The 56711-nt window shown below is 63.8% G+C and carries 53 protein-coding genes (2 of these 53 running past the window's edge); 19 read left to right on the top strand and 34 right to left on the bottom strand.

Annotated elements, in window-relative coordinates; translation table 11 throughout:
• Positions 1-83 carry the 3' end of a putative sulfate exporter family transporter gene (locus tag KIT10_00895; protein ID MCW5897797.1) on the top strand. The gene continues 895 nt to the left of window position 1, outside the view, so the window shows 83 of its 978 coding nt (coding positions 896-978); the start codon falls outside the window, past its left edge; its stop codon occupies positions 81-83.
• Between the two features lie 8 nt (positions 84-91).
• Here the strand turns inward: KIT10_00895 and KIT10_00900 are convergent, their stop codons facing one another.
• A complete protein-coding gene (locus tag KIT10_00900) occupies positions 92-469 on the bottom strand; it encodes a Rid family detoxifying hydrolase (protein MCW5897798.1) in 378 nt (125 codons plus the stop codon).
• 134 nt (positions 470-603) lie between these two features.
• On the opposite strand from KIT10_00900, the gene surE reads away from it, so the two are divergent.
• The 6 genes from surE (at position 604) to KIT10_00930 (ending at position 7557) form a co-directional block, all read left to right on the top strand.
• Positions 604-1383 (top strand): 5'/3'-nucleotidase SurE, encoded by a 780-nt coding sequence (gene surE, locus KIT10_00905; GenBank protein ID MCW5897799.1) that lies wholly within the window; start codon positions 604-606, stop codon positions 1381-1383.
• Positions 1370-1669 (top strand): hypothetical protein, encoded by a 300-nt coding sequence (locus KIT10_00910; GenBank protein MCW5897800.1) that lies wholly within the window; start codon positions 1370-1372, stop codon positions 1667-1669. Before surE ends, KIT10_00910 begins: the two co-directional genes overlap by 14 nt.
• 4 nt (positions 1670-1673) lie before the next feature.
• Complete coding sequence (gene lpxB / locus KIT10_00915; protein MCW5897801.1) at positions 1674-2855, top strand: lipid-A-disaccharide synthase; 1182 nt, start codon at positions 1674-1676, stop codon at positions 2853-2855.
• 35 nt (positions 2856-2890) lie between these two features.
• Entirely contained in the window at positions 2891-4096 is a 1206-nt protein-coding gene (locus KIT10_00920) for a SpoIID/LytB domain-containing protein (GenBank protein MCW5897802.1), read from the top strand.
• A gap of 22 nt (positions 4097-4118) precedes the next feature.
• Positions 4119-5339 (top strand): class I SAM-dependent rRNA methyltransferase, encoded by a 1221-nt coding sequence (locus KIT10_00925; GenBank protein MCW5897803.1) that lies wholly within the window; start codon positions 4119-4121, stop codon positions 5337-5339.
• Between the two features lie 61 nt (positions 5340-5400).
• Positions 5401-7557: a ComEC/Rec2 family competence protein gene (locus tag KIT10_00930; GenBank protein MCW5897804.1), complete on the top strand. Its 2157-nt coding sequence runs from the start codon at positions 5401-5403 to the stop codon at positions 7555-7557.
• Here KIT10_00930 and KIT10_00935 read toward each other — a convergent pair.
• Both KIT10_00935 and KIT10_00940 read right to left on the bottom strand, forming a co-directional pair.
• Positions 7539-8297 (bottom strand): SOS response-associated peptidase, encoded by a 759-nt coding sequence (locus KIT10_00935; protein ID MCW5897805.1) that lies wholly within the window; start codon positions 8295-8297, stop codon positions 7539-7541. The two genes, KIT10_00930 and KIT10_00935, sit on opposite strands and share 19 nt — an antisense overlap.
• A 2-nt stretch (positions 8298-8299) precedes the next feature.
• Entirely contained in the window at positions 8300-9169 is an 870-nt protein-coding gene (locus KIT10_00940) for an MBL fold metallo-hydrolase (GenBank protein MCW5897806.1), read from the bottom strand.
• A 160-nt stretch (positions 9170-9329) separates the two neighbouring features.
• Between KIT10_00940 and KIT10_00945 the strand changes: the two genes are divergently transcribed.
• Complete coding sequence (locus KIT10_00945; GenBank protein ID MCW5897807.1) at positions 9330-10691, top strand: peptidoglycan synthetase; 1362 nt, start codon at positions 9330-9332, stop codon at positions 10689-10691.
• Here KIT10_00945 and KIT10_00950 read toward each other — a convergent pair.
• Both KIT10_00950 and rho read right to left on the bottom strand, forming a co-directional pair.
• Positions 10681-11157: a hypothetical protein gene (locus KIT10_00950; protein MCW5897808.1), complete on the bottom strand. Its 477-nt coding sequence runs from the start codon at positions 11155-11157 to the stop codon at positions 10681-10683. The two genes, KIT10_00945 and KIT10_00950, sit on opposite strands and share 11 nt — an antisense overlap.
• 68 nt (positions 11158-11225) lie before the next feature.
• Positions 11226-12956 (bottom strand): transcription termination factor Rho, encoded by a 1731-nt coding sequence (rho, locus tag KIT10_00955; protein ID MCW5897809.1) that lies wholly within the window; start codon positions 12954-12956, stop codon positions 11226-11228.
• A 239-nt stretch (positions 12957-13195) separates the two neighbouring features.
• On the opposite strand from rho, the gene KIT10_00960 reads away from it, so the two are divergent.
• Positions 13196-13669, top strand: a complete 474-nt coding sequence (locus tag KIT10_00960) for a DUF4293 domain-containing protein (GenBank protein MCW5897810.1) — start codon at positions 13196-13198, stop codon at positions 13667-13669.
• A 4-nt stretch (positions 13670-13673) separates the two neighbouring features.
• Here the strand turns inward: KIT10_00960 and KIT10_00965 are convergent, their stop codons facing one another.
• A complete protein-coding gene (locus KIT10_00965; GenBank protein ID MCW5897811.1) occupies positions 13674-15239 on the bottom strand; it encodes a M28 family peptidase in 1566 nt (521 codons plus the stop codon).
• A gap of 57 nt (positions 15240-15296) precedes the next feature.
• Positions 15297-16067 (bottom strand): enoyl-CoA hydratase/isomerase family protein, encoded by a 771-nt coding sequence (locus tag KIT10_00970; protein ID MCW5897812.1) that lies wholly within the window; start codon positions 16065-16067, stop codon positions 15297-15299.
• Between the two features lie 48 nt (positions 16068-16115).
• Here KIT10_00970 and KIT10_00975 point away from each other — a divergent pair, with 48 nt between their 5' ends.
• Positions 16116-17408 (top strand): aminotransferase class V-fold PLP-dependent enzyme, encoded by a 1293-nt coding sequence (locus tag KIT10_00975; protein ID MCW5897813.1) that lies wholly within the window; start codon positions 16116-16118, stop codon positions 17406-17408.
• Positions 17409-17410: 2 nt separating this feature from the next.
• On the opposite strand, the gene KIT10_00980 is transcribed toward KIT10_00975, so the two are convergent.
• Together KIT10_00980 and KIT10_00985 are read right to left on the bottom strand one after the other, a co-directional pair.
• Positions 17411-17815 (bottom strand): DoxX family protein, encoded by a 405-nt coding sequence (locus tag KIT10_00980; protein MCW5897814.1) that lies wholly within the window; start codon positions 17813-17815, stop codon positions 17411-17413.
• A 138-nt stretch (positions 17816-17953) separates the two neighbouring features.
• On the bottom strand, positions 17954-19036 hold the full coding sequence (locus KIT10_00985; GenBank protein ID MCW5897815.1) for a fatty acid desaturase: 1083 nt from the start codon (positions 19034-19036) through the stop codon (positions 17954-17956).
• A 201-nt stretch (positions 19037-19237) separates the two neighbouring features.
• Between KIT10_00985 and KIT10_00990 the strand changes: the two genes are divergently transcribed.
• The gene (locus KIT10_00990; GenBank protein MCW5897816.1) at positions 19238-20152 is read left to right on the top strand and encodes a hypothetical protein; all 915 of its coding nucleotides are present in this window, start codon (positions 19238-19240) and stop codon (positions 20150-20152) included.
• Positions 20153-20183: 31 nt separating this feature from the next.
• Positions 20184-23354, top strand: a complete 3171-nt coding sequence (locus KIT10_00995) for a putative metal-binding motif-containing protein (GenBank protein ID MCW5897817.1) — start codon at positions 20184-20186, stop codon at positions 23352-23354.
• A 218-nt stretch (positions 23355-23572) separates the two neighbouring features.
• On the opposite strand, the gene KIT10_01000 is transcribed toward KIT10_00995, so the two are convergent.
• The 5 genes from KIT10_01000 to KIT10_01020 all read right to left on the bottom strand — a co-directional run bounded on the left by KIT10_01000 (position 23573) and on the right by KIT10_01020 (position 27677).
• The gene (locus KIT10_01000; GenBank protein MCW5897818.1) at positions 23573-24712 is read right to left on the bottom strand and encodes a beta-lactamase family protein; all 1140 of its coding nucleotides are present in this window, start codon (positions 24710-24712) and stop codon (positions 23573-23575) included.
• A gap of 97 nt (positions 24713-24809) precedes the next feature.
• On the bottom strand, positions 24810-26300 hold the full coding sequence (locus KIT10_01005) for a S9 family peptidase (protein ID MCW5897819.1): 1491 nt from the start codon (positions 26298-26300) through the stop codon (positions 24810-24812).
• A gap of 9 nt (positions 26301-26309) precedes the next feature.
• A complete protein-coding gene (locus KIT10_01010; protein ID MCW5897820.1) occupies positions 26310-26741 on the bottom strand; it encodes a hypothetical protein in 432 nt (143 codons plus the stop codon).
• Between the two features lie 46 nt (positions 26742-26787).
• Complete coding sequence (locus KIT10_01015; GenBank protein ID MCW5897821.1) at positions 26788-27207, bottom strand: RimK/LysX family protein; 420 nt, start codon at positions 27205-27207, stop codon at positions 26788-26790.
• Positions 27208-27344: 137 nt separating this feature from the next.
• Positions 27345-27677, bottom strand: a complete 333-nt coding sequence (locus KIT10_01020; protein MCW5897822.1) for a DUF1801 domain-containing protein — start codon at positions 27675-27677, stop codon at positions 27345-27347.
• Positions 27678-27785: 108 nt separating this feature from the next.
• Here KIT10_01020 and KIT10_01025 point away from each other — a divergent pair, with 108 nt between their 5' ends.
• Entirely contained in the window at positions 27786-28283 is a 498-nt protein-coding gene (locus tag KIT10_01025; protein ID MCW5897823.1) for a DUF4920 domain-containing protein, read from the top strand.
• A 128-nt stretch (positions 28284-28411) separates the two neighbouring features.
• The gene (locus KIT10_01030; protein ID MCW5897824.1) at positions 28412-29341 is read left to right on the top strand and encodes an isoaspartyl peptidase/L-asparaginase; all 930 of its coding nucleotides are present in this window, start codon (positions 28412-28414) and stop codon (positions 29339-29341) included.
• Positions 29342-29353: 12 nt separating this feature from the next.
• Here KIT10_01030 and KIT10_01035 read toward each other — a convergent pair whose 3' ends face one another.
• The 7 genes from KIT10_01035 to KIT10_01065 all read right to left on the bottom strand — a co-directional run bounded on the left by KIT10_01035 (position 29354) and on the right by KIT10_01065 (position 34559).
• Positions 29354-30754: a hypothetical protein gene (locus KIT10_01035; protein ID MCW5897825.1), complete on the bottom strand. Its 1401-nt coding sequence runs from the start codon at positions 30752-30754 to the stop codon at positions 29354-29356.
• A 73-nt stretch (positions 30755-30827) separates the two neighbouring features.
• On the bottom strand, positions 30828-31958 hold the full coding sequence (locus tag KIT10_01040) for an AI-2E family transporter (protein MCW5897826.1): 1131 nt from the start codon (positions 31956-31958) through the stop codon (positions 30828-30830).
• On the bottom strand, positions 31955-32404 hold the full coding sequence (locus KIT10_01045) for a hypothetical protein (protein MCW5897827.1): 450 nt from the start codon (positions 32402-32404) through the stop codon (positions 31955-31957). Before KIT10_01045 ends, KIT10_01040 begins: the two co-directional genes overlap by 4 nt.
• Positions 32397-32780 (bottom strand): hypothetical protein, encoded by a 384-nt coding sequence (locus KIT10_01050; protein ID MCW5897828.1) that lies wholly within the window; start codon positions 32778-32780, stop codon positions 32397-32399. The genes KIT10_01045 and KIT10_01050 overlap by 8 nt, the downstream gene beginning before the upstream one ends.
• A 29-nt stretch (positions 32781-32809) precedes the next feature.
• On the bottom strand, positions 32810-33181 hold the full coding sequence (locus tag KIT10_01055; protein ID MCW5897829.1) for a YtxH domain-containing protein: 372 nt from the start codon (positions 33179-33181) through the stop codon (positions 32810-32812).
• 197 nt (positions 33182-33378) lie between these two features.
• Positions 33379-33666: a DUF3817 domain-containing protein gene (locus tag KIT10_01060; protein ID MCW5897830.1), complete on the bottom strand. Its 288-nt coding sequence runs from the start codon at positions 33664-33666 to the stop codon at positions 33379-33381.
• A gap of 26 nt (positions 33667-33692) precedes the next feature.
• The gene (locus tag KIT10_01065; protein ID MCW5897831.1) at positions 33693-34559 is read right to left on the bottom strand and encodes a cyanophycinase; all 867 of its coding nucleotides are present in this window, start codon (positions 34557-34559) and stop codon (positions 33693-33695) included.
• A 349-nt stretch (positions 34560-34908) separates the two neighbouring features.
• On the opposite strand from KIT10_01065, the gene cphA reads away from it, so the two are divergent.
• The gene (cphA, locus tag KIT10_01070; GenBank protein ID MCW5897832.1) at positions 34909-37605 is read left to right on the top strand and encodes a cyanophycin synthetase; all 2697 of its coding nucleotides are present in this window, start codon (positions 34909-34911) and stop codon (positions 37603-37605) included.
• 53 nt (positions 37606-37658) lie between these two features.
• Here the strand turns inward: cphA and KIT10_01075 are convergent, their stop codons facing one another.
• Positions 37659-38696, bottom strand: coding sequence for a helix-turn-helix domain-containing protein (locus KIT10_01075; protein MCW5897833.1), 1038 nt, complete (start codon positions 38694-38696; stop codon positions 37659-37661).
• Positions 38697-38877: 181 nt separating this feature from the next.
• Between KIT10_01075 and KIT10_01080 the strand changes: the two genes are divergently transcribed.
• Positions 38878-39987 (top strand): class I SAM-dependent methyltransferase, encoded by a 1110-nt coding sequence (locus KIT10_01080; GenBank protein MCW5897834.1) that lies wholly within the window; start codon positions 38878-38880, stop codon positions 39985-39987.
• Between the two features lie 212 nt (positions 39988-40199).
• Here the strand turns inward: KIT10_01080 and KIT10_01085 are convergent, their stop codons facing one another.
• Entirely contained in the window at positions 40200-41687 is a 1488-nt protein-coding gene (locus tag KIT10_01085; protein MCW5897835.1) for a hypothetical protein, read from the bottom strand.
• A 301-nt stretch (positions 41688-41988) separates the two neighbouring features.
• On the opposite strand from KIT10_01085, the gene KIT10_01090 reads away from it, so the two are divergent.
• A complete protein-coding gene (locus KIT10_01090) occupies positions 41989-42150 on the top strand; it encodes a hypothetical protein (protein ID MCW5897836.1) in 162 nt (53 codons plus the stop codon).
• A gap of 86 nt (positions 42151-42236) precedes the next feature.
• Here KIT10_01090 and KIT10_01095 read toward each other — a convergent pair whose 3' ends face one another.
• The 10 genes from KIT10_01095 to KIT10_01140 form a co-directional block, all read right to left on the bottom strand.
• Positions 42237-44366: a PKD domain-containing protein gene (locus tag KIT10_01095; GenBank protein MCW5897837.1), complete on the bottom strand. Its 2130-nt coding sequence runs from the start codon at positions 44364-44366 to the stop codon at positions 42237-42239.
• Between the two features lie 228 nt (positions 44367-44594).
• On the bottom strand, positions 44595-46718 hold the full coding sequence (locus tag KIT10_01100; protein ID MCW5897838.1) for a choice-of-anchor J domain-containing protein: 2124 nt from the start codon (positions 46716-46718) through the stop codon (positions 44595-44597).
• Positions 46719-46850: 132 nt separating this feature from the next.
• Entirely contained in the window at positions 46851-48041 is a 1191-nt protein-coding gene (locus KIT10_01105; protein ID MCW5897839.1) for an aspartate aminotransferase family protein, read from the bottom strand.
• 40 nt (positions 48042-48081) lie between these two features.
• Complete coding sequence (locus KIT10_01110) at positions 48082-48582, bottom strand: hypothetical protein (GenBank protein ID MCW5897840.1); 501 nt, start codon at positions 48580-48582, stop codon at positions 48082-48084.
• A complete protein-coding gene (locus KIT10_01115) occupies positions 48579-49031 on the bottom strand; it encodes a hypothetical protein (protein MCW5897841.1) in 453 nt (150 codons plus the stop codon). The genes KIT10_01110 and KIT10_01115 overlap by 4 nt, the downstream gene beginning before the upstream one ends.
• A gap of 30 nt (positions 49032-49061) precedes the next feature.
• Positions 49062-49619, bottom strand: coding sequence for a sigma-70 family RNA polymerase sigma factor (locus tag KIT10_01120; GenBank protein ID MCW5897842.1), 558 nt, complete (start codon positions 49617-49619; stop codon positions 49062-49064).
• Between the two features lie 22 nt (positions 49620-49641).
• Positions 49642-50595: a transketolase family protein gene (locus tag KIT10_01125; GenBank protein ID MCW5897843.1), complete on the bottom strand. Its 954-nt coding sequence runs from the start codon at positions 50593-50595 to the stop codon at positions 49642-49644.
• A 14-nt stretch (positions 50596-50609) separates the two neighbouring features.
• Positions 50610-52091, bottom strand: a complete 1482-nt coding sequence (locus tag KIT10_01130) for a VWA domain-containing protein (GenBank protein ID MCW5897844.1) — start codon at positions 52089-52091, stop codon at positions 50610-50612.
• A 5-nt stretch (positions 52092-52096) separates the two neighbouring features.
• Complete coding sequence (locus KIT10_01135) at positions 52097-52945, bottom strand: transketolase (GenBank protein MCW5897845.1); 849 nt, start codon at positions 52943-52945, stop codon at positions 52097-52099.
• 125 nt (positions 52946-53070) lie between these two features.
• On the bottom strand, positions 53071-54249 hold the full coding sequence (locus KIT10_01140) for an aminotransferase class V-fold PLP-dependent enzyme (GenBank protein MCW5897846.1): 1179 nt from the start codon (positions 54247-54249) through the stop codon (positions 53071-53073).
• Positions 54250-54341: 92 nt separating this feature from the next.
• Here KIT10_01140 and ychF point away from each other — a divergent pair, with 92 nt between their 5' ends.
• A complete protein-coding gene (ychF, locus tag KIT10_01145; GenBank protein MCW5897847.1) occupies positions 54342-55433 on the top strand; it encodes a redox-regulated ATPase YchF in 1092 nt (363 codons plus the stop codon).
• A gap of 6 nt (positions 55434-55439) precedes the next feature.
• Here the strand turns inward: ychF and KIT10_01150 are convergent, their stop codons facing one another.
• Positions 55440-56063: a hypothetical protein gene (locus KIT10_01150; GenBank protein MCW5897848.1), complete on the bottom strand. Its 624-nt coding sequence runs from the start codon at positions 56061-56063 to the stop codon at positions 55440-55442.
• An 83-nt stretch (positions 56064-56146) separates the two neighbouring features.
• On the opposite strand from KIT10_01150, the gene KIT10_01155 reads away from it, so the two are divergent.
• Positions 56147-56711, top strand: partial view of a M3 family metallopeptidase gene (locus tag KIT10_01155; protein MCW5897849.1) — the 5' end (the start) only. Its footprint extends 1595 nt past the window's final position; only the first 565 of its 2160 coding nucleotides appear in the window; it begins with the start codon at positions 56147-56149; the stop codon falls past the right edge of the window.

The following is a 56711-nucleotide window of genomic DNA, read 5'->3' on the forward strand; positions in this document are numbered from 1 at the left end:
CCGGCAGAAAGGGTCTGGGCTTCGGGCTCATCATTTTCGCCATCCAGTTGTGTCTGGTGGCGGGCCTGGTGTGGCTTCTCTGAACCGGTACTCAGCCCCTCACGGCGATGCCGCTGATCTCCACGTTCACCCCACGCGGCAGTCCTTTCACGGCGACCGCCTCACGCGCTGGTGGCACTTTGCCGAAGTAGCCGCCGTACACCTCGTTCACCGCGGCGTAATGCGCCATGTCGCTGAGGAAGATGGTGACCTTCACCAGGTGCTCGTAGTCCAGCCCGGCGGCCTGCAGCAATGTGCCGATGTTCGCCATCACCTGCCGGGTCTCGGTGGCGATGTCTCCCGTGTGCAGGTTTCCTTCACCGTCCAAGGCGATCTGGCCGCTGAGGAATACGAAGCCGCCGGCCTCGATGGCGGGCGTGTAAGGCGCCAGGGGAGGAGCGGCGTGGGGCGGGTGGATGGGTTTTTTCATGTGGGGGACGTTGAAGGCGGAAAGTTGACACGATCCTGGCAACGCTCGTCAAAGTTGGTGGATGGTCCGTACATCCACCTTCCAACATGTCCATCCGCCAAGCCCCTGCGGCCAACCCAATAGCTTTGCCGCCCATGAACGACCGCCCGCTGATCCTGGTGACCAATGACGACGGCATCTTCGCGCCCGGTATCCGAACGTTGGTGGAGGAGGTGATGCCTTTCGGCCGCGTGCTGGTGGTGGCGCCGGACAAGCCGCAGAGCGCCATGGGCCACGCCATCACGATCCACAGTTTCCTCCGTTTGCAGAGCGTGGAGCTGATCGACGGTGTGGAGGCGTGGAGTTGCAGCGGCACGCCGGTGGACTGCGTGAAGCTGGCCATCTACAAGCTGCTCGGCGGCAGCAAACCGCACCTGCTGGTGAGCGGCATCAACCACGGCGCCAACATCAGCATCAATGTGCTGTACAGTGGCACCATGAGCGCGGCCGTGGAGGGCGCCATGGAGGGCATTCCCAGCATCGGCTTCAGCCTGATGGACCACGGCATGGAGGCGGACTTCACGCAGGTACGCCCCGTGGTGCGCAAGCTGGTGGAGAACACCTTGAAGCATGGCATGGCCGAGGGCATCTGCCTCAATGTGAACGTGCCGCGCAACACGGGGCTGCCGTTGAAGGGCATGCGGGTGTGCCGCCAGGCCAAGGCGAATTGGGAGGACGAGTTCGAGACGCGCCACGATCCCGGCAACAAGGAGTACTACTGGCTCAAGGGCGAATTCCGCAGCAAGGACCAGGGCGAGGATACCGATGTGTGGGCCGTGGACAACGGGTACGTGAGCATCGTGCCCACGCAGTACGACATGACGGCCCACCACGCCATCGCCACACTGAACACCTGGGACCATGCGCTGGGATAGCACCGCCACCGGGGTGGTCACCGGTCTGCTCGTGCCCATCGCGGGCTTCTTCCTCTATGCGCTCATCCACATCACCTGGGTGCGGCCCAACCTCGATCTCCACGCCTTCATCCACGACCTCTTCCTTGGCACGCGCGCCAACCAGGCCCCCATCCTCAGCCTTTCGCTCATCGCCAACCTCGCGCCTTTCTTCCTCTTCGACCGCTACGACAAGCACAAGGCCATGCGCGGCGTGATCACCGCGACCCTGGTCTACGGAGTGATCATCGTGGTATTGGTCTTCTGATGCCATGGCGAAGCGTCTCTACATCATCGCGGGTGAGGCCAGCGGCGACCTGCATGGGGGGAACCTCGTGCGGGAGCTCTTCGCCGTGGCGGAAGGCAGCGGCGGTTCGCCAGCGGGCCGGTTGGCGGGTCCATCCCAGGTCACGTCCGGCGGATCGCCACTTCGGATCAGGGCCTGGGGTGGCGACCGCATGGCCGAAGCCGGTGCCGAGGTGGTGAAGCACTACCGCGAGCTGGCCTTCATGGGTTTCACGCAGGTGATCATGAACCTGCGCACCATCCTGCGCAATATCACGGCCTGCAAGCGCGACATCGAAGCCTTCAAGCCCGATGCGCTGGTGCTGATCGACTACCCCGGCTTCAACCTGCGCATAGCGGCATGGGCACATGCCAGGGGCATTCCCGTGTACTACTACATCAGTCCGCAGGTTTGGGCCTGGAAGAAGGACCGCGTGAAGACCATCAAGCGGGTGGTGCGGCGCATGTACTGCATCCTGCCCTTCGAGCAGGACTGGTACGCCCGCCACGGCATGGACGTGGACTTCGTGGGGCATCCGCTGCTGGACGCGATAGAGCAGGAGGGAAGGGCGCCCCTGAAAGCCCTGCCCGGAGATGACGGCCGCCCTGTGGTGGCCCTGCTGCCCGGCAGCCGCCGCCAGGAGATCGCGCGCATGCTTCCCCTGATGGCCGCCACGGCGAAGAGCTTTCCGCAACATCGTTTCGTGGTGGCTTCCGCACCGTCGGTGCCGATGGACTTCTACCGGGAACTCCTTGGCGATGCGGCGATCACCGTGGTGCAAGGGCGCACCTACGACCTTTTGCGCCAGGCCCATGCCGCGCTCGTCACCAGCGGCACGGCCACCCTGGAGACGGCGCTGTTCGGCGTGCCGGAGGTGGTCTGTTACAGCGGCAGCGCCCTCAACGTGTGGATCGCCAAGCGTTTGGTGGACATCCAATTCATCAGCCTGGTGAACCTGATCATGGAGCGTGAAGTGGTGCGCGAATTGATCCAGGACGAACTCACGGAGGACAACCTGCGCAAGGAGCTCGCGCCTCTGGTGGAACAAGGGCCCAGGCGCGCGGCGATGCTGGCCGATCTGGAAGCCCTGCGCCACAAACTGGGTGGTCCGGGCGCCAGCCGCAAGGTCGCATCGGCCTTGTGGAAAAGTCTCGCGGAAGCGCCCTGAGACCGTTTCGGGCACCCCTGTACTTTGCACCCCGCATGTTCGCACGCACGTTGCTTACCCACGCGCTGTGCCTCGTGCTCGCTGCGCCCTTGTTGGCCCAGGAGCGCGGCGTACGCATCGGCCTGCTGCGCCAGAAGGCCGTGAAGAACGTGCTGGTGATGAGCGCCAAGGGTCCTTGTGTGCTCTATGCCGATGGCCAGCGGATCGGCGAGTTGCCCGCCAATGATGGCTTGCGCATCGAGGTGTCGCCCGGGGGCATCAGTGCCAGGTCCCTCGCGCATGTCTTCACCGCACGCCGCCGGATCGAAGTGGTTCCCCGCCTGGCGGAGGGTGGTTTCCGATTGCGGGCGCCCGATCTGAAGATCCCGGAACAGAACTACCCCGGTACGCTGGAAATGACGGCCGCGAACGGGGCGTTGTCGCTGGTGAACCATGTGCCGCTGGAGGCCTACACCGCCGGCGTGGTGCAAAGCGAGGCCGGCAACCACCACCATGTGGAATACTACAAGCTGCAAAGCGTCTCCTGCCGCACCTACGCGCTCAGCAACCAGCGCAAGCACCTGCCGGAAGGCTTTGAATTATGCGACGGCACGCATTGCCAGGTGTACCACGGGCGGTCGCGCAATGACAGCATCCTGCAGGCGGTGGCCGAAACGCGCGGCCTTGTGCTGGTGGACTCCGAGATCCGGATGATCCACGCCACCTTCCACAGCAACTGCGGCGGTGAAACGGTGAACGCCGAGGACGTATGGAGCAAGAGCGAACCCTACCTGCTGGCCACCACGGACACCTTCTGCCTCGGAGCGCCGCAGTCGGCCTGGGAGAAAGTGCTCACCAAGGGCGAATGGCTCGGCTACCTCAAACGCAAGCACGGATTCACTTCCACAGACCCCGAGTCGCTCAAGGCCGTGCTGGAGCATGAGCCGGGTTGCCGCGATCTCTTCCTGGGCAACGTGCGGCCCCTGATACCGCTGAAGATGGTCCGCGAGGACCTGAAGCTGCGTTCCACATTCTTCTCCATCCACACCCAAGGCGAGCAGGTGGTGTTGCGGGGCCGCGGCTTCGGACACGGGGTGGGCCTCTGCCAGGAAGGCGCCATGCGCATGGCCCGCGCCGGACGCACCTACACGGAGATCCTGCACCACTACTACACGGACGTCCATCTCGTGGACCTGACCACGATCGACTTCTTCCGCGACGAGGCGCCCGTGACCGGGCCGGGCGGGCCCAGCGGGCGGTGAGGGTGCGTCTACCTTCGCCGCCATGCCACAGGCCCGCATCATCATCGACGACCGCAACGACCGCGTACGCCTGGGACATCCTTGGATCTTCGGCACGCAGGTGCTGAAGGAGGAGGGCGCCTATGTGCCCGGTGATGTGGTGCAGGTGTTGGATGCGAAACGACGGGCGTTGGGGCAGGGCTACATCAATCCCGCGTCCATGATCAGGGTGCGGCTGCTCACCAGCGATCCGGCCGACCGGGTGAGCAAGGCCTTCATCACCGCGCGCTTGAAGCGGGCAGTGGCATTCCGGCAAGGACGTGGTCTGCGGCCCGACGGCCGGGGCGGCTGGGAAGGGAGTTGCCGGCTCGTTTTCGGTGAGTCGGATCTGCTTCCCGGCCTGGTGGTGGACCGTTTCCAGGATGTGGAGCGCGGGGAGACAGCGCTGGTGGCGCAGTTCCTTACGCTGGGCATGGAACGGTGGCGTGATGTGGTGATCGAGGTGTTGCAGGAGGAGGTGAGGCCGGCCGTGCTGGTGCTGCGCAACGATGTGCCCATCCGCGAAAAGGAAGGTCTTCCGCTGGAGAAGGGTTTTGCCGGCAAGGCGGGACGCACGGATCTGGTCATCGCGGAAGGGGACGGCGGTGTGCGCACACATGTGGACCTGATGGGCGGCCAGAAGACCGGCCACTTCCTGGACCAGACCCTGAACCATGCGGCCATGGCCTTGGTGGGCCCGGGGAGAAGGGTGCTGGACTGCTTCACACATACCGGAGGGTTCGCGCTGCATGCTGCGAAGCATGGTGCCACGGAGGTGCTCGGTCTGGACATCAGCGCGGAGGCCGTGGCCATGGCCGCGCGCAACGCCGCGCTGAACGGCTTCCAACGGACCACCTTCAGGGAGGCCAACGTCTTCGACCACCTGGCCGCGATGGACCGCCGGGGTGAACGCTGGGACACGATCGTGCTCGACCCTCCGGCATTCGCCAAGAGCAAGGGCGCGCTGGAGAACGCGTACCGCGGCTACAAGGAGATCAACCTGCGGGCGATGAAGTGCCTGCCCAGCGGCGGGTTCCTGGTCACCTGCAGCTGCTCGCAGCATATGACGCCCGAGTTGTTCCGCCAGGTGCTGGCCGATGCCGCGCTCGACGCCGGCCGGCGGCTGCGCGAGTTGTACAGCGGTTCCCAGCCTCCGGACCATCCGATCCTCTGGGGGCTGCCGGAGACGCACTACCTGAAGTGCCTCATCCTGGAGGTCCTGTAGGGCCGGCCGCCCGCTGCGCATCCCGTTCCCGGGCCTTCTGGATATCTTCAGGTCACCTCCCATGGACGGTGATGTCGATCTCCGCGGGCCTTGGCGGGCCATCATCCGTGCGCCGATGGTGCGCATCGGACTCCCCTTCATCATGGGCGTGCTCATGGCGTGGTGGCGCCTTCCATCGCTGGGCATGGTGTCGGCCGTGTTCGCGTGCGCCACACCTGCCGCGACCCTGGTGCTGCTGTTCCCCGGGGAGCGCCTTTCCCGCTGGCAGCGTGGCGCGGTGGTCAGTTTCTGGTTCCTCGCGTTCGGCCTGTTCTGGCAGGTGGCACGATCGCCGGGCGCGGATCCCCTGCATGTGGAGCGTCATGGGGACCGGGAAGGGCCATGGGCGCTCCAGGTCGAAGCGATCAATGGAGCCTCGGAAAAGGTGCTTCGCGCGGATGCCACGTTGATCGCGCTCATGAGAAACGACACGATCGTGCCGCGCCGCGGACGGGTGATGCTCACGCTTCTGCTTCCGCCGGATGGCGAGGTGCCCCGCCGCGGCGATCGTCTGTTGGTGGACGCGGCGCTGACACCGATCTCGCGCATCCCCGATCCCGGTGGTTTCGATCGGCGGGCATGGGCCGCTTCGCGCGGCATCGCCATGGAACTCTTCGCCCCGTCAGCGGCATGGCGCACCGTGGACCATAACGCGCATTGGACCCATCTCTTCGCCAACACGCGCGACCGCATTTCCACCTGGCTCGATGGCAGCGACATGCCGATGCGCGAGCGGGCGGTGGTGAAGGCGTTGGTGCTCGGACAGCGTGATGAGCTCGATGGCGAGCAACGCGCGGCGTTCGCGCGCAGCGGCACCATCCATGTGCTGGCCGTGTCGGGCATGCACGTGGGCTTGATCTACGCGATCCTCTCCTTCCTCTTCGGATGGTGGGGGAAAAGCGGAAAAGCAAGAATGTGGCGCGGCCTCTTCGTATTGCTGGCGCTGTGGGCCTACGCGGGCCTCACCGGCGCTTCGCCCAGCGTGATGCGCGCCACGGTCATGTTCAGCCTCTTCACCCTGGCGGGCATGGCGGCCCAGCGCACCGACCATCTCAACAGCCTCTTCGCCGCGGCCCTGTTGCTGCTGCTCTATGATCCCGCGCTGCTGGGCGTCATCGGATTCCAACTGTCATTCCTCGCGGTGCTGGGCATCATCGTATTCTACAAGCCCATCGAACGGCTTTGGTCGCCGGCCGATCGCATCCTGCGGGGCATCTGGTCGCTGGCCGTGGTCTCCATCGCTGCACAGCTGCTCACCACGCCCTTGTCGCTGCATCTGTTCCAGGCCTTCCCGGTCTGGTTCCTGCCGGCCAATATCATCGTGGTCACGGCAGTGGGCCTGGCGGTGAATGGAGCGGTGGCCTTGCTCCTGCTGTACAAGGTGCCCGTCATCGGTCCGGCGATCACCTGGGCCATGACGATGCTGCTGAAGACCGTGGCGTCCGTCACCGCATTCTTCGCTTCGTTGCCGGGCGCCTATCCTGAGGTGCGTGTGGGGCCCGCGGCGGTGGTGTTGTTGTACATCCTGATCCTCGCCGTGGCGGCCTGGTGGCAGTGGAAGTGGCGAAGCATGCGGTGGGTGGCCGGGCTGGCCTGTGGCGCCTTGCTGGTGGTCTGGGGTGCCCAGGCGCGGGAAGCGCGGCAGCGTGCCTCCTTCGTGGTCTATGATGAACGTGGACCGGTCGTGGCGGCGATGACCCAAGGACGCGAACTGGTGGTCCATGCGTCCGATCCCGGTCTGCTCCACGATGGATGGATCGCGCGCAAGCTGGAACGGCACTGCCGGGCACATGGGCTGGCGATCGCCAGCTTGGTCGGAGATGGGATCATTTGGAGTGATGGACCTCAACAACACGGACCCACGCTGGCCATGGCCGGCCGCTGGCGATCACCGGCATTCGATGTGGTCTTTGTGCGCGATGACCATGATCCGCCCAAAGCGTGGCAAGGAGGCAGGCTGGATGCGGTGGTGGTGGACCGACGACGGTGGTTGGACGAAGCGGACCTGGAGACGATCGCCACCATGGCGGACCGGCTCGTGCTCGGTGGAGAGCTCCCCTGGCGGGTACGTGACAAGGCCCTGCGTTGGTGCACCGAGCATGGCGTGCCGGTGCACGATGTCCGCGGGCAGGGCGCCTTTGTGCTGACGAAGCGGCTGCCCTACAACAACTCCATGTAAGGGAAGGGTTCCAGCGCTGCGGACACGTTGCCGATGGCCTGCCTGCCCAGCAAGGGCGGAACGGTGTAGTGCTCCAGCAGTTCATCGGCGTACGGCTGGATCAACGCGGCGGCATGCTCCGCATCGGTGTCGGGGGACAACCAGGCCGCATCCATTGCCTTGGGCAGGATGAAGGGCATGCGTGGCCCATCCGCCTTCGGATTGTTGTGGATGCGGGCCATTTCCACATTCGCCACGGTGGTCACGATGCTCACGGTGCCTGTCAACTCGCCGGTACCGGGATCCCGCCAGATGCTGCGCACGCCGCCCAGCGCGATCGGCCCACCATCGCGGGCGCGGATGTGGTAGGGGAAGGAGCGCTTGCCCAGGTGATGGAACTCGAAGAACCCGTCCACCAGGATGAGGCATCTGTGCCTGGCGGCTTCGCGGAACGCGGGCTTCTCGAACAGCGTCTCGCCACGTGCGTTCAAGGTCCGCCTGCTCAACTCCGCCGCCTGCGCGTGGTCCTTCACCCAATGGGGAATGAGTCCCCAACGCAACAACTCGAAGCGTGGGCCATCATCGCGGTGGAAGCACAGCAGCTTGGGATGTGTGAAACCGCTGACATGGAACATCGGCGGCTGACCGGTGGTGATCTCCTCCAGTTGTTGTTCCAACTCGAGGATCTCGGCCTCGTCCGCACCCGCACGACGCGCATAGGTGATCTTGCGCTTGGTGAGGTAGGCCACCGTGTAGCACATGGCTACAACTCACTCAGCCGGAAGGTGTCCTTCACACGTACGCCCTTTTCAGTGGCCTGCACGGTGCAGCACTCCGTGTGCGCATCATGCTCGAAGAAAAGCACGTAGTCGTTCTTCACCGCCACGTCCAGGAAGTCGCTCTTCTCATCGATCGTGAGCAGCGGGCGCGTGTCGTAGCCCATCACCCAGGCGATGGGGATGTGGTGCACGCTTGGCAGCAGATCGGCCATGAAGACCACTGTACGGCCTTTGTAGCGGATGTGTGGGATCATCATGGCATCGGTGTGGCCGTTCACCAGGAACACGTCCACGTCGGGCATCACATTGCGGATGTAGCAGTTCTCCTCGTTGCTGCGCCGGCCGATGTTGACATGTTTCAGGCGCCCGCTTTGTTCGATGGGCAGGATGTTCTCCTTCAGAAAGCTGGCCTTCTCGCGGGCGTTGGGCTTGGTGGCCCACTCCCAATGGTACTCGTTGCTCCAGTAGTGCGCGTTGCGGAAGGCGGGCTCGTAGCCGTCGCGCCTGCTGTTCCATTTCACGCTTCCGCCGCAATGGTCGAAGTGCAGGTGGGTGAGGAACACATCGGTGATGTCGTCCGGTGTGAAACCCAGCTTCTTCAGCGATCCCTCCAGCGTGGCTTCGCTGTGCGGTTCGTAATGGCTGAAGAACTTGGCGTCCTGCTTGTCGCCCAGGCCGTTGTCGATCAGCATCAACCGGTTCCCCGATTCCACCAGCAGGCAGCGCAGCGCCCAGGTGCAGAGGTTGTTCTCGTCGGGTGGCAGGTGCTTGGCCCAGAGCTTCTTGGGCACCACGCCGAACATGGCGCCGCCGTCGAGCTTGAAGAGGCCGGTGTCGATGGTGTGGAGCTTCATGGGGGACGAAGATCGGGAATAGGCCACCGAACATATGTAGGCATGCTTCATTGGGAGGCTGCTGGGACCCCTGCCCAGTATCGCGCTTCCCACAGGTCATCGTTGACGCATTCCATGCGCAAATGGATCATGGGCGGACGGCCGCGTGCAACTTCGCCGCATGCCACGGGTCCATTTCATCGCCATCGGCGGCAGCGCCATGCACAACCTGGCGATCGCGCTGCACCAGCAGGGTTTCGAGGTCACCGGGAGTGACGACGAGATCTTCGAGCCGAGCCGCAGCCGGTTGGACCGCCTGGGCCTGCTGCCGGACAGGCTCGGCTGGCGGCCGGAGGACATCACCCCCGGCATCGACGCGGTGATCCTGGGCATGCACGCCCGCATCGACAACCCCGAGTTGAAGCGCGCGCAGGATCTGGGCATCCCCGTCTTCAGCTACCCCGCGTATTTCCATGAAAGCACGCGCCACAAGACCCGTGTGGTGATCGGCGGGAGCCACGGCAAGACCACCATCACCAGCATGATCGTGCATGTGTTGCGGCACGCGGGCATCGCTTTCGATTATCTGGTGGGCGCCCAGTTGGAGGGTTTCGACTGCATGGTGAAGCTCAGTGACGAGGCGCAGGTGGCGATCATCGAAGGCGATGAATACCTCGCATCGGCACTCGAACCCGTGCCCAAGTTCCATCTCTACCGGCCGGACATCGCGCTCATCAGCGGTATCGCCTGGGACCACATCAATGTGTTCAGGACCTACGAGAGCTATGTGGACCAGTTCAAGAGGTTCATCGCGTGCATCGAACCAGGGGGCAAACTGGTCTATTGCGCCGAGGATCCCGAGGTGAAGCGCCTGGCGGAGGATGCTCCGGCCGACCTGCCCAAGGTCCCTTACGGTGTGCCGCCGCACCGGATCGCCGATGGTGTGACGATCCTCAGAACGCCCCAAGGTGAGGTCCCGCTGCGGGTCTTCGGCCGGCACAACCTGCAGAACCTGGAAGGGGCGCGGCATGTGTGCCACATGCTGGGCATTGGCGATCGGACCTTCCATGAGGCCATCGCCACCTTCCACGGCGCCGCGCGGCGCTTGGAGAAACTGGCCGAGGTGCCCGGCCGCGCGGTCTTCAAGGACTTCGCCCATTCGCCCAGCAAGCTGAAGGCGACCGTGCAGGCGGTGCGCGAGCAGTTCCCCGGCCGGACCCTGGTGGCCTGCATGGAGTTGCACACCTACAGCAGCCTCAGCGAGGGTTTTCTGGACCAGTACCACGGCAGCATGGCGGGCGCCGACCATGCGATCGTTTTCTACGACCCGCATGCGGTGGAACTCAAGCGCCTGCCGCCGATCCCGCCCGAGCGCATCCAGCGCGCCTTCGGCAGCGACGACCTGCAGGTGCTCACCGATCCCATCGCGGTCATGGGCGCCGTTCGCCGGGGATCGCCAGGTGACGGGGTGCTGCTGATGATGAGCAGCGGAAATTTCGGCGGACTCGATCTTCAGGCGTTGAGCGAGGCCTTCATCGCATGAAGCGCCGCAGCACCTTGTGCTGCAGGATGCCGATGAAGAGCGTATTGAAAGCACCGGCCGCGAGCAGGGCCAGGAAGGAGATGGTGGCGTAGTTCAGCGGCGTGAAGAAGGCTTCCATGCGCGGGCGGATCACCACCTCCGGCTGCCCTTCGGCCATGCCACGTGCCACCAGCTCATCGATGCGGAAGGCGAAGTGGTCGGACTCCAGCCAGCTGAAGTAGGCCCACAGGAACAGCCCGATCAGCAGGGCGTAGAGCGCGGCGTTGCGGAAGGTCTCGCGCAGCAGGGCGGGGAAGGGCGTCTCGCGATCATGCGTCAGCGCACGATGGCCGGTGAACCAGACGATCGTGACCAGCGCGAGCAGATGCACCAACATGAAGCTGGTGCCTTCCAACGGGCGCCCCGCGTAATAGAGCCCGATGCGCAGTGCCATCACGGCCAGGGCGGAGAGGATCGTGAACATCATGGGTCCAGTGTCCTGTCGATCAACGATCCGTCAAGATCCGGGAGCGACCTCCAGCCCATCAACCTCAACTACCCGTTCATGCTCACCAGGAACTCCTCATTGCTCTTCGTGCCCTCCATGTGCTTCTTGATGAATTCCATGGCCTCCACGCTGTTCATGTCGGCCAGGTGCTTGCGGAGGATCCAGGTGCGTTGGAGCACGTCCTTGTGGTGCAGCAGATCGTCGCGCCGCGTGCCGCTGGATTGGATGTCGATGGCGGGGAAGATGCGGCGGTTGGAGATCTTCCGGTCCAGCTGCAGTTCCATGTTGCCCGTGCCCTTGAACTCCTCGAAGATCACCTCGTCCATCTTGCTGCCGGTATCGATCAGCGCGGTGGCGAGGATGGTGAGGCTTCCACCGTTCTCGATCTTGCGCGCGGCACCGAAGAAGCGCTTGGGCTTTTGCAGCGCGTTGGCGTCCACGCCGCCGCTGAGGATCTTGCCGCTGGCGGGCTGCACGGTGTTGTAGGCGCGCGCCAGGCGGGTGATGGAGTCCAGCAGGATCACCACATCGTGGCCGCATTCCACCATGGCCTTGGCCTTCTCCAGCACCAGGCCGGCGACCTGCACGTGGCGCGAGGCGGGTTCGTCGAAGGTGCTGGCGATCACTTCGGCCTTCACATTGCGCGCCATCTCGGTCACTTCCTCCGGGCGCTCGTCGATCAACAGCACGATGAGGTAGGATTCCGGGTGGTTCTTCGCGATGGCGTTGGCCACGTCCTGCAGGAGGATCGTTTTGCCGGTCTTGGGTTGCGCCACGATGAGGCCGCGCTGGCCCTTGCCGATGGGCGAGAAGAGGTCCAGCACGCGCATGCTGAGGTTGGCGCCCTTCTCGGCCAGGTTGAACTTCTCGTCCGGGAAGAGTGGCGTGAGGAATTTGAAGGGCACGCGGTCGCGGACCCATTCGGGGTCGCGGCCGTTGATACTCTCCACCTTCATCAGCGGGAAGAATTTGTCGCCCTCACGCGGTGGGCGCACATAGCCTTGCACGGTGTCGCCGAGCTTCAGACCGTATTGCTTGATCTGTTGCTGGGTCACATAGACGTCATCAGGCGAGGCCAGGTAGTTGTAGTCGCTGCTGCGAAGGAATCCGTAGCCCTCCGGCATCACCTCCAGCACACCGTTGGTCTCCACGAAGGCGTCGAAGGCGATCTGCTCGCGCGCCGGTCTTTCCTGGTCGCGCATCGGCCGGTCCTGCTGGGGGCGGTCGCCACGCTGCTGGTTCCTGTCCTGCCGCTGTTGATCGCCGCGTCCCTGGTCGCGTCGCTCTTGTGGGCGGCCTTCCTGGCCGCCGTCGCCGCGCTGTTCCTGCCTGCCGGCGGGCGGGTCCCGTCTGTCGCGGCGGTCGTCGTGCCGACGCTCCTGGCGGCCTCCACCTTCCGGCCTTTCGCGCGGAGCATCGGTCGTCGTTCCAACGGCCGGGCTTTCTCCACCCTCTTCCTCGGCATCGTCATCGCCATTCTCCTCGTCGTCGCCGTCCTCCTCCTCATCGTCATCATCCCCTTCGGCCACCTCGGCCGGTGGCGGGTCTTCGGCCAGGGTGGGCTCATCCGATGTGGCCAGTTCGGTCAGGGCCTCATCATCGGCGGTGAACGCCGGCCCCATGGCCTTGCCACTTCCGCCTTTGCCGGCCTGCGCGGCGAGGATCTTCTCGATGAGGTCCTGCTTCTTGAGGTTCTCGGCCTTCTTCAGATCGAGCTGCTTGGCGATCTCCTTCAACTCGGAGAGCTTCATGCCGCCCAGGGTCGCTGCATCATACATGTGCGCCGTGATGTGGTTGTCTTGGAATTCGGCCCTTGCGGGTCCAACGGAAAGCCTCGTGGGCTCTTGTGCTTCTTACAACAGGGAAGGAGGGTGGTGGGAGGCGGACCATCCTGGGTCCGCGAAAGGATCCGCACCGGATCGAATATGTTGCAATGTTAGGGTCTCCGGTCCGAATGGCAAGGTGGCCGGGTGGTTTTTTTCCACCGGGACAGGACGGGTATTTTCGCGCCCCGGCCATGTTGCAGCGCGTCCAATCCCTCTTTCTGGCCCTTGCGGCCCTTGCGGCGATCGCTACATGGTGGTTCCCGGTCATGGCCTATTCGGCCGGGGGGGGCGGCTACGTGTTCCGAACGGCCGGGCTGCTGGGTCCGGCGGGCGAGCCGGTGGAGGAGGCGGCGTTCCGGCTTCCTTTCCAGTGGGTCCTCACCGCCTTGGCCGCCGTCCTGCTGGTGACCATCTTCCTGTATGGCGATCGCAAGCGCCAATTGCGGGTGCTCCGGGGAAGCTATCTCCTGACCCTGCTGGTGATCGCCTTCCTGTTCATCACGGACCGCTCGCTCCGTGGCTGGCTCGGCACCATGGGGCCTGTGGAGGCGCATTTCGGGATCGCTTTCTTCCTGCCTTTCGCCACGCTGCTCCTCACCTTCCTCGCGGAACGTGCCATCCGCCGTGATGAGGAACTGGTGCGTTCGGCCGACAGGCTGCGCTGAAAGCCTATTCCACCTCCACCTTCAAGGTGGTGTGCGCATCGCCCGCCTGGAGCACGAGCAGGTAGGTCCCACGCGCTATGCCATGCAACGGCAGCGCTTGCCGCTCATCCACCCCGCTGAAACGCAGGTCGCGTCCGGCCACCCGCCGGCCGTCGAGCGCGAAGAGTTGCGCGCTTACCGTTCTCCCCACACAGTCGTGGACATGGATCCAAAGCAGGTCCTTCGCGGGATTCGGGTAGACGTCGACACCGCAGGGAAAGCCATGCTGGTGGTCGTCCATGCCCACGCTGCCCAGGGGATGCGTGTCGAAGCCGGCGTTCATCGGCTCCGCGAGCATGGCGGCGGTGGCCAGCGTGGCTTTGGTGCAGTTGACGAGGAAGGGGATGTCCAGCGTGGCGATGGCGTCGTTGGGCGTGTGGTAGTTGGCATTGCGGAACTCGCTGCCATCGGTGAGCATCAGGGCTTTCATGCCCACATCCCAGAACCGGGCGTGGTCGCTGCGCCGCAGGTCGGGCGCGATCTGGCCATTGCCAGGCACCACCAGGGCGATGCGGGACAACTCGGGCACGTAGGTGTCCACCGCATCGAGGCAGGTCTCCACCAGGCTGTTGCTGGCGGTGTTGCCCACCACCGTAAGGAAGTCGCCCCGGTAGTCGTTCGCGGCCAGCGCGGCGATGGCGTCGGGGAACAGGATGTTGAACCCGGCGGGCACCTGCTGGCTGTTGGGCTCATCGCTGTAATAGCCGATCATCTCCAGATTGAGCACCCCGTCGATCCGTTCCCACGCGGGGATGCCGCTCTGCACGTAGTATCCGGAGCCGATCAGCCCCTGCTCCTCGAAACTGAAGCCGATGTAGCGCAGGCTGTTGCGGAAACGGTACTGGGACAGGATCCGTGCGATCTCCAAGGTGGCCACCACACCGCTGGCGTTGTCGTCCGCGCCGGGTGTGTTGGACACCGCGTCGTAGTGCGCGTCCACGATGTAGGTGAGGGTGTCGTAGCGCAAACCCGCTTGGCGGCCGATGACGTTCGGCACATTGGTGCCCAGCACCACCACATCCTGTGTGCCCACCTCGATGTCCATGCCGTTGAAGCGCCCCAGGAGCGTGTCGCGGATCGCCTGGATGCCGGCGAGATGGCTGCTGTAGTGGCGGGGGATCGCCACCACCTCCAAAAGCCCGGCGAGGTTCTGGGCATCCACCTGGTCCACCATGGTCTGGATGTCCGGCGCATGGCCATCATCGGCCACCACCATCACCACGGCTTCCCAGATGTTCGGCACGCCATCGAACGCCCAGGTGATGGTGCGTCCGGTGCCCGGCAGGATGCCTGCGCCCACATCACCCGAGACCTGTGTTACCGGCACCTGCCAGGTGAGGCCTCCATTGAGTGAGGCGCGCAGGGTCACCTCAGAGGGGTCGTTCTCGGTATCGCTGAGGTCATACGTGATGGTGGCCGTGGCCGCACCAAGGTCCAAAGCCGTGGAGGTGATGTTCACCACCGGTGCGAGGTTCTGGCCGGAAGCGGCGAGCGCGAGCGAGAGCGCGGGAAGGACAAGCGAGCGGTACATGGCGGGATGTTTCAGGGTACACCGCACAAGGTAGTCCCGCCCGGCGAACATCAGGCCTCAGCGGCCGCCCTGCTTGAAGCGTTCGATCGCCGCACGGGTGAAGTCCGACAACACGAGCCGCCCGCTGATGGCGGCACGCTCCACCAGCAGCCGGTCCCAGTGCTCGGTGCCGCTCCAGGCGACAGCCTTCAGTTCGCGCATGGCCTCGGGGCTGTAGCCGGAAAGTTCGCCCGTAAGTTCCTTCAGGCGCAGGTCCAGGTTGCCGATGTGTGGGAACAATTCGCTGTAGAGCCCGTGCCGCTCGCACCAATGGCTGTCGCGGCGCATGGCTGGCGTGGCGCTCATCAGCGTGAAGGCGCCGGTGCCCACCTTGCGTTCCACCGCCGGGCCCACCACGAAGGGGCCTATGCCGATGGCCAGTTCGCTCAGGCGTGCGGTGGCCTCCTCGTGCGCCAGGGCGATGTCCACCGCGGCCGCCAGCCCCACGCCACCGCCCACCACGTGCGCATGGATGCGGCCGATGACGAAGACCGGTGCCTTGCGGATGGCGTTGATCACCAACGCGAAGCCGCTGAAGAAGGCCAGTCCCTGCGCCTCGTTCCCGATGGACACCAGTTCATCGAAGCTGGCGCCGGCGCAGAACGCCTTGTCGCCCTCGCTGCGCAGCACGATCACACGCACGGCCGGGTCCTGGCCCGCCTTTTCGATCGCCTCGGCCATGCCTCGCAGGATGTGGCCCGGCAGGCTGTTGCTCTTGGGGTGGTGGAAGGTGACCGTGGCGATGCCGTCCGCAATTTCGGCCTTGACGTATCCGTCGCTCATTGGCATTTCGGTTTTCGTGGCCGAAGTTCGTGCTTGCGTACGAACACGATCGCCATGACCCATCGCCGCGATTTCATCCGCCAGAGCGCCGCGCTGCTCGGCGGGCTGGCCCTGCATCCCACCGCTGAGGCGGCCTATGGCCCACTGGCCCGCCTGCAGGCAAGGCCGGGATCGAAGGAAGGGGAGGGCACCTTCTGGCGCCATGTCCGCGCCGCCTTCGCCAGCAGCCCCACGCTCATCAACCTCAACAACGGCGGCGTGTGCCCTTCGCCCCGTGCGGCCATGGAGGCGCTGGACCACTACAACCGCATGTGCAACGAGGCGCCCAGCTACTACATGTGGCGCATCCTGGACCAGGACCGCGAGCCGCTGCGGCGCAACCTGGCCCGCATCGCCGGTGTGCCGCATGACGAGCTGGCCATCGTGCGCAACGCCACCGAGGCGCTGAACACGATCATCTTCGGTCTGCGGCTGGCCAAGGGCGATGAAGTGGTGGTGGCCACCTGCGACTATCCCAACATGGCCAACGCCTGGAAACAGCGCGCGCTGCGCGATGGCGTGAAGCTCGTGTACGCCGACCCGAAGCTGCCTGGCGATGACGAGGAGGCCATGGCCCAGGCCTACATCAAATGCTTCACGCCACGCACCAAGGTGGTCCACATCACCCACATCGTGAATTGGAACGGCCAGATCATGCCCGTGCGGCGCATCGCCGACGAGGCGCACAAGCGGGGCATCGAAGTGCTCGTGGATGGTGCGCACGCGTTCGCCCTGCTGGACCATTCCATCGCCGACCTCGGTTGCGACTATTGGGGTACCAGCCTGCACAAGTGGCTCTGTGCGCCCTTCGGCACAGGCATGCTGTGGATCCGGAAGGAGAAGGTCGCTCGCGTATGGCCGCTGCTCAGCAACGACAAGCCCGAAAGCGACGATATCCGCAAGTTCGAGTCACTCGGCACGCGCAGCTTCCCCATCGAGATGGCCACCGGCTACGCGATCGACCTGCACGAGACGATCGGCGCGCGGCGCAAGCAGGAGCGGCTGCAACAGATGCGGATGTACTGGACCGATGCCGTGCGCGACGTGAAGGACCTGCGTTTTGAAACGCACCCCGATCCGCAATACGGCTGTGCCATCGGCACCTTCGGGATCAAGGGGAAGAAAGCCACCTGGATCGCCGACAAGTTGTTCGAACGCTGGAAGGTGCATACCGTGGCCATCGAACGCGAAGGGATCCCGGGCATTGAAGCACCCTACGACCACGTGCGTGTGACGCCCAACGTCTACACCAGTTTCGAGGACCTCGACCGGCTGGTGGAAGGCATCCGCGATGTGGCGAAGGGTTGAGCCTACAACCTGCGTACGCCCACATAAGCGGCCAGCAGACCCAGGGCCAGGCTGGGCAGCAGCATGGCGCCCTGGAAGAGCATCAGGTGGAAGCCCAACGCGCAGATCATCAGCACCATCAGCCCAAAGGCCGCCATGGTGGTGAGCCAGGGCTTGATGCCGGTGAGCGCCGGCAGCACCACGCCCAGCGCACCGGCCACCTCCAGTGCGCCGATCATGCGTACCGCCCATGCAGGCACCGCCCCGGGCCAGGACATGATCCGGATGAGTTCCTCCATCGGCATCAGCAAACGCATGAGGCCCAGGACGAGGAATGAAACGAAGAGGGTCCATTGCGCCGCCCATACCAGGCGGCGTTGCGCTGCCGGGAGTTGCTCCGCGGCCAGGCGTTGCGCGATGTGTTCCATCGTGATGGGTGTTGGTGGTCGTTGAACCCCACCGGCCGGCCAGCCGGTGCTCACCATCCGCACATGCTCAAAGAACACCGTGAAGATACGGCACGGTCATGTCCCCATGGGGGAACTTTCATCCGGCCTGTATCCGGATCATGGAATGGACAGGTCCGTGCGGAGCTGGTGCTGGACCGCCGGGAAGGGGATGGGGACCACACGGCTGCGCAGGAAAGCGATCACCTCCGCGTCATCCTTGAAATGTCCGCCCATGTCCACGAAGCGCTGGGCGAGCAGGTCGTATCGGTCGCGCAGCAGCAGGATGAACACATCCGTGTAGTTGAGGTTGTCGAACACCACGCTTCGATTCCGAGCGAACTCCTCCCGGTGCTCCCGGAAGAAGCGCGGATGTTCCGTCCAGTGCAGGGTGGGGTCCACATGGTGGCTGATGTGGTAGCCGTCGTTCCAGCACTTGCGGTTGAACTTCACGTTGATGCAGGTGATGCTGTTGCGGTAGGGATTCTCGGGCTCCTCCGGACAGATGAAGGTGTGCTGCACCCAGTTGCCGGCCATGGCCACCAGGCGGAAGGCGATGAAGGGCAGGATGAAGGCCACCACGGTCGCCTGCCAATTGACGAAGCAGAGCGCGGCGCAGAACAGGATGAAGAGCACTTCGCCACGCGCGGCCTGCCAGGCAAGCTTGTCGCGGTTGCGTCCGAAGAGGTAGCGGACCAGGGTGTAGATGCCGGTGAACAGGAAGGTGAAGTAGTAGCGCAGGAAGTCCCTGCCGGAGTCCCGCTGGTAGGGCATGGTGCTGCTCTCATCCGGCTCCAGGTTGTTCTCCACGTGGTGCATGCCGATGTGGTGCGCGCGGTAGGTCTCGGGCGATTGGCCGAAGAAGGGCGCCAGCACCCAGGGCAGGTAGTGGTTCAGCAGGTCATACTTCTTCTTGAAGAAGCGCCGGTGCGTGGTGCAGTGCAGCATCAGGCCGAAGGGGCCCTTGAAGGTGATGTTGTTGATGAAAAGGTAGACCACCGCGATGGTCCACCAGAGCCAGGCTGGCACAAAGGGCATGTAAAGCAGCACCGCCAGCGGGATCAGCGTGAAGGTGACCAGCAGCCCCAGGTAGATGAAGGGCAGGTCGCGCGGATCGTTAAGCAGGCGGACGAAGAAGCGGTCGAGGGTGGTGGTGGCTGGCCGGGAGGTCTCCGGGTCGCTTTGGGTGCTGAAGGTGAGCATATGCGCCCAAGGTGAGGACAAGGTTCGGTCGCCGCAAGGGGGGCGGACTAACAAAAGTTCTATTGCCGGGTATGCGCTGCCCGGGGATCTTGCACCGCAAGAAGAACCCTCGCTCGCATGCCTCCTTCTTCCCGCCGGCATCTGATGTACCCCTTGACCAAGAGGTCTTGTTGGGGCACGATCGCTTTGACCCCCTTGCTTTTGGCAGCCACCCTTGGCCAGGCGCAGACCTTGGAACGCCGCGCCGCCGTTTCCGCAGGTGGCCATGGGGAAGGGTCGGGCGCAAGTCTCGGCTGGACCCTTGGCCAAACGGCCAGTGCCACTTATGAGGCCTCTTCGGAGATGATCACGGCCGGTGTGCAGCAGCCGGACAGGGTGTTCTTGTCCCTGGATATCCGTGTGCTGCTCGATGGTCCCTATCAGCAATCCAACAGCCTGATGAGCGATGGTCTGCGCCTGGCGGGCCTGATCCCCTTCAATGAACCTTACTCGGATCTCGGCTACCAGGGCATTGGCGGGGGAGGAGAGTCCTTCCCCTCCGGGATCCTGGTGCTGGACGGCCCCGATGCCATCGTGGACTGGGTGTGGATCGAATTGCGTGATGCGCTCCATCCCGCCCATGTCGTCTCGGCACGTGCCGCCCTTGTGCAGCGCGATGGTGATGTGGTGGACCGCGATGGCTCCTCCGCGATCGGCATGTCGGCATTGCCCGGAGAATACCATGTGGCCGTGCATCACCGCAACCACCTGCCCGTGATGACCGCCGCACCGGTGGCACTCGGCTGGGCGGTGACCCCGCTGGATCTCTCCACTGGCATGATCGACACCTATGGCCTGGACGCGCAACGCCTGCGCGGTGGCCGCTGGTTGCTCTGGGCGGGTGATGTGACCGGCAACGGCGTGGTGCAATACACCGGCCCCGGCAACGATCGCGACCCCATCCTGCAAGCCATCGGTGGCCTGGTGCCCTCGGCCACCACCTCCGGCTACATGCCCCATGATGTGAATCTGGATGGGACGGTCAAGTACACCGGTCAGGACAACGACCGGGATCCCATTCTTCAAACCATAGGCGGCACGGTGCCCACCAACGTCCGCATGGGCCAGTTGCCCTGAACCCTTCACCTCGCACCTATTCCTCAGTCCGATGAGAATCCCCATCCTGATCGCCACGTTGCTGGTTTCCCTGCTGGCCACCGCACAAGCCCCGCAGGCCTTCGACTTCCAGGGCGTGGCCCGCGACGCTTTCGGCAACGTCAAGTCCTCGGAATCCATCACCCTGCGCATCAGCATCCTCGTGGGATCGCCCGGCGGTGATGTGGCCTACCAGGAACTGCACAGCGTCACCACCAGTCCCTTCGGCTTGTTCAGCATCGCGGTGGGCCAGGGCACACCCACGGAGAGCACTTTCCCGGCCATCGGGTGGGGCGCATCGTCGCATTTCATCCAAGTGGAGATGGATGCTTCGGGTGGCAGCGACTTCCAGAACATGGGCACCACGCAGTTGCTCAGCGTACCCTACGCCTTGCATGCGCGTGCGGTGGATTGTTTCTCGGTATCGCTGCTGGGCGATACGCTGAAGCAGGGGAACGGCTGCTTCGTGATCATCCCGGGCATCAGCGCGGCCAACGGCGGCTGCCAGGATCTGGACGGTGATGGCGTGTACGACAACCCCGGTTGCAGCGATCCCATCGATTGTGACGACAACGACCCCACGGTATACCCCGGCGCGCCTGAGCTTTGCGGCGATGGCAAGGACAACGACTGCGATGGCGAGGTGGACAACAACCCGGACATGGCCGCCCACCTCACCTGGTACCTGGATGCCGATGACGATGGCTATGGCGACCCGGACATCAGCCAAGTGTCGTGCGCACGGCCATCAGGGTATGTGGGCAATGGGGATGATTGCGATGACAGCGATCCGCTGCGCTACCCGGGACAGGGATGCAGTGAGCTCTGCAGCGCCGAGGAGCAAGCCTGGATCGACCAGAACCAGTACAACTATTTGAGGGACTACATCTATATCTGGGCATTGGATCAGTTCAACCAAGCGGACCTGGCTGCATGGATCGCCGAGGGTCAGGTGGATGGCAGCATGCCCATTTCGCTGGATTGCCACCAATGCGCACAGCAGTTCGTTGAGTGTGTGGGTCTTCAAAGTTGCCTCGTCGTCTGTCTGCAGAGTCCCGAAGCGTGCTATCAGTGCTTCTTCGACAATACGCCCTGCCTGCAAGGCTTCATCAATTGCACGGGACTCACGGACGCGGACGGGGATGGCTATGTCTCAGGCTCAGACTGCGATGATGCGGACCCTTCGGTGACCATAGGTGCGACCTGGTACAGGGACCTGGACGGTGATGGCTATGGCGACCACACCAACACCGTCGTTGGCTGCACGCAACCCGCGGGCTTCGTCGACAACCCATACGACTGCGACGACACCGATCCCGAGGTGTACTTCGAGCAGGGATGCCCGGGTATCGAGTGCGGCTTCGCATACGGGCAGCAGTGGGGGGCGTGTGGGAACAGCCCTTGCGTGAACGGCTACTGCCAACCCTGTGCGGATCTGGATGGCGATGGTTGGACCAATTGCGACGGCGACTGCGACGACAACAACCCTGATGTGTACCCCGGAGCCACGGAGCAGTGCAACGGCATCGACGACAACTGCGATGGCCAGATCGATGAGGGCGCTTGCCAAGGGTCCGAGTTCTGCTCACCGGAGGACGCGACCTACATCGGGAACGACCAAGTGGCCTTCCTGAATGCCGTGTATGCGCGATCCCAGGTGAACCAGAGCTTCTGCATCAACAACCCGCCTTACGCACAATGCCAGATCGAAAACCTGGCCGCCATATTCCCAACAGGTACACTGGGCGTGAGCGATGCATGCCAGGAGTGCGCCGTGGAGTACCTGACCTGCTACTACACCTATTGCCATGGCAACAGTTGTCTCGGCGCACTGAATACGGAGTGTGTCTCTTGTCTGACGGACTATGGATGCCTCTCCCAGTTCATCGCTTGCGTGGGACTGGTGGACAATGACGGGGATGGATGGGCGTCAGGCAGCGACTGCAATGATGATGTCGTAGGCATCCATCCCTTCGCTCCAGAGATATGCAACGGCCTGGATGACAACTGCAATGGTCAGGTGGATGAAGGAGCGTCGATGTGGTATCCGGACCTGGACGGTGATGGCTACGGTGTTTTTGACGGTGCCATCGCTTCATGCGATGACCCCGGACCGGGCTATGCTCCATGGGCCGGCGACTGCGACGATGAGGACCCCGAGATCAATCCCGGCGTCCCGGAGCTATGCAACGGCATCGACGATGATTGCGACGGGGAGATCGATGAGAACCCCGTGGACGGCCAGGTGTGGTATCGCGATGCCGATGGCGATGGATACGGCGATATAGGCAGTACTGAGATCGCCTGCTCGATGCCCCCGGGCTACGTGGCCAACAACATCGACTGCGATGACACGAACGCGATGATCAACCCCGCGCGACCGGAGCTTTGCAACGGCATCGACGACAACTGCGATGGCCAGATCGATGAGGGCGCATGTGCCAACTGTACCGATGGCATCAAGAACGGGACGGAGACGGATGTGGACTGCGGTGGTCCGGATTGCCCGCCATGCGCGCAGGGACAGGGTTGCGATCTGAACAACGATTGTGGACCAGGTCTGGTGTGCCAGGGTGGGACCTGCCTGCCGGAATGCCCGGATGCGGACGGCGATGGTTGGACCACCTGTGCCGGTGACTGCGACGACAACAACCCCAACGTGTATCCCGGAGCTTTCGAGATCTGCAACGGCATCGACGACAACTGCGATGGCCAGATCGATGAGGGCGCATGTGCCAACTGTACCGATGGCATCAAGAACGGGGCGGAGACGGATGTGGATTGCGGTGGTCCGGATTGCCCGCCATGCGCGCAGGGACAGGGCTGTGATCTGAACAACGATTGTGGACCAGGTCTGGTGTGCCAGGGTGGGACCTGCCAGCCGGAATGCCCGGATGCGGACGGCGATGGTTGGACCACCTGTGCCGGTGACTGCGACGACAACAACCCCAACGTGTATCCCGGAGCTTTCGAGTTCTGCAACGGCATCGACGACAACTGCGATGGCCAGATCGATGAGGGCGCATGTGCCAACTGTACCGATGGCATCAAGAACGGGACGGAGACGGATGTGGACTGCGGTGGTCCGGATTGCCCGCCATGCGCGCAGGGACAGGGTTGCGATCTGAACAGCGATTGTGGCCCGGGACTCATTTGCGAGAATGGTGTTTGTGTGCCGCTCTGACCCGATGCCGATGGCTGGACCCATTGTGCTGGCGATCGCGACGATCCCGGCCCCGCCGTGTATCCCGGCGCTCGGAGATCAACGACGATTTCGACGACAGTTGGAAGGGCATCGTCGATGAGGATCGCATCGCTGGGTACGACCAGGTCGGTCATCACAGCCTGCGGTAGCTGCGGTTCCAGGGGGCTTGAATATCGGCGCTTTTCAGGCTCCGGACCTCATGCGGCAACTTCCGCCTGCAACGATCGCAACACCATCGGCATAAGCCGGTAGGGCACCGCTCCGGATGTTCCTTGGTCCACGGTTCCGGCCAGGTAGATGTCCAGTTCCGGACAGTGGAACAGCCACGAGCCCGTGCTGCCGGTATGGCCGATCAGCGCGGGTATATGGCGGAAAGGCGGCAACCAGCGCGGGATCTGGAAGCGCTTGATGCCAAGCCCATATTCGATGGGCCAGCTGGGATTGCGCAGTGCGGCCATGTCCGTAGGCAGGCCGAAACGGTTGAAGGTGCCGGTCATCAGCGCGTAGGTGTCCGGCCTGCGGAAGGCCTTGCCCTGCACGATGCCGCGCATGAAACGGATCAGGTCGGGCCCGGTGCTGTACATGCTGTGGATGCTCTTGATCAGCTTGGGGATGGGCAACGGTCCCGGCCCGAACCACAGGTCGCCAGGTGGGGGCGTGGGTTCCAGCGGATCGTGCCAGCCGGACAGCCAGGTGTGGCGCATGCCCAGCGGTGCGAAAAGCCGTTCGCGGAAAGCATCGTGCAGGGGCTTGCCGGTACGCGCCTCGATGATGGCGTTCAGCAGCATGTAGTTGGTGCTGCAGTAGCGGATGCGCTGGCCTCCCTGCCCGATCGGACGCGGCGCGAAGTGTGGGGTCATGCGGCGCACACGGTCCATGGCATCGTGCAACGGCAGCTCGCGGTCGCCGCTGGACTTCAACTCCTCCACCAAGGCCTTGCCTCCCTTGGGCTTGTCTTCCAGCCAATCCGCCAGTCCGCTGCCATGACCCAACAGGTGGCGAAGGGTGATGGACGGCACATGGTCCGCGCCCTTCAAGGTGTGGATGCCCTGCACCACGTCCTGCGGCAGGTGGTCCACCAGCTTGTCGTCAATGCTCAACAGCCCCTCCTCGTGCAGCTGCATCACCACCGTGGCGGTCATCGTCTTGTCGATGCTGGCGATGAACCACGGCACGTCCGTCGTCATGGGCCGCCCACTGGCATCGGCCACGCCGGCTGCGCCGCTGAAGAGCACGGTGCCATCGCCGCGCTGGATCTCCATGATGGCGTGCGGGTGGGATCTGTTGGCGGCGAGGCGATCGAGTAATTGCTGAAAGGATGATCTGGGACCAGGCATGTCGTCCAAGGTAGGACGCGCACAACAGGGTGCTCTGTTATGCTGGTGTCGACACTTCTCGCCAGCCAAGCGTCAGCACCCGAGCCCAACAGACCGACTACTTCAGCAGGAACTCCCGCATGAACGCCACCATCGCATAGAACTGGAAGTCCTGGTTGCCCTTCTTCCGGAAGCCGTGGCCTTCGTCGTTGGCCATGAGGAACCACACGTTGCCACCATTGGCCTGGATGCGCTCCTTCATCTGCACGGCCTCGCTGGCGGGCACGCGCGGATCGTTGCCCCCTTGTATGATGAAGAGCGGCTTGGTGATGCGCTCCACATGGTTCAGCGGGGAGATGCTCTCCAGGAAGGCGGCCATCTTCGGATCGCGTTCGTCGCCGTACTCCACGCGGCGCAGGTCGCGGCGGTAATCCTCGGTGTTCTTCAGGAAAGTGACGAAATTGCTGATGCCCACGATGTCGATCGCGCAGCGGATACGATCGGCATAGTGCACGCTTGCGGCCAGCGTCATGTAGCCGCCGTAGCTGCCGCCGGTCACCATCACGCGGTCGGCGTCGAGGTCGGGCTGCGTGGCGATCCAGTCCAGCAGCGCGCCGATGTCCTTCACGCTGTCCTCGCGCTTCATGCCGTTGTCCAGGTCCAGGAAGGTCTTGCCGAAGCCGCTGCTGCCGCGCACATTGGGGTAGACGATGGCCACGCCCAGTTCACTGAGGAAGTAGTTGTTGCGCCCTTGGAAGCCCGGTCTGGACTGACCTTCCGGCCCGCCATGGATGTTGATGATCACGGGCCGCTTGCCGGTGAAGCGATCAGCAGGACGGTACAGGAATCCGGAGATGGTGTGTTTGTCGAAGCTTGGCCAGGTGATCAGCTCCGGTTCGCGCAGCCCGCTGAGGTCCATGCCGCCGCTCTCGCTTTCGGTCCAGCGGACCAGTTGCCGTGTGGTGGTGTCGTACTCATAGGCATCGCTGGAAGAGTCGTAGGTGGTCAGGGTCAGCCCCAGCGCGCGACCATCGGCCGTCCACTCCAGCCCGCCGAGAAGCCCCACGGGCAGGCCTCCCACCGCTACGTAGGTGCGCGTGCCGGTGTCCAGGATGTACAGCTTGCTCAGCCCGTTCTCGTTGGTGGTGAAGGCGAGTCGGCGGCCGTCCTTGCTCAGATCGGTGCCGGCCACATCCCAGGGAATGTCCGGCGTGAGCACGGTGAGCTTCTTCGTGCCCAGGTCGTAATGGCATAGCCGGTTGAATTCGCTGCCGCTATTGCTGGTGAGGAAGATGCCCTTGCCGTCGGCGGTGAAGCGCAATGGCCGGTAGGTGGTGCGCTCATCCTTGCGGGGCAGGATGCGGGTGCGTATGCCCGTCTTCAGGTCCACCAAATGCACCCGGCTCTCATTGACCGAGAGGTACTCGCCGATCAACAATTGCGTGTCGTCCGGGCTCCAGTCCACCACGCCCCAGCCGCCACCGCTGTTCTCGCTCACCACCTTGTCCGTGGCGGGTTCCAGCGGGTCCATCACGCGGATGTCGCGGTCCTTGCCATTGCGCATGGTGCTGCCATAGGCGATGCGCCTGCCATCGCGGCTCCACACCATGCCGCCATTCTACGAGCGGCCGCCATCGGTGAGCATGGTGCTCTTTCCGCTGGCCACCTCGAAGCGGTGGATCTGCCCGAACTCGTTGCCGCCCTGGTCCTTGGTGAAGAGAAAGTAGCGGCCTTCGTTGGGCTCGTAGGTGGCACTGCCCACGGGCTCGGCGAAGAAGGTGATCTGGGTACGCGCACCACCGGGCATCTTCACCAGGTGCAGCTGGTTGCTGTTGCCGAAGCGCGTGCTGACAAGCATCTCACGGCGCTGCGGATGCCACGCTGTGAAGCTGGCGCTGCGGCCCTCGCTGTAGCGCCGCACCTCCTCGGCCAATTCGGCGGGCAGCGGTGGAATGCCTTCCACCACCAGGTTGTCGGTGACGGGGATGGTGGCCTGCTGGGCGAGGAGGGAGAGTGGCAGGAAGAACGCGGAGAGTAAGGTTTGACGCATGGGGTTCGAATGGGGAGCACGAAGCTATCCAACGCCATGGGGACCTTCACCCCAGCACGAACCGCTTCGCCACATCCACCACGAACCTGCCCCGCAGGAACTTTCTTCCCAGCAGCACCTGGTACTTCATATCGCTGCGATCGAAGAGCGTGAATTGGGCACGCACCACATGTGGTCCTAGCCTGACCCGCGTGCTGATCAGGTAGCGGCGGCTGGTCTCGCCATTGCTGCTCTTCACGGATACGCGCTTGAACGCCTTGAAGATCTTCGTCCTGCGTTGGCCGCCCATTTGGAAGGTCACCAGCAGTTGTTTCACACCGCCCACGGTGCGCACTTTCAGCCGCTGGTAGTGCAAGGCACTGCGGTAGGCCCCCGTGTCGATCTTGGCCGCCACCCGTGCGATGCCGAGCCCCGGCAGGGCGATGTGCTCCACCCGGCCGATGAGGGTCTGCTCCGCTGGCGCCATGGGGGCAAGTTATCGGGCTGTGGAACAGGGCGATGGGATCCGGGACGCAGGCTTACGAACAGCATGGGGTGGGCGTGGGCGCACGCCAGCGGCTGAAGAACCTCCGCTCGCAGGGCGCTCAGCATCCATGGCCGGTCTCAGGTGGTCAACGCCTTCAGCCAACGCTTCAGCAGCGCGGCATCCACATCGGCAAGGGTGTGCAGCTTGATGTGGCGCATGTTCTTGCCGGTGCCTTCCAGCCGTCCCTCAGGGTCGTCCAACGGGCCGGCCTGGTAGAACCCGAAGGTGACATAGGCCTTGGAGGTCCTCAGGTAGGCGAAGTCCTTCGCCGTGGCGAAGATTGGCCGGCTCCATTTGAACTCCTCCCGTACGCCTTTCACGTGGGTGTGCACCAGCTTGCGCACGGCTTCCATGATGCGGCGCTGTTCTTCGGGTGCTTGGGCGATGTAGCCGGAGATCTGATCGTTCACGCAGACCAAGTTAACGGGATGCCCGGCCTATGGATCCGCATGACGAAGCGCATGTGCGGCCCGGGAGGATCTCCGATCTTCGCACCCAACACGTTCGGACAACAGCACATGACACGCACACTCCCACTCGCCCTGGCGGCCTTCGCCCTCTTCGCCTGCCAGACCGCTTCCCAGGAAGTTTCCGCCCAGCAGGGTGCCACGGCCCAGCCGGCCACGAAGAGCTACGGGGCCAGGATCACCCCTGATGGCGCCATCAGTGCCACGGACTTCGTGAAGGCGATGTCCGCCCAGGAGACGATGACCACCAAGCTCGATTGCGAGATCATCAGCAGCTGCGCCGTGAAAGGCTGCTGGATGGACGTGAAGCTTCCTGATGGCAACCCCATGAAGGTCCGCTTCGTGGACTACGGCTTCTTCGTGCCCAAGCAGGGTCTCGAAGGCAAGCGCGCCATTCTGCAGGGCACCGCCAGCCGCGAGACCTTCGATGTGGCCACCCTGCGCCACTACGCCGAGGACGCCGGCAAGAGCAAGGAGGAGATCGAGAAGATCACCGAACCCAAGCATGTGCTCACCTTCCTCGCCGAGGGTGTTCTCATCACCGAATGATGCTTTCCCATGTGAAGCGATCGAAGCCCGGGGCATGGCTCCGGGCTTCGTGCTTCACGCTGCTGGCCGGCTGCACACCAGCAGGCGACCACGACGCCCGGACGGACACACGATCATCCCAGGAAAACATGGAACGTTTTGCATTGGTCATCCACGGAGGCGCGGGCACCATCTCGCGCGAACAGATGACCCCGGCCCGCGAGAAGGCCTATCGTGATGCGCTGGAGAACGCCCTGCGCCGCGGCCACGCCATCCTCGCCGAAGGCGGCGATGCTCTGGAAGCCGTGCAGGCCGCCGTGATGGCGCTGGAGGACAGCCCGCACTTCAACGCCGGGCGCGGTTCGGTCTTCAACGCCGATGGCCAGCACGAGATGGACGCCAGCCTGATGTGCGGCCGGACACTCCGCGCCGGTGCCGTGGCCAGTGTGCACAACGTGAAGAATCCGATCCTGCTCGCGCGCCGCGTGATGGACAGCAGCGAGCACGTGCTCGTGAGCGGCACGGGCGCCTTCGAGTTCGCGCACAAGCAGAAAGTGCCCTTGGAGGACGACCAGTACTTCTTCGACGAGTTCCGCTACGAGCAGTGGAAGAAGACACGCGGCACGGACCAATACCAGCTGGACCACAGCGACGGCGAGAAGAAGTTCGGCACGGTGGGCGCCGTGGCACTGGACCAGCATGGGCACCTGGCGGCGGCCACCAGCACCGGCGGCATGACCAACAAGAAGTGGCAGCGCATCGGTGACAGCCCCATCATCGGTGCGGGCACCTACGCCAACGATGCCAGCTGCGCGGTGAGCTGCACCGGCCACGGCGAGAGTTTCATCCGCGCAGTCGCCGCCCACGATGTGCATGCCCTCATGGCCTACAAAGGGCTAAGCCTGAAGGAGGCCGTGCGTGTGGTCGTACACGAGAAGCTACCGCCCCTGGACGGCGATGGTGGCCTGATCGCGGTGGACAAGGACGGCATCGTGGTGCTGGACTTCAACTGCACCGGCATGTATCGCGGCCATGTGGGTGCCGACGGGGTGTTCCACACGGCGATCTTCAGGGAATAGCGTCGACCCGCTTCAGTTCCAGAGGTCGTCCAACAACGACTTGCTTTTCTCCTTAAGCTCTTTGCCCTTCTCTTTCAAGGCATCCCCTGAAGCGGCTGCGTCCACCTGTTCCAGAACCCCGGAGACCTTCGTGATGAGGTCTGCGAGCCATGCATCCTGTATGATGCCGACCTTCTTCAGGACCGCGGTCCAATCCTGCTTCTCCATCCGGGAGTACATGTATTGGATCAACAGCTTGCTCAGGAAGTGTTTGTCGTACAGGCCGTTCATGGCTTTTCCGGGCTCTCTTTTCTCAAGGTAACGGATGGACTCTTCGATCGTATTTCTCTCCGCTTTGCCAAGTGACCGGCTGGACTTCAGTCGTTCCAGTGCAGCCATGGCTTCATCGGTCTTCCCCTGGTGCAGGTATAAGTAGGCTTCCACGGACCAGACCATTTCATTGTCCACCCCGGCCTCATGTGCCGTACGCACAATGGCTTCAAAGTCTTCCATGGCGCGTTCCTCATCGATCGTCCTGGTCATGGACGTACGCGAAACGGCCCGCAGCAGGTGGTTGAGCAGCACATGGGCATGGTGCGCGGCTTTCTGGGGAACAATGACCGGATGGGCAACCCTCTCGCCGGTGAACAGGGGTGCCCAGAAAAGTATGGTGGAGGTGAGCGGCAGTTCTTCGTGCGGATGGGCATACAGCCAGTCCAGGTTATCGCTGTATTCCTTCTCTGATAGGTACAATAGCCCTTGATCGAAGAACACGAAGCCGCGGATCATTTGGAGAAAAGCTTTCAGCTCTTCGCCTTCGAGATCCTCCATGTCGCTCTTGGCGCATTCGTACAGCAGCATCTTCTTCGTGAACGTACGGGAGCGGTCCATCAACATGAAGACGCTCATGATGGTATGCTCCATGCTTTGCAGATAATGCCTTGCTTCTGGCTCCAGGGGTGGCCACAACGATACCACGCGCCCATTCAAGATGGTCTCCACGGAGTCCCCCTTCAACATGGCCTGGCCCTCCATTATCGTGGGAAAGTCATCCTCGTCATGGTCACGCAGGAATGCACGCAGATCGAGGTAGGCGGTCAGGAATTCGGTCACATCTTGTAGCGTGAGTTCTTTTTGCGTGTGGTCCTTGGCGGGGACCGCATCCGCGCGACCGTCGAACAGCTCGGGCATGATCCGGTCCATAAGTTCCTTCACCCTGCGGTGTTCCGCGATTGTGGTATCCAACACGGGCATTACCCTGAAGCAGGTCTTCAAGAACTTGTAGTGGTCCAGCACGATCCCATCCAGGGCGCGTTCCAGCTTGATACGATCACGCTGCAGCATTTCAGCGTCGGACGGTTCCTTGCGGCCGCATCCAACTGCAAGCAATATGGTGGTAGCAAGCAGTAGGGAGCAACGCAGCGCGGTCGTCATGCCGCGAACGTAGATTGCGGTCAGGTTCGACCGTTGCGCATTGGTCGATCCCTGCGCCAAGCAGGATAAACGCTCACACCTCCCTCGGGTCATGCGCCGGTGGCATCCCCGCGGGCCGCTTCCGACCGATGAACGGCAGGTTGTAACGCTGCTCCTCCGGATAGTCGATGTCCTCACCAAGCAGGTAGCCGTAAGGTTGCAGACCGGGGATGGCGTCGCATACGATCTTCAGCATGCCCATCAAGGGAATGGCCACCACCATGCCCACCACGCCCCATAGCATGCCGAAACCCAGCAGCGCCAGGATGCTCGCCAGGGGATTGATGCTCACACTGCTGCCCACCACCTTGGGGGTGATCAGGTTGTTCTCCAGGAACTGCGTGAACAGGCACACCCCGAGCGCGCCGATGGCATAACCGATGTGGTCCTTGGTAAGCAGCGCGATGAGGATCGGGAAAAGGCTGCCGATGAGGACGCCGATGTATGGGATGATGTTGAGGAATCCCGCGAGGAAGCCCAGCAGGATGGCGTACTTCAGGTCCAGCAGCAGAAAACCGATGCTGTTGAGGACGCCCAGGATGAGGATGACGATGAGGACCCCGCGGATGTACTTCCGGGAGAGCTTGGAGATGCGCACCATCACCTCCAGCACCAGCCCGTTGCTCTTGTGCCCCACCTGCTTGAAGAAGATGCGGAACTTGTCCTTCAGGAGCAGCAGGAGGAACACGAAGATGGGGATGGGCACGATGAAGGCCAGGGCCGCGCCGGTGCTGGAGAAGACCTTCACCAGGGTCTTGCCGCCATACTCCGCCAGTTCGTTCACATGGTCGTTGAACCAGCGCACCTGCTCGCGCTGGTCGATGTGGGTGTGGGCCTCGATCCACCCGAGCACCCCGAAACCCTTCTCGATGAACCGCTCCTGCAATGCCGGGATGTCCTTGCCGAAACGCGAGAGCTGCCAGCCCAGAAAGAAGAAGGCACCCATCACAATGGCGAGCAGGAACAGCGTGGCGGCGAGGGCGCCCAGCCAGCGCGGCGCGCCGAGCTTCTCCACATGGCGCGCCATAGGCAACAGCATGAAGGCGAAGAGCGCCGATATCAGCGACAGGATGATGAGGTCGCGGCCGAAGTGGAGCACCGTTACGGTGAGCACCACCGCGAAGAGCACATGCACGTATCTCCCCAGGGCGTCGGTGGTGTTCATGCCTGCTCGTCGCCGGATCCCTGGTGCGCCCTGCGGCGCTCGCGCACGTGTTCCTTCACGCGCTCCCAGGATCGATCGAGCTCCGAAAGTACATGTCCGGCCTTGCCCTCCTCGAACCACCGTTCCCACAGGAGGGGGATCGCGGCGCTGAGCCCGGCGGCGACCGCTTGCCGCAGGGGGCCTTTGCCCGGCCCGCCCAAGGCCGCGCCCACGGCGGCCCCCAATACGCCCGGTGCGGCACCTTCGGCGGCATCGCGCGCCGTGCGCCAGGTGAACAGGGACCGCAGCACGCCCTTCACCGCACCGCCGACCAAGGCCTGGCGGATGGCGGGTTCGCGCAGGGCGGTCCAATGCTCCTCCATGGCGCGGGCATGGGCATCGCGTCCGGCGCGCAGGCGTTCGCGGTGCGCGCGCACCTGGGCCATGGAGGTGAATCGTTCAGCCATGACCATGCATCGCGTTGATGAAAGTGAGCACCACCCTGTCCCGTAGACCGGCCTTCCACAGCACAATGAAGAGCAGGCCAAGCAACAGGTAGAGGCCGCCCACGCAGAGGAAACCCCATCCCGTGGCGCCCAACAGACCACCCAGCCACAGGGCCAGGGCAGTGCTTGCCATGAGGAAGGCCGCGCTGAGGAAGAAGAAGATCACCAGGAAGGCGATGACCATGCCCGCCAAACGCCCGGCCTTTTCGCTGGCCGCGAGGGTGGTCAGTTCGCGTTGGGCCTCGAACCAGGCCTTGGCGTCATCCAGCACGGCCTCGGCGAAAAGACCGAGATCGGGCCGCCCGGTCTCCGGGTCCAAGTAGCGTTCGTCGTCCATGGTGGGATCGGTGCGATGGATCCCTGGACTCAGTTGGCGCTGTGCTTCACGTTCTCGGCGGCCTTGCGGGCACGGTCGGCCACGTCCTCGGCGCTGCCTTTCACGTCCTTCTTGAGGCGCTCCTTCAGGTCCTGGCCTTCCTCAAAGAGGAACTTCACGAAGTCGTTCACCTCGTCCTTGGTCATGGTGGCGGCGTTCGTGGCCTTCCCCTTCGCCTTGGTCCATTCCTCACGGGCCTGGTCGATGAAGTCGTCCACATCGCTTCTGGCGTCCTTTACGCCGCGTGCGATGCGTTCACGGGTCTCCTTGCCGCTGCGGGGAGCGAAGAGGATGCCCAAGGTGGCGCCGATGGCGGCCCCGGCCAGGAAGCCGAAGATGCCTGTTTTGCTTTCGTTGGTCATGGTAGTGGGGGTTTTTCGCGTTGTGATGATCAGGTGACCATCCGCATCGGGATCACCAAGGTACGGGCCACTTGGACCATGCGCACAGGACGGATGTCAGGTTCCAACGATCGGCGGGGCATCCAGCCCAGTGATCGTTCCGGCCGATAGGGCCATGCACGAGGAAGCCGTTCCACAGGTCGTGGCGCACCGGCCCATCAAGGGTCCGGGGACCGCTTCAGCCACCTGGCCTCCATGACGAAGGTGCCGAAGGGCAGCACACTGGCGGCGCCCAGGCCGATGATGCGCTCGGGGTCCCACTTCAACTTGGTAAAGAGCGGCACGGCGGCCACCCAGTACCAGATGAAGAGCACCCCATGTGCCCAACCCACATAGCGCACCGCCAGGGGCATGTCCCAGAGGTGCTTCAGCGGCATGGCGATGAACAGGAGCACCAGGAAACTCACCCCCTCGGCGCGGGCGATGTGGCGGAAACGGGTGATGATGGGGGACTCGGACATGGTGCGCGGATCTACCTCCCCACCGCCTCCGGCGCGAAGAAACTCCTCTTCTTCACATGGTAGTGGTAGCCTGCACTGATGATGTGGACGATCATGTGCTCGATGCTGATGGGGTGGCCCTCCTCGGCGTCGGCGATGTTGGTGTGCTTCAACTCATGCCCGTCGAATATGATCACCTGGCCGCTGCCGATGATCTCCAGGTGGTTGCCCTCCGTGATGATGACGCCGGTATCCTCGCCCAGCCCGATGCCGATGCTGTCCGGGTTGGAGGCCACGGCCTGCGTCAACCGGCTGAAGCGGCCGCGTGCCACGAAGTGCGAGTCGATGATCACATCGCTGACCAGGGCCAGGCCGGTGGTCATCTTCACCTCGCCCTTGAACAGGCCGGTGCTGCTGTGGCCCTGGTAGATCATGGTGTTGCTCATGCACATGGCCCCCGCGCTGGTGCCCGCGATCACAAAGTGTTCCTCCTCGTGATAGCGCCGCTTCAATACTTCCGCGAAGGTGGTACCGCCGAAAATGCTGGTGAGCCGCAGCTGGTTGCCGCCGCTGATCATTACGCCACTCGCACGCTCCAGGCGGGCCACCATGTCGGGCGTCACCTCCTTGCGGTCCCGGATGCGCAGGTGGTCCACTTCGGTCACGCCCAGTTTTCCGAAGGCCTCGATGTAATTGGCCGCCACCTCATCCGGTATGCTGCTGGCGCTGGTGATCAGGGCGAGGCTCTCGCCCGGGCCGCCGTTCTCGTCCACCACACGTCTCAGGATGCCGCTCTCGATGAAATCGTTCCGGAACACCCGGTCGCGGTGCCCGCCGTCGGGTTGCCCGCCTTTGTCCTCGTTGCCGCCGATGGCGATGAGTTTCCCTTTTGGTGTCATGCTCAGGTCTTGGTCCCCCCGCTTGCCCCACGCTGTTGTCAGTGGTCGGTTGTAAGTTGTCCGTGGCGTTCGGCCTGACAACCGACAACTGCGAACTGACAACTGTCGTCTGACGCCCCCCCCACCGCGAAAGTAGCCGCCCCTTCACGACCGCATCACCAGGCGGTCGGAATTGATGAACAGGGGGATGTCATGTTCCGGGCCGGCACTTGTCGGGTCCACCTGGTGGGCCGACGCTACAGGTGCGGCCGTCGAGCTTGGCTCCGGTGCCAACCCCCAACTGCACCACCCCCCAACATCCAACCCGCATTTCATCAATATCTTCCCCGTCCTCTTACCACCACTCCCCATGCGCATCCTCGACATCAAGGCCATGCGTGGCCCCAACCACTGGTCCGTCAAGCGGCACAAGCTCATCATCATGCGGCTCGACATCGAGGGGCTCGAGGAGCGGCCCACCGACAAGATCCCCGGCTTCTATGAGCGCATCACCACGCTGATGCCCACGCTCTACAAGCACCGCTGCAGCGAAGGACACGAAGGCGGTTTCTACGAGCGCCTGAAGCGTGGCACCTGGATGGGCCACGTGATCGAGCACATCGCGTTGGAGATCCAGACCCTTGCGGGCATGGAGACCGGCTTCGGCCGTACGCGCAGCACTGGCCAGCACGGGGTGTACAACGTGGTCTTCAGCTACATCGAGGAGCCCGTGGGCGTTTACGCCGCCAAGGCGGCGGTGCGCATCGCCGAAGCGTTGGTGGAAGGGATGGCGTACGACCTCGCCGCCGACATCCAGGCCATGCGCGAACTCCGCGAGGAGAGCCGCCTGGGCCCCAGTACAGGCAGCATCGTGGAGGAGGCGGTGGCCCGTGGCATCCCCTGGTTGCGGTTGAACAAGCACTCACTGGTACAACTGGGCCATGGCATCCACCAGAAACGCATCCGTGCCACCATCACCAGCAAGACCAGCAACATCGGTGTGGAGATCGCCTGCGACAAGGAGGAGACCAAGGACCTGCTGGAGAGCTACGAGATCCCCGTGCCCAAGGGCCGCGTGGTGCGCACCGAGGAAGGCCTGAAGGACGCTTTGGAAGTGGTGGGCTTCCCCTGCGTGATCAAGCCCATCGGCGGCAATCACGGACGCGGCGCCACCATCGGCATCAAGAGCCTGGAGGAGGCCATCCCCGCGCTGCACAAGGCCAGGGAGGTGAGCCGCAGCGTGGTGGTGGAGCGCTTCATCACCGGCTTCGACCACCGCCTGCTCGTCATCAACCACCAGTTCGTGGCGGCCGCCAAGCGCACCCCCGCCTGTGTCGCCGGTGACGGGAAGCGCAGCATCGCCGAGCTTGTCGCCGAGGTGAACACCGACCCCCGACGTGGCTACGGCCACGAGAAGGTCCTCACGCAGATCGACATCGACGATCACACGTTGAAGCTCCTGGCCAAGCGGGACCTGACCCCGGACACCGTGCCCGCCCAGGGCGAGGTCATCTACCTCAAGGCCACTGCCAACCTCAGCACCGGCGGCACCGCCGAGGACATCACCGAGATCGTCCACCCTTTCAACATCTTCCTGGCCGAGCGCATCAGCCGCATCATCGACCTGGACATCTGCGGCATCGACATCATGGCGCCCGACCTCACCAGCCCCATCACCGAGAACGGTGGTGCCGTGCTGGAGGTGAACGCCGCGCCGGGCTTCCGCATGCATCTGGAGCCCACCTCGGGCATCGGCCGCAACGTGGCGGAACCCGTCGTCGACATGCTCTTCCCGCCGGGCGCGCCCAGCCGCATCCCCATCATCGCCATCACCGGCACCAACGGCAAGACCACCACCACGCGTCTGGTAGCCCACATCATGCGCAGCGTGGGCCACAAGGTGGGCATGACCTGCAGCGACGGGGTGTACATCATGAACCGCATGCTGATGAAGGGCGACTGCACCGGTCCGAAGAGCGCGCAGTTCGTGCTGAAGGAGCCTGTGGTGGACATGGCCGTGTTGGAGACCGCACGTGGCGGCATGCTGCGCAGTGGCCTCGGCTTTGAGCACTGCGACGTGGGCATCGTCACCAACATTGCCGCCGACCACCTGGGTCTGCAGGACATAAGCACCCTGGAAGACCTGGCCCATGTGAAGAGCACCGTGCCGCGCAGCGTGCGCCGCGACGGTTACGCCATCCTCAACGCCGATGACGAACTGGTGATGGCCATGCGCAAGCAGTGCGAATGCAGGATCGCCCTGTTCAGCATGGACGAGAACAACCGCGTGCTGCGCCAGCACCTCAAGCTTGGCGGGCTGGGGGCGGTGTACGAGAACGGCTTCATCACCATCAGCAAGGGCGAGTGGAAGCTGCGGATCGAAAAGGCCGTGAACGTGCCGCTCACGTACGGCGGCAAGGCCGTGTTCAACATCCAGAACGTGCTGCCCGCCGTGCTGGCGGCCTTCACGCAGGGGGTGAAGATCGAGGAGCTGCGCCAGGGCCTGATGACCTTCGTGCCCAGCGCCACCCAGACCCCGGGCCGCCTCAACCTCTTCCAGTTCCGCAACTTCCAGGTGGTGGTCGACTACGCCCACAACCCCCACGGCTTCGAGGCCCTGGGCCGTTTCGTGGACAAGGTGCCCGACTCACCCAAGATCGGCGTCATCGCCGGCGTGGGCGACCGCCGCGACGAGGACACCATCAACCTCGGCAAACTGAGCGCGCGGATGTTCGACGAGATCATCATACGCCAGGACCGCAACCTGCGCGGCAAGACCGACGATGCGATCATCGACCTGCTCGTGCAGGGCATCAAGGAGGTGGACCCCAGCAAGAAGTACACGATCATCAAGAAGGAGGAGGAGGCCATCCGCCACGCCATCGGCACCGCGCCCAAAGGGGCCTTCGTGGTGCTCTGCAGCGACGTGGTGCCCGATGCCCTGGCGCTGGTGCTGAAGCTGAAGGAGGAGGACGAGCAGGTGCCTTTCAGCAAAGAGGACATCCCGAACCGGAACAAGGAGCTGGTGGGAAAGACGGAGGTGCCCGTTGAGGAACATGGGCAGTGAGCAGAATGCCCAAGGAACTCAATTCATTCAGCGTATATACGCTTCAGAAGTGATCACCGATCAGCCATCCCTGGCACCAGGAAACGCTTTCGGTATGCGCCCGGCGTTATCCCCGTGGTGCGCTTGAACAACCTACGGAAGAAGGCCGGGTCCTCATAGCCCACCTGCCAGCCGATCTCTTCGATGGATGTGTCCGTCCGTTCGAGCCGGCGTTTGGCCTCCTCGATACGCAACTGCTGCACGTACGCGATCGGGGTGTGGCCGGTGGTTCTCCTGAAGCGCCGCATGAAGGTGCGCTCCGCGAGCCGTGAGCGTTCGATCATCCCTTCCACCGGGCTCGCCACGGTGAAGTGGGTGTCCAGCCATTGCTGGGCGCTGAGGATCTCCGCATCACCATGGTCGCGGCGGCCATCGAAGACCATGTAGGGGGTGAGGCCGTCCTGATGCCATTGCAGGGCGAATAGCCGGGCAACCTCCTGCGCCATGGAAACACCAGCGTAGCGCGCGAATAGGTAGAGGACCAGATCGTGCCAGGTCATCGATGCGCCGGAACTCACCAGTTCCTCGCGCGGGCCGGAGACCACAAGTACACGCTCCGGATGGACCGGTACCGATGGATGGACCGTATTGAAGGCGCGTGCATAGTTGTAATGCACTGTGGCGTCCTTCGCATCGAACAGTCCTGTTTCAGCCAAAAGGAATATCCCCGAACATGCCGAGCAGAGCACCGCGCCGCGTTGGTGCATCCTTCGCAGCCACTCCACCAGCACCGGGTAGCGGCCCTTCTTCCATCCTTCAAGGCGGAGCAGCACCGAGGGGACGATGACGATATCGGTGGATCCGACCTGGGCGATCGACCGCTGCACATCGATCGGGATGCCACTGGCGAGTTGGAGCGGCCCGGCCACCTCGCCCACGATCTCCACCTGGAACGGTACCCGAGGCCCGGTGGCGTCGTCGGGCATATCCATCAGCGCGAAGGCGTTCATCACATCGTAGATGCCGCTGAGCGTGGACACCACGGAATCGGGCAATGCCAGCAGGCAGACGTGCTTCGCGGCGGGGTGCTGTTGGGGCGGTCGGCTGGTCATGGCATGTGGTCCATATCTCTATGTGGTAAGGGTGGCGCGCTCGTATGCGCTCAGGTATATGGAAGGGATCCGCAGCGCCTTTCTCGGAGAATATGCTCTTGCGTTGGCAGGAATGGACCTGTTGCGGGCGATATCGGCTCTGGTGGCGTCCGGGTCGCCAAGGGACCTTTGCCTCCCAAACATGAACACATTGACCATGGAAACAAAGGAAGCGTCCGGTTTGACCGGGACGACCGCGATCGACAAGCAGAAACTGGAGGCGTTCGCCATGCGGGCCTTGAGCGACTTCGCGGGAGCTTATGTGGGTTTGATGGTGAGCCTGGGCAGCAAGCTCGGACTCTACAAAGCTATGGCCGACGGCGCTGCGCACGGTTCCGACGAGATCGCGTCGCGCACGGGCTGCGCGGAGCGCTACGTACGCGAGTGGCTCAACGCGCAGGCGGCCAGCGGCTACATCAGCTACCATGCGGACGCGGATACCTACAGCATGCCTCCCGAGCACGCGTTGGTGCTGGCCGACGAGGGCAGCCCGGCCTATTTCACACCCGCGTGGGAGATCCCCGCGGCGCTCTGGGCCGGCGAAGCCCGGGCACTGGAGGCCTTCCGCACCGGCAAGGGCATCCCCTGGGGTGCGCACGACGGCCGTCTGCACTGCGGCGTTGCGTCCTTCTACCGCAACGGCTACCGTGGCGCACTGGTGCAGCACTGGCTGCCCTCCCTCGATGGCGTGGTGAAGCAGTTGGAGGAGGGTATCACTGTGGCGGACGTTGGTTGCGGCCACGGCCACTCGACCATCCTGATGGCGCAGGCATTCCCGAACTCCCGCTTCCATGGCTACGACAGCCATGCGGCCTCCATCGAGGAGGCGAAGCTCCATGCGGCCGAGGCGGGCGTGGCCGACCGGGTCACCTTCGAGGTGGCACGGGCCGTGGACTATCCGGACAGGCAGTACGGGCTAGTCTGCTTTTTCGATTGCCTGCACGATCTGGGCGATCCGGTCGCAGCCGCGCGGTATGCCCGGGAGGTGCTGGCGCCTGGCGGGACCGTGTTCCTCGTGGAGCCCTTCGCCAACGACCGGATCGAGGACAACATCTCGTTGGCCGGTCAACTCTTCTACACCGGCTCCACGCTGATGTGTTGTGCGCACGCCATCTCGGAGGGCGGCCACCTCGTGCTCGGCGCACAGGCCGGCGAGGCCCGGCTGGGCGAGGTGTTCCGCCAGGCCGGCTTCTCGCAATTCCGGCGTACGGCAGAAACGCCCTTCAACCTCATCCTTGAAGCGCGTCGCTAAGCACTTGTGGGGTTGTCCGGGCGACCACCGCTGGTTCGGGATCCACTGCCAGGCATACCCATAAAACCCCCTCACCTCCGTAGGGTCTCCCGAAGCAGTGGAGGACCCTGCGGAGGTGGTGTAACCAGGGATCGCGTATCCGCGGGAGCGGGGGTGGTGGAGAAGTTTGGGTCGCAGGTTGTGTCTTCCACTGTACGCTGGCCGCTCGCGCGTTACTGCTCCACTACGAAACGCGCCACATGTCCCAGTTCGGACACCGCCATATACACCCCGTTGGGGAATGCACGCACGTCGATGCTCCGGGAGGCGCCGTACGATCCAACGAGCCTGCCGGCCGCGTCCATCACCCGAAAGCCCGTGCTCGCGAAGTCCGTGTGCAACCACACATGATCGGCGGCAGGCACCGGCCAGGCTGGCCGGGGGGCGGCGAACATCCATTCGGACACGTCCACAGTGCCATCGTTCAGGAACCGCGCGATGGCGATATCGGCCTGCGAGGTGCCAAGTCGTCCCGATCCGGCGAGCAGGGCGCGGCCCTGCGCGTCGAGCTCCATCCCCCAGACACGGTCGTAGTCTTCGTTGGCCAGATCGAGCTGCGCTATTCCGCCCACTCCGTAGAGCGGATCGGGGTTCCCCTGGGCGTCGAACCGTGCGAGGATGACATCGGCATCCACGCTGTTCGCCATGAAGAACTGGTACCCACCGGCGATCACCTTGCCATCGGGCAATGCACGCACGTCGCCGAACCCACGGAAGTACATCGGTGGCATGGACGTGAACACCAGGCCATCACCGCCCCAGGCCGGGTCCGGCTGCCCGTTCGCCAGCAGGCGGAGCACGAGGGCTTCGCAGGTGGTGGCGCTCGTTCCGCAGTAACCGGAGCACAGGATCCTGCCACTGCCATCAACAGCGAGGCCGGTGACGGTCTTGAAGTGGGCGTTGATCGGGATGACCACCTCGCCGTTGGTGCCGAACGCCATGTCCACCGCCCCGTTGCTGGTGAGCTTGCCCACGTAGAGGGCGCTGTCGTTGACGAAGCGGTGACCGGCCACCAGGATGCTCCCGTTGCCGAGCACGTGGAGCGCGTACAGGCGGGTGAGCAGGGAACCAACGTAGGCCGATCCGTTGGTGCCGAACGACGGGTCCAGGGCACCGTTGGACAGGTAGCGCGTAACACGGCCAAGGTCGCCTGCGGTGCCTGCGGTAAGGATCCGTTGGTCGGTAAGCACAGCGACCCCGTAGGCGTATTCGCTGGCGCCTGGAGCGAAGCTTGAAACGACCACCCCGTTGCTGCCGAAGCTGTTGTCCAGCGTGCCGTCCGTGTTCAGCCGCATCAGGATCTCGTCGAAGCTGCCCATGAAGAAGGTGCTGCCTGCGGCCACGATCCTGCCATCGGCCTGCAGGGCCAGCGCGTAGATCTGGTCGCGGGAAGGGTTCACGTCCACCACCACCGTACCGGTGCCGCCGAACGAGGGGTCGAACGCGCCATTGGGCAGCAGGCGCACGATCAACACATCATTGAAGACGCCGGTGGTGGTGTACCCGCCACCCACGATCCTGCCATCGGGCTGCACACGGATGTCCTGCAGTTCGTCGAACGCCGGACTTGTGGCATGGAGGAACACACCACTGCCATTGAAGGCCGGGTCGGGTGCACCGGGTTGAGACCATGTGGTCAGTGTGAGAAGGAGGGAGCACAAGGTGAAGTTCGTCCTCATGGGGTCCGGGCTTTGCGGCAGGCCAAACGTATGGTTGGTGACGGGAGTTAGAAGGGGGGTGAACAGGGAGGACGGAGCGAGGAGAGTGGACCGAAGGTGAGGGGTGACCACCGGGACCAAACCTTCGCAGGGTCTCCCTCGGTATTGGGGGAGCCCCATGGCGGGGTGCCTCTTCCCCGATCCGGTTCGTGCATGTGATCAGGTACGATGCGCCTATTGCGCGCATGGCGTCGCAAGCCCCGTTTGGCGGCCACACCGGCGCAGTGCTTGTTACCCATCCGGCATGTCTACCGACAAGCACTACAACGAGAAAGGCCACGTGCCCGAGCCGTTGGAGGACCATGAAGGCACCGACATGCCCGCCGTGCGCAACATGTACATCATCATCGCCCTGGTGGCCGCACTGGCCATCGTGGTGCTGATGACGACGGCCTTGATGGGTTGATCCCATCGCGCTGCCATGGCAGGCATCGGCCGGGAATGAAGAAGGGCCGCCGAAGCGACCCTTCCTTGGTGCGGCATGTGAGGTCCTCAGCGGCCCACCACCAGCTTGGTGGCGCCCGAGCCGGCTTCGTTCTCCGCGCGGAGGATGTACATGCCATGGCTCAAGCCCAGTGCTTCGGCACTGAGGTCGATGCCCGCTCCGCCCAAGGGGGCGAAGACGTTGCTGTACACCAGCGCACCACGCAGGTCCTGGATCATCACACGCGTGGCGTGCTGGTCCAGTCCATGCACCTGCAGGGTGAAGTGGTCGTTGGTGGGGTTGGGGAAGAGGGCCACCGGGTTGTTGGCGCCGATCTCGTCCAGGCCCACCGGGCCACCCACATAGATGTCGTCCACATAAAGGTCACCGGCGAACTCGCTGGAGACGAAGCGGAACTTGAAGCGCACGTTGTTGGTGAGGACGCTGCCAGGCAGGCTCACCACACGCTGCTTCCAAACCAACGGACCGGAGCTGTTGCCATTGGTCACCAGGTCCTGGTTGGCACCCTGGTTCTGCACGGTGGTGCGCAACTGCCAAGTGCGGCCGCAATCGGTGGAGGAGTATACCTCCAAGCGGTCGGTCACCAGCGCGACATCCGCGGCGAGCGTGCTGTAAGAGTACCAGAAGGAGAATTGGCCTGCGCCCAGACCGCTGAGGTTCAACGGCGGCGACACCATCTCATCGATGTCGTTGACGTTGTCCGGGTTCAGCAGGTTGAAGGGGTTGCGGTCGCCACTGTTGAGCTTCGCGCATGCGGTACCCGTGAAGCCCGCACCGGAGAAGCGGTTCCAGATGGTGTGGTTCAGGTCGTGGTTGTAGGGGAGGTAGGGGTTGAGCGAGTTGTTCGGCTCAAAGCTCTCCATGTAGGGCACCGACCAGGTCTCGTCAGAATTGCTGATCAGCACGGCGAATTCATCGGTCTTCGAGGATGAACCCTGGGCGTTGCTGGCCGTGAGGGTCACGGTCTTCCAGCCGGGGCTGCTGAAGGTGACCGTGGGGTTCTGGGCGTTGGAGGAGGAGGGGCTGCCATCCTGGAAGCTCCACTGCCAGTTGGTCACCTGGCCGCGGGTGCTGTTGTCCACGAAGCGCACCTGGGCGCCGGTGCAAGCCAGTGCGTTGAAGGGAACACCGGGGTTGTTGATGTCGCTCGCCGACACCGCGTAAAAGTCGGCCTCGGGGGCGCAGGTCTGCTGGTGACCATCCGCCACACCGGTGATGATCAGGTTCTGCTCGGACCACAATTCATTGCGCTGGGCGGTGGTGGTGTTCAAAGTGGCATGCATGCGCTCCACCTGTCCGATGGTGAACATGCGCGGGCAGCTGGAGTAGTCCAGATGGTTCTGGGAGTTCTCTTCCACGCCTTCCACGCAATCGATGCTGGCGGCGCCCAAACGGCACAGGAAGGAACCCTTGGTGATGGGGGTGTCCTCCACGCCGTCATCGCCACATACCACTCCGGGGTCGTTGGTGTCGCCCCATACGTGTGCCAGATTCATGGAGTGGCCGATCTCGTGGGTAAGCGTGCGGCCCAGATAGGGGTCGGTGACACCCACGGTGGTGTGGCGGATCATCACGCCGTCGAGGATCGAAAGGAAGCCTTCCGCGGCAGAGGGGTACAGCGCATAGCCCAACAGGCCCTGGCTGGGGAATTGACGGGTGACCCACACATTGAAATAGCGGTTGCGCGGCCACTGGCGCTGTTTGGCTTCGCTGCCTCCCAGCAGGGTCTGCACCGTCTGGATACGGTTGATGCCATTGGTGCAGTTGCCGAAGGGATCGACCGAGGGCAGCACGAAGCGCATCTGGGCATCACCGATGATGGCCTGGAACGCGGCGGTCACCTGGCTGATGTCGCTGTTCTGCGCACGGAAGTCCTGGTTGAGGCGGTCGATCTGGGCGTAGATCCGCTCGTTGGGCAGGTTTTCCTGGCCGCGCAGGTGCAGGATGTGGAAGACGATGGGAATGGTGTAGATCAATTCACCACCACGCCACTCGGCGCTGTTCTCCAACAATTCGCGGATCTCCTGCTCCGAAGCGTCCTGGATCGCGGCGATCCATGGGTGCTCCTGGAGGAGATGCTGGTGCACTTCGGTCGAGCCGCACCAATGCTCGGTCTGCTGGGCGGACACCGCCATTGAAAGCGCAGTGGCGTACAGGGCAAGTAGAGCTTTTCTCATGGTCATTCAGGAAGGTGTGGATGTTGTTGGTCCCTCTCCGTGGCCCCTAAGATAGGAGCGCGGTGAACATGGTCCCTGGTGACCTGGGACACCGAGGGCATCCCAGAGGTGTATATCCATTGGGATCCCGCAGGGTCCGCGTCCCAAGGGTTACCAATGGTCCAAAGGCCACAAGCGAAGGTCGGTCCTGTATATCCAGCCCGCGGATCGGCCGAAAAAATGTCCGCTTCAGCGACCCACCACCAGCTTCACCGTGCGGTCCGCGACCGCATTGGTGGCGCGCAGCAGGTAGAGACCTTCGGAAAGACCGAGGGACCGGGCGCTGAATTCGATGCCCATGCCGCCTTGAGGGGCATGCGCGCCCTGGTGTACCACCGCCCCGCGCAGGTCCGTGATCGTGACCATGGTGGCCTGGTCCCGCATGCCCGGTGCCCACAGCGTGAAGTGGTCGTTGGTGGGATTGGGGAAAAGCGCCAGGCCGGTGCCCTGCTCCAGTTCCTCCATACCCACCGGACCGCCGATGTAGATATCGTCGATGTAGAGATGGTTGGAGAATTCGCTGGAGATGAAACGGAACTTGAAGCGCACGTTGCTGGTGAGCAGGCTACCGGGCAGGTTGATGCTGCGGAAGCCCCACTGGCCGGGCCCCATGCTGTTGCCGTTGGTGATCAGGTTCTGGTTGGTGAGCGTGGCGCGCGACTGCCAGGTGCGGCCGCAGTCCGTGGAGGAGAAGACCTCCAGGCTCTCGGTCACATCCGCCAGGTCGGAGGCCATGGTGGAGTAGGAGTAGTGGAAGTTGAGCACGCCCGCCCCCAGGCCGCTCAGGTTCAGCGGCGGGGACACCATCTCATCGTAGTCGCGGTGGTTGCCGGGGTTGATGATGTTGAAGGGGTTGCGATCGCCGCTGTTGAGCCTGGCGCAGGCGCTGCCCGAATGGCCCGCGCCATTGAAGCGGTCCCACTTCGTGTGGTTCAGGTCGTGGTTGTAGGCCAGGTAAGGGTGCAGGGTGTTGCTCACCTCAAAGCTCTCCATGTAGGGCACCTGCCAGCCGTCGCCCGCGTTGCTGATGAGGACGGCGTTCTCGTCCACCTTGGTGGTGGTGCCATGGGCGTTGCCCACCACCAGGGTCACCTTCTTCCACCCGGGGCTGTCGTAGGTCACGGTGGGGTTCCGCTCGGTGCTGGTGGCCGGTGTGCCGCCCTCGAAGGTCCAGTTCCAGGTGGTTGCGAAGGCCTTGTGCGAGTTGTCCATGAAACGCACCTGGGCGCCGGTGCAGGAAAGGGCGTTGTATGGCACGGAGGGGTTGGTGAGGCTGCTGCCGACGAGGGCGTAAAAGTCCGCCTCGGGCGGGCAGGTGGCCTGGTGCCCTTCGGCCACGCCGGTAAGCATCAGGTTCTGCTCGGTCCACAGGTTGTTGCGTTGGGCGGTGGTGGCGAAGAGCGTGGCGCGCATGCGCTCGGCCTGGCCCTCGGTGAACATGCGCGAGCAGTACGAGTAGTCCATGTAATTCTGGTAGTTCTCGTAGATCTCCGGATCGCACACCTTGCTTGCCTCGGCGTTGGGGCAATTCGTGAAGCCTTTGGTGATCGGGGTGTCCTCCACGCCATCATCGCCGCACACCTGCCCAGGGGTGTTGTTGTCCCCCCAGACGTGTTGCAGGTTCAGGTAGTGCCCCACCTCGTGCGTGAGGGTGCGTGACGTGCCGATGGAACTGGTGCCGATGCTGCCCGTGTAGTTCTGCAACATCATGATGCCGTCGAATATCTGCAGGAAGCCTTCCGCACTGGCAGGCAGGTAGGCGTATCCTGCCGCACCACCGATGAGGATGCGCGCCACCCACACGTTCAGATACCTGTCGCGTGGCCATTGGTTGGTCTTGGAACTGCTCTCGCCCAGGAAGGTCTGCACCGTGCGGATGCGGTCGATGCCGTTGTGGCAATTGCCATAGGGGTCCTTCGTGGGCAGGGCGAACTCGATGCGGCAATCGGCCGCAATGCCTTGGAAGGCGGGTATCACCTGGCTGATGTCCGGGTTCAGCTTGCGGAAGTCCCGGTTGAGGACCACCATCTGATCGAGGATCTGCTCGTTGCTGATGTTCTCGGCACCGCCCTGGTGCAGGATGTGGAAAACGATGGGGATGGTGATGATCACCTCATCGTCGCGCAGGGTGGCGTTGTTCAGCATCAGCTCGCGGATCTCCGCCTCGCTGGCCGCCTCGATCTCGGCGATCCAGGGATATTGCTTCAGCAGTTCCTGTCGGATCTCGCTCGTGTGGCAGAGATGGGTCGCTTCCTGCGCTTTCGCGGCCAAGGCGGCGGTGACGGCCAGTGCGGCCAGGAGTACACGTGACATCATGTTGGACAGGTTTCGTTCGGTACGCGCGTCAAGGGGCCGCAAGGTAGCCATGTGAAGGGAAGCCGGATGGCCCATGCTGCCACCGGTAACAGGAACACGGGCAACGGCGGATCGTTCAGGGCGATCGGGTCAGTGGCCGCTGGCGTCCAGCACCCCCAGAATGGTGTCGCAAGCCTGCCGCACCTCCTGTTCGGAGATGGTGAGCGGCGGAGCTATGCGGAAGGCCTCCGGGCAGGAGAGGAACCAGAAGGCGAGCACGCCTTGGTACAGGCAGGCATGCACGGTGCGCTGTACCCGATCGGCATCGCCGAGGTCCATGGCCAGCATCAGGCCCTCGCCGCGCACTTCTCGGATGGCCGGGTGCTTCAGCCTTTCCTTGAAGAGCGCGCCCATGCGCCGGGCGTTTTCCGCCAAACGCTCCTCCTCCAGCACCTCCAGCGCGGCCAGCCCTGCTACGCAGACCAAGGGGTGCCCGCCGAAAGTGGTGATGTGCCCCAGGACCGGGTCGTGCGTGAGCAGGTCCATCCGCTCGCGCGAGGCGACGAACGCGCCCATGGGCAGGCCGCCGCCCAGGGCCTTGCCCAGCACCAGGATGTCCGGCACCACGCCGCTGTGCTCGAAGGCGAAGCGTTTTCCCGTGCGCCCGAAGCCGGTCTGCACTTCATCGAACACGAGCAGGGCACCGGTGGCATCGCATCGTTCCCGCAGGGCCCGCAGCCAATGCGCATCGGGGACACGAACGCCCGCATCTCCTTGGATGGGTTCCACCACCACGGCCGCGGTGCCAGGACCGATCAGTGCCAAGCCCGTATGGCCATTGAATGGGATCTGCCGCACATCTGGCAGCAGCGGGCGGTTGCGGTACTTCTTGGTCTCGTTGTCCGTGAGGCTGAGCGAACCGTGCGTGCTCCCGTGATAGCTGCGGCGGCAGCCGATGAGTCCGGTGCGGCCGGTGACCCGCTTGGCCAGCTTCAGGGCGGCCTCAATGGCCTCGGTACCGCTGTTCACGAAGTAGACCGCATCAAGCCCTTCAGGCAGCAGGCCGGTGAGCCGGTCCGCGAAGCGCACCTGCGGCTCCAGGTGGAACTCGCCATAGGGGATCACATGCAGGTAGCACTCGCCTTGTTCGCGGATCGCCGCCATCACCCGGGGATGCCGGTGGCCGGTGTTGTTCACCGCCAGGCCCGCCACCAGGTCCAGGTAGCGTTTCCCGTCGCGCGCCGTCAGCCAGCAGCCCTCCGCATGGACTATATCCAAGCCCAACGGATGTGGGCTGGTGCCGGCCAGACCGTGCGGGTGCGCGAATGGGGAGAAAGCCATGTGGGGACGAAGTTCGCCCCGGGCAGCCTAACAGCGATGGTCAGCGCTTGTGCGGAGGTGGTCCTCTGCGCTCCTCCGGGCCAGGTCCGCCGCGCTCGCGGAAGCGGTGCAGCACTTCGCGGTTGAAATCGCGTTCGGCACGGTGCAGTTCCAGTGTGCGCGTGGCGCCGATGGCCTTGATGAACCGCTCCTGGTAGGTGCGTTCGAGATCCACCTCCTGCTGCCGGGTCTGAAGCCCTTTGGCGAGCGCGTCCTTCGCCTGCTGCTCGGTGGGTTTGTCGCCGAGTTTCTCGTGCGTCTCGCGCATCTGTTCTCGCAACGCATGGCGTGCGTCATCGAACTCGTTGTAAAGCGGCCAGAATTGCTGCGCCTCCTCCACGCTGAAGCCGAGCTTGGTGGTGAGGTAGGCGGTCCTCTGGGCCTTGATCTCCTTGAGGCGCTCCGGGCTGGGCGGTGGCGGCGGACCGCCGGGTTGTGCGGTCACCGATGCCGAAGCGGTCAGCAACGCCGCGATCGCGAGGAAGTGGATGAAGGTTCTCATGGTCGTTCGGTCAAGAGGTCAAGGGGCAGGTCAGTGGACAGCAGGTAATAGGCGATCTCGTCGTCGCTCCAGCCGACCGCCGCTTCCGCCATCAGGTCCTGGGGGTCATCGAACAGGTACCAGGCGTCCTCGATCCAGAGGTCCTGGTCGAATACTTCCTCATCCTGCGGTTCCGCCACATCACCATGGGCTGTTCCATCCGGCGACCAGGTGCGCAGCAGCAACAGGACCATCGCCGTGGCGATGCCGATGCCCGAGATGCGCCAGCCAGCACTTTGGAAGAGACGCGGCCAAGCCGATGATCGACCGCGTTCCACCACGGTGGCCTGCACCTGATGCGGGAAGCGCTCGAAGAAACCCTCCGGCACACGGAAGGGGTCGCGTCCATGCAATCGATGCAGCGTGGGCGCACGTCCTTCGAGGTCCTCGTGTTCGCGGTGGTCGTCCATGGGCATATCGGGTCTATGACGCGTCCCCGCTCATTTGGTTCGATCGGTGGTCACCCATTCCTCCACCTTCTTCATGGCGATGTGATAGCTGCTCTTCAGTGCGCCCACGCTAGTGCCGGTGATGGCGCTCATCTCCTCGTACTTCATCGCCTGGAAGTACCTCATGGTGAACACCGCGCGTTGCTTGTCGGGCAGGCGCATCACTGCGCGCTGGAGGCGTCTTTCGATCTCCTCACCGCTGAAATGTTCATCATGGTCCAGCGTGGCCGTGAGGCGTTCCAGCACCGCTTCCTGGTCCACGAAGAGGCCGCGGCGCAGACGGCGCAGGTGGTCCAGGCATTCGTTGTGGGCGATGCGGTAGATCCAGCTGAAGAGTTGCGCGTCTCCCCGGAAGCCGTCCAGCCCGTTCCAGGCCTTGATGAAGGTGTTCTGCAGCACGTCCTTGGCCTCGTCATGGTCGGTGACCATGCGGCGGATGAACGCATAGAGCCGCTGCTGGTGGCGCTTCACCAGCAGGTTGAAGCCGTAGTGCCGCGATCCCTCGGCGCGCAGCAGGTCCAGCAGTTCCTTGTCGGAGGCTTCTTCCATGTATCCTCCAGCGGCCCCAGGCTCACTTGCGGGCGATGGCCCGCCTGGCGGCGGCCACCACGTCGGGCACGTCCAGCTTGTACTTGCGCAGCAGGTCTTCCGGTGTGCCGCTTTCGCCAAAAGTGTCCTGCACGGCCACGTATTCCAGTGGTGTGGGCGCGTGCATCGCCAGTGATTGCGCGATGGCGTCGCCCAGCCCACCGTGCCGGTTGTGTTCCTCGCAGCTCACCGCGCAACGGGTCTTGCGCACAGAGGCCAGGATGGCGGCCTCATCCAGCGGCTTGATGGTGTGCACGTTGATCACCTCCGCACGGATACCCTCCCCGGCCAGTTCCTCGGCGGCGCGCAGCGCGTTCCACACCAGGTGGCCGCATGCGAAGAGACTCACATCGGCGCCTTCCACCAGCAGTTGTGCCTTGCCGATCTCGAAGGGCATGTCCTGGGGGATGAACACAGGCCACTTGGGCCGGCCGAAACGCAGGTAGACGGGACCTTCATGCGCGGCGATGGCCAGCGTGGCCTGTCGCGTCTGGTCGTGGTCGCAGGGTACCACCACGGTCATGCCTGGCAGCATGCGCATCAGCCCGATGTCCTCCAGGATCTGGTGCGTGGCGCCGTCTTCGCCCAGGGTGAGGCCCGCGTGGCTGGCGCAGATCTTCACGTTCTTGCCGGCGTAGGCGATGCTCTGGCGGATCTGGTCGTACACGCGGCCGGTGCTGAAATTGGCGAAGGTGCCGGTGAAGGGGATCTTGCCGCCGATGGTGAGTCCCGCCGCGATGCCCATCATGTTGGCTTCGGCCACCCCCACTTGGATGAAGCGATCGGGGAACTCCTTCTCGAAGGCGTCCATCTTCAGCGAGCCGGTGAGGTCGGCGCACAGGGCCACCACATCGGGGTTGGTGCGGCCCAGTTCGAGCAGGCCGGCGCCGAAGCCGCTGCGGGTGTCCTTCTTGTCGCGTACGGGGTAGGTGCTCATGGTGTGGGGTATGGTCAGAAGGAAAGGGTGGCGGATCGTCCGCTTTCGATGAGGATCTCCTTGGTAAGGCTCAGTTCGGTGCGCTTGGCGTTGCGGCTGCGGTAGGTCACCTGGTACTTGCCGGGCAACAGGCGCAATTGCATGCGGGTGACCGTGGCGTCCAGATCGGCCACCCACTCCAAGTGGTCATCGCGCTTCACGAAAATGGCGCCGTGGCCCGGGGTGGCGGCCAGCACATTCAATACGCCGGGGCGCGGCACGGCGATCTCCGTCACTTTGCCCTGTTCGATGCGCACATCGGGAATGGCGAGGCGCGGCAGGGTAAGCACCTCCAGGTCATACAGGCCGGTCCTGTACAACTGCTCGGCGCCGAGCTCCTGCACATGCAGGGTGGACATGTCGCCCTTGCGCCGCACGATGGTCTGGATCACGTGCGCGTCCGCAGGGCCTGAACCCACCTTGAAGCGCAGCGTTCCCCGGCCGGCCGGCAGGGTAATGGTGTTGTGTTGGCCGGGTTTCAGGCGAACTTCGCCTGACTCGCTCGGCGGAAGCGTGTGGGCCACCACGCGGTAGGTGAGCACCGGATCGAGCATCAGGGTGTCCGGTTGGCCGCGATCGTTCAGGGTGTGCACGATGTGGTAGCGTATCTGGCCCGTGCGCTGGTCGTAGAGCGTCACCGGCACATCGGTCTCCAAGGGCTTGCCTTCGTCGGTGAGCAGGTCGATCTGGGCGGTGGTGGTGTTGAGGGCCTGCGAGAGGACGATCTTCAGCACGTGCTCAAAGAGTTCCGGTGTGTCGGCGTCGAAGAAGTTGCCGATGCAGCGAAGCGTGTACTTCTCCGCTTCCTCCAGGCCCACACCGATGACGAAGGGTTTCAACGTGATCCCCTTGGATTGCAGTGCGCGGCTCACGGCACAGGGGTCCTCGTCGCAGGCCTCGATGCCATCGGTGATGAGGATGATGACGTTGCGGATGGCGCGTTCCCCGCGTTTGGGCTGCGATCCAGCCGGTGTGGTGGCCGCCGGGAAGTCGTCGGCCGAACGCTCCAAGGAGCGGGCGATGGGGGTGGTGCCCACGGCGCGCAGGCCTTTCATCAGGGTGCGCATGGCCGGGGCGCTGTTGGCCGAGAAGGGCACTTCCAAAGTGGTGTCGTCGCAATCCTGCTTGCCGCCGGAGATGGGACTGCGGTTGCCGTAGACGCGAAGCGCCAGCTCCAGATCGGGCTTGCCTTCCAATTCGTCCAGTGATCGCAGCATCAGGTCCTTGGCCACCTCCAACCGGGTCTTGTTCCCCCAGAAGGCGTTCATACTGTTGCTGGCATCGAATACGAAGAGCATGCGCGTGAGCGGCGGCTGGGAGTCGCCATCCTGCCTCGGCTGCGCGAATAGGAGCGTGCTCACGAAGGTGAGCAGGACCGGGAAGAGGAAACGTTTGGTGCTGCCCATGCGGCGGCGGTCTTTCCTGTCAACGCGGAAAAGCGTGCCGATCGCGTGCATGGCGCTCAATAGTCGCCAAGGGTCTCTTCCAATTGCGCCAGGGCCTTGGCCGCCTGTTCATCATTGGGGGCCACGCCATGCCACTTGTGCGTGCCCATCATGAAGTCCACGCCCTGGCCCATTTCCGTGCGCATCAGCACCACCACGGGCTTGCCCTTGCCGGTTCGGCCTTTGGCTTCTTCCAGCCCCTTGATCACGGCCGCTGGATCGTTCCCGTGGGGCAGGTCCACCACATCCCAGCCGAAGGCGAGCCACTTGGCTTTCAGATCGCCCAGCGGCATCACCTGGTCCACATCGCCGTCGATCTGGCGGTTGTTCCAGTCCACGGTGCTGATCAGGTTGTCCACTTTGTGCGCGGCGGCGCTCATGGCGGCTTCCCAGATCTGGCCTTCCTGCAGTTCGCCGTCGCCATGCAGGCTGTAGACCAGGTGGTCGTCGTCGTTGAGCTTCTTCGCCATGGCGGCACCGATGGCCACGCTGAGGCCCTGGCCGAGCGACCCGCTGGCCATGCGCACCCCGGGCAGTCCCTCATGCGTGGTGGGGTGGCCCTGCAAACGCGAATCGATCTTGCGGAAGGTGGCGAGTTCGCCCACGGGGAAATATCCGCTGCGGGCCAGAACGCTGTACCATACCGGGCTGATGTGGCCGTTGCTCAGGAAGAAGAGGTCCTGCCCCCGGCCGTCCATGGTCCAGTTCTTCGGATCGTGCCGCAGGATGTGGAAGTACAACACGGTGAAGAATTCGGTACAGCCGAGGGAGCCGCCGGGATGGCCGCTTTGCACGGCATGCACCATGCGGATGATGTCGCGGCGCACCTGGTCGGTGATGCGCTTCAGGTGGTCGAGGTCGGCCATGGTGGCGGAGGCGGAAGGGGAGGGGACGGCCATGCGGGGAATGCCGGTCATCGGCTTGCCGCGAAAGTAGCCGGGGGGCTCCGCAGCGGCCGGGGATCGTGGATAACTGCTGAAAAGTGGAGCGCTTACGGCAGCTCCTGCGCAATGGCCTCCACGAATCGCTCCACCTCGCGCTCCGTGTTGAAATAATGCACTGACGCGCGCACCACCTTGTCCAAACCGCGTTCCTCCAGGTCGAGTCGCGCGATCTCCTTGCGCCCCACGGTGACGTTGATCCGCTGCGCGGCCAGTCGCTTCATGATCGCCATGGCGTCCTGCCCATCCACGGTGAAGGTGACGATGCCGCTCTTGCGCAAGCCGGGGTCGCGCGTTGCCACGCCGGGCAGGGTGTCAAGCCCTACGCGCAACGATGCCGCCAGCCCCTGCACCCGCTGCGCGATGGCGCCAAGTCCCCAATGCAGGGCATGGTCCACCGCTTCGGCCAGGCCGATCACGTTCGCGAAGCTTTTCTCCCAGGTCTCGAAGCGCCGGGCATCATCGCGCCATCGGAAGGTGTCACGGCCGGTCCAGGTGGCCGACCAGTGTTCGATGAAGACCGGCTCCAACCGGTCCATGATCGCATGCCGCACATACAGGAAGCCCGTGCCGCGAGGTCCGCGCAGGAATTTACGCCCGGTGGCGCTGAGGATGTCGCAACCGATGGCCCGCACGTCCAGCGGCATCTGCCCTGCGCTCTGGCAGGCGTCCAGCAGGTATAGGGCTTCGCTGCCACGCACGATGGCGCCCACTTCTTCCGCCGGGTTGATCAGACCGTTGCTGCTGGGCACATGGGTGAGCGCAACCAGCTTCACGCGATCGTCCATCATGCGGCGCAGCGCGTGCACATCGATCTGGCCTTGTTCATCGTCGGGCACCAATTCCACGGAACAGCCCGTGCGCTGCTTCACCAGCAGGAAGGCGAGCCAGTTGCTCACATACTCGGCATGGCCGGTGAGGATCCGGTCGCCGGGCTTCAAGGGCAATGCGTGGAAGGCCAGGTCCCACGAGCGGCTGGCGTTCTCGGTGATGGCTACTTCGTCGCGCGAGCAGTTCAACAGGGTGGCGATGGCATCGTAAGCGTGTTCCCACTTGCGCATCGCTTCGGCCGCCGCCTCGTAGCCACCGATGCGCGCTTCCAGGTCCAGGTGCGCCTTCACCGCTTCCACTACGGGGGTGGGCATCAAACTGCTGCCGGCATTGTTGAAATGGAGCACCTGGGCACAGCCTGGTGTGAGTGCGCGCGCCTGGGTAACGTCGATCGCCATGCTTCCAAGAATGATCTGGCGAAAGTATCCCAGCGGCGATCGGCCTACTTTCGCCGCCGTTTTTCAAGCATCACGCGAGATCCACCATGGCCCTGAAATGCGGCATCGTAGGCCTGCCCAATGTGGGCAAGAGCACCTTGTTCAACTGCCTGAGCAACGCCAAGGCACAGGCGGCGAACTTTCCCTTCTGCACCATCGAGCCCAATGTGGGCGTGATCACCGTGCCCGATGAGCGCCTGAACAAACTGGCCGGGTTGGTGAAGCCGCAGAAGGTGGTGCCCACCACGGTGGAGATCGTGGACATCGCCGGGCTGGTGAAGGGGGCCAGCAAAGGAGAGGGTTTGGGCAACCAGTTCCTGGGCAACATCCGTGAATGCGACGCCATCCTGCATGTGCTGCGCTGTTTTGACGATCCGAATGTGGTGCATGTGGACGGCAGCGTGGATCCGGTGCGTGACAAGGAGGTCATCGACATCGAACTACAATTGAAGGACCTGGAAACGGTGGAGGCGCGGATCAAGAAGGTGGAGAAGCAGGCGCAGATCGGCGAGAAGGAGGCCAGGCGGCGCTTCGAGCTGCTGAGCCGGATCCGGGAACATTTGCTCAAGGGCGAGAGCGCCCGTGCCGCCATCGATGCGAACACCGATCCGGCGCTCCTCAATGAGTTCCAGTTGCTCACCACCAAGCCGGTGCTCTACGTGTGCAATGTGGACGACAAGAGCGCCAACACCGGCAACGCCTATGTGGATGCCGTGAAGAAAGCCGTGGCCAACGAGAACGCCGAGGTGATGATGGTGACGGCCGCCACCGAGGCCGAGATCGCCACGCTGGAGACACCGGAGGAACGCGAGATGTTCCTGGCCGACATGGGCCTCGCCGAGCCCGGCGTGAACAAGCTGATCCGTGCGGCCTACAAGCTGCTGCGCTTGCAGACCTATTTCACCGCGGGTGAGAAGGAGGTGCGCGCCTGGACCATCCACGTGGGCGATACGGGGCCCCAGGCCGCAGGCGTCATCCACAGTGATTTCGAGAAGGGATACATCCGGGCCGAAGTGATCGCCTTCGACGACTTCGTGAAGTACGGCAGTGAGTCCGCATGCCGTGCGGCCGGCAAGCTGCGCACCGAAGGCAAGGATTATGTGGTGCAGGACGGCGACGTCATGCACTTCCTGTTCAACGTCTGATCGGTCTCAGTGATCGAGCACTTTCATGCGCGCCATGGCGTTGAACATGGCCCTGGGTTCCACCTCCACGCGTTGCCCATCCACCCATAGCGCGGAAACAACGCCCACGATCCGGCTGTAGAGCCAGATGACGATCTCGTCCAGAGGATCGCCGCTGCCGTAGGTGAGGAAGATGTGGAGATGCTCGTTGTAGCCCACCACGTTGCCCCGGTGCGCGCCGGGCGAGGTGAGCGTGGCGTTGGAGCCCGGAATGCGGAAGCGCTCCCCGCGCTCCAACCAGCGGAAGTGCGATCCGAAGAGCCGGTATTTCAGGTCCTTGTCATGTGTGGTCAGTTGGATCTCCAGGTCCACGGCGCTCAGTGGCGGCGTCTTGTCCCGGTCCACATGCAACTCATGGCCGGTGCGCAGCAGATGCTCTTCCACCCGTCGCAAGCGGTCCAACATGTCGCGGTACACCTCGTTCAGCAGGACGTCGAGTTCCGCATTCTTCAGATGCGCGAAGCGATCGGGGTGGTAGTGCTTGTGGAAGAGGTGCCGCTTCTGGCGGATCGTTTCCGCGTCAAGGTCCTCCACGGGCACCTTGAACAGATCGCTCGCCCAATCGAGGTCGTGGGTGGAAGGGCCGTCCATGGCATGTGAAGATAACCGGTGGCAGCGGTCGGTCGGCGGCCCGGCGTGGCGCTTAGTTTCGCACGCCCTTCGAGGACCATGCCATGCGACCGAGCTCCGATATATCCATCATCCCCATCACCTGTCTGCTGCTGATGAACACCGCTTGCACTTCACCTGGATCCGGCACCACCGCCGCGGACATCGAATTCGACCGCTTCGTGAACACCGGTCTGCCGTATAACGCGCCGGACTTCAACTGGATCCGTCAGGAGTACTTCAAACCCGCCATCGAGGAGGGCATGCGCCGCCAGAAGGAGGAAGTGGAGGCCATCGCCACCAACGCCGAGGCGCCCACCTTCGCCAACACCATCGAGGCGCTGGAGAAGAGCGGACGCCTGCTGGACCGCGCCAGTTCGGTGATGTACCAGCTCGTTTCCGCGCGCACCAACGGGGAGCTGCAGAAGATCCGCGCTGAGCTCTCGCCCAAGCTCGCCGCACATGCCGACGCCATCGCCATGGACGAGCGGCTCTTCGCACGGATCAAAGCACTGCACGACCAGCGCGAGCAACTGGGCCTGGACTCCGTGGAGAAGCGTCTCATCGAGCGCCGTTACACCGGTTTTGCGCGTGGTGGTGCGCTGCTCGATGAGGCCGGAAAGAAGCGCC

The organism is Flavobacteriales bacterium, from assembly GCA_026129465.1.
GTDB lineage: Bacteria > Bacteroidota > Bacteroidia > Flavobacteriales_F > PHOS-HE28 > PHOS-HE28.

What these genes read in the sequence shown, in the direction of transcription:
- KIT10_00900 (MCW5897798.1), bottom strand. Translation starts at nt 469, where the DNA reads ATGAAAAAACCCATCCACCCGCCCCACGCCGCTCCTCCCCTGGCGCCT.
- surE (MCW5897799.1), top strand. Translation starts at nt 604, where the DNA reads ATGAACGACCGCCCGCTGATCCTGGTGACCAATGACGACGGCATCTTC.
- KIT10_00910 (MCW5897800.1), top strand. Translation starts at nt 1,370, where the DNA reads ATGCGCTGGGATAGCACCGCCACCGGGGTGGTCACCGGTCTGCTCGTG.
- lpxB (MCW5897801.1), top strand. Translation starts at nt 1,674, where the DNA reads ATGGCGAAGCGTCTCTACATCATCGCGGGTGAGGCCAGCGGCGACCTG.
- KIT10_00920 (MCW5897802.1), top strand. Translation starts at nt 2,891, where the DNA reads ATGTTCGCACGCACGTTGCTTACCCACGCGCTGTGCCTCGTGCTCGCT.
- KIT10_00925 (MCW5897803.1), top strand. Translation starts at nt 4,119, where the DNA reads ATGCCACAGGCCCGCATCATCATCGACGACCGCAACGACCGCGTACGC.
- KIT10_00930 (MCW5897804.1), top strand. Translation starts at nt 5,401, where the DNA reads ATGGACGGTGATGTCGATCTCCGCGGGCCTTGGCGGGCCATCATCCGT.
- KIT10_00935 (MCW5897805.1), bottom strand. Translation starts at nt 8,297, where the DNA reads ATGTGCTACACGGTGGCCTACCTCACCAAGCGCAAGATCACCTATGCG.
- KIT10_00940 (MCW5897806.1), bottom strand. Translation starts at nt 9,169, where the DNA reads ATGAAGCTCCACACCATCGACACCGGCCTCTTCAAGCTCGACGGCGGC.
- KIT10_00945 (MCW5897807.1), top strand. Translation starts at nt 9,330, where the DNA reads ATGCCACGGGTCCATTTCATCGCCATCGGCGGCAGCGCCATGCACAAC.
- KIT10_00950 (MCW5897808.1), bottom strand. Translation starts at nt 11,157, where the DNA reads ATGATGTTCACGATCCTCTCCGCCCTGGCCGTGATGGCACTGCGCATC.
- rho (MCW5897809.1), bottom strand. Translation starts at nt 12,956, where the DNA reads ATGTATGATGCAGCGACCCTGGGCGGCATGAAGCTCTCCGAGTTGAAG.
- KIT10_00960 (MCW5897810.1), top strand. Translation starts at nt 13,196, where the DNA reads ATGTTGCAGCGCGTCCAATCCCTCTTTCTGGCCCTTGCGGCCCTTGCG.
- KIT10_00965 (MCW5897811.1), bottom strand. Translation starts at nt 15,239, where the DNA reads ATGTACCGCTCGCTTGTCCTTCCCGCGCTCTCGCTCGCGCTCGCCGCT.
- KIT10_00970 (MCW5897812.1), bottom strand. Translation starts at nt 16,067, where the DNA reads ATGCCAATGAGCGACGGATACGTCAAGGCCGAAATTGCGGACGGCATC.
- KIT10_00975 (MCW5897813.1), top strand. Translation starts at nt 16,116, where the DNA reads ATGACCCATCGCCGCGATTTCATCCGCCAGAGCGCCGCGCTGCTCGGC.
- KIT10_00980 (MCW5897814.1), bottom strand. Translation starts at nt 17,815, where the DNA reads ATGGAACACATCGCGCAACGCCTGGCCGCGGAGCAACTCCCGGCAGCG.
- KIT10_00985 (MCW5897815.1), bottom strand. Translation starts at nt 19,036, where the DNA reads ATGCTCACCTTCAGCACCCAAAGCGACCCGGAGACCTCCCGGCCAGCC.
- KIT10_00995 (MCW5897817.1), top strand. Translation starts at nt 20,184, where the DNA reads ATGAGAATCCCCATCCTGATCGCCACGTTGCTGGTTTCCCTGCTGGCC.
- KIT10_01000 (MCW5897818.1), bottom strand. Translation starts at nt 24,712, where the DNA reads ATGCCTGGTCCCAGATCATCCTTTCAGCAATTACTCGATCGCCTCGCC.
- KIT10_01005 (MCW5897819.1), bottom strand. Translation starts at nt 26,300, where the DNA reads ATGGTGTGGAGCCGCGATGGCAGGCGCATCGCCTATGGCAGCACCATG.
- KIT10_01010 (MCW5897820.1), bottom strand. Translation starts at nt 26,741, where the DNA reads ATGCGTCAAACCTTACTCTCCGCGTTCTTCCTGCCACTCTCCCTCCTC.
- KIT10_01015 (MCW5897821.1), bottom strand. Translation starts at nt 27,207, where the DNA reads ATGGCGCCAGCGGAGCAGACCCTCATCGGCCGGGTGGAGCACATCGCC.
- KIT10_01025 (MCW5897823.1), top strand. Translation starts at nt 27,786, where the DNA reads ATGACACGCACACTCCCACTCGCCCTGGCGGCCTTCGCCCTCTTCGCC.
- KIT10_01030 (MCW5897824.1), top strand. Translation starts at nt 28,412, where the DNA reads ATGGAACGTTTTGCATTGGTCATCCACGGAGGCGCGGGCACCATCTCG.
- KIT10_01035 (MCW5897825.1), bottom strand. Translation starts at nt 30,754, where the DNA reads ATGACGACCGCGCTGCGTTGCTCCCTACTGCTTGCTACCACCATATTG.
- KIT10_01040 (MCW5897826.1), bottom strand. Translation starts at nt 31,958, where the DNA reads ATGAACACCACCGACGCCCTGGGGAGATACGTGCATGTGCTCTTCGCG.
- KIT10_01045 (MCW5897827.1), bottom strand. Translation starts at nt 32,404, where the DNA reads ATGGCTGAACGATTCACCTCCATGGCCCAGGTGCGCGCGCACCGCGAA.
- KIT10_01050 (MCW5897828.1), bottom strand. Translation starts at nt 32,780, where the DNA reads ATGGACGACGAACGCTACTTGGACCCGGAGACCGGGCGGCCCGATCTC.
- KIT10_01055 (MCW5897829.1), bottom strand. Translation starts at nt 33,181, where the DNA reads ATGACCAACGAAAGCAAAACAGGCATCTTCGGCTTCCTGGCCGGGGCC.
- KIT10_01065 (MCW5897831.1), bottom strand. Translation starts at nt 34,559, where the DNA reads ATGACACCAAAAGGGAAACTCATCGCCATCGGCGGCAACGAGGACAAA.
- cphA (MCW5897832.1), top strand. Translation starts at nt 34,909, where the DNA reads ATGCGCATCCTCGACATCAAGGCCATGCGTGGCCCCAACCACTGGTCC.
- KIT10_01075 (MCW5897833.1), bottom strand. Translation starts at nt 38,696, where the DNA reads ATGACCAGCCGACCGCCCCAACAGCACCCCGCCGCGAAGCACGTCTGC.
- KIT10_01080 (MCW5897834.1), top strand. Translation starts at nt 38,878, where the DNA reads ATGAACACATTGACCATGGAAACAAAGGAAGCGTCCGGTTTGACCGGG.
- KIT10_01090 (MCW5897836.1), top strand. Translation starts at nt 41,989, where the DNA reads ATGTCTACCGACAAGCACTACAACGAGAAAGGCCACGTGCCCGAGCCG.
- KIT10_01095 (MCW5897837.1), bottom strand. Translation starts at nt 44,366, where the DNA reads ATGAGAAAAGCTCTACTTGCCCTGTACGCCACTGCGCTTTCAATGGCG.
- KIT10_01100 (MCW5897838.1), bottom strand. Translation starts at nt 46,718, where the DNA reads ATGTCACGTGTACTCCTGGCCGCACTGGCCGTCACCGCCGCCTTGGCC.
- KIT10_01105 (MCW5897839.1), bottom strand. Translation starts at nt 48,041, where the DNA reads ATGGCTTTCTCCCCATTCGCGCACCCGCACGGTCTGGCCGGCACCAGC.
- KIT10_01110 (MCW5897840.1), bottom strand. Translation starts at nt 48,582, where the DNA reads ATGAGAACCTTCATCCACTTCCTCGCGATCGCGGCGTTGCTGACCGCT.
- KIT10_01115 (MCW5897841.1), bottom strand. Translation starts at nt 49,031, where the DNA reads ATGGACGACCACCGCGAACACGAGGACCTCGAAGGACGTGCGCCCACG.
- KIT10_01120 (MCW5897842.1), bottom strand. Translation starts at nt 49,619, where the DNA reads ATGGAAGAAGCCTCCGACAAGGAACTGCTGGACCTGCTGCGCGCCGAG.
- KIT10_01125 (MCW5897843.1), bottom strand. Translation starts at nt 50,595, where the DNA reads ATGAGCACCTACCCCGTACGCGACAAGAAGGACACCCGCAGCGGCTTC.
- KIT10_01130 (MCW5897844.1), bottom strand. Translation starts at nt 52,091, where the DNA reads ATGCACGCGATCGGCACGCTTTTCCGCGTTGACAGGAAAGACCGCCGC.
- KIT10_01135 (MCW5897845.1), bottom strand. Translation starts at nt 52,945, where the DNA reads ATGGCCGACCTCGACCACCTGAAGCGCATCACCGACCAGGTGCGCCGC.
- KIT10_01140 (MCW5897846.1), bottom strand. Translation starts at nt 54,249, where the DNA reads ATGGCGATCGACGTTACCCAGGCGCGCGCACTCACACCAGGCTGTGCC.
- KIT10_01150 (MCW5897848.1), bottom strand. Translation starts at nt 56,063, where the DNA reads ATGGACGGCCCTTCCACCCACGACCTCGATTGGGCGAGCGATCTGTTC.